Raw genomic sequence first — 57,671 nt, 5'->3', positions numbered from 1 at the left:
GACGCACCACAGCGGGGCGTCCAGCTCGGCGTCCCCCAGCGCCTGCACCAGGGTGACGGTCGCCGTGAGGCCGAGGGGCAGCGCCCGGTGGACCGGGTGCGCGCGCTCGTCCAGCGCCAGCAGGGACAGCACCCCGGCCGTCCGGGTGTCCTGCGGCAGGGTCTCGCGCAGCAGCTTGGCGAGCATCGGCCGGTCGGTACCGGCGTCGGCCACGATCAGCGTCGTGGGCTCGGCGCCCCGCTCCCGCAGCACCCGGGCGCAGGCGTCCGCCGCGCCCTCGTCGGCCGCGACGACCAGCCAGCCGCCCGCCAGGGGGCCGGACGGGAGGTCGGTCCACGGCTTCCAGCCGGCCTGGTAGCGCCAGCTGTCCACGGTGTTCCGGGCCCTGGTCTCGCGGCGCCAGGACGAAAGCGCGGCGAACACCGAATCGAGCGGCGCGTCGGCGTCGAGACCGAGCCGCTCGGCCAGCGCCTGGGACTCCCCGCGCTCCACGGTGTCCCAGAACTCGGCCTCCGCCGCGTCGACGGGCGCCACCGGGACGGACCGCTCCGACGTGCTCTGCAGCCAGTACCGCTGGTGCTGGAAGGCGTAGGTGGGCAGGTCGACCCGCCGCCCGCCGGTTCCGGCGAGGACCGCGTCCCACGCCGGGGAGGTGCCCCGCACGTGCAGCTCGGCCAGGGCGGTGGTCAGCGCCGTGTCCTCGGGGCGGTCGGCGCGCAGGGCGGGGACGGCGAGGGTGTCGGGCAGGGTCTCCCGGACCATCGGGGTCAGGCCGCCAGGGCCGATCTCCAGGAAGGCCGTCACCCCCTGCGCCGCGAGCGTCTCGACGGCGTCGGCGAAGCGTACGGCGTGGCGCACGTGGCGCACCCAGTACTCGGGATCGGTCACTTCCTCGGGGGTGACCGGCCGGCCGGTGAGCGTGGAGACGATCGGCAGCGTCGGCGCGGCGAAGGTGATCCGCTCGGCGACCTCGCGGAAGGCGGCGAGCATCGGTTCCATCAGCGGCGAGTGGAACGCGTGCGAGACCGTGAGCCGCTTGGTGCGACGGCCTTCCAGCAGCCCGACGACCTCCGTGACCGCGGCCTCGGCACCCGAGAGCACCACCGAGGTCGGGCCGTTGACGGCCGCGATGCCCACGCGGTCCTCGCGGCCGGCGAGCAGCGGCAGCACCTCGGCCTCCGGGGCCTGCACCGCCACCATCACCCCGCCCGACGGCAGCTCCTGCATCAACCGGCCACGCACGGCGACCAGTTCGGCGGCGTCGGCGAGCGAGAGGACGCCCGCGACGTGCGCGGCGGCGAACTCGCCGACCGAGTGCCCGGCCAGGAAGGCGGGACGGCCCCCCCACGACTCCACCAGCCGGAACAGCGCCACCTCCACCGCGAACAACGCGGGCTGGGTGAACCCCGTCCGGCCCAGCAGCTCCGCGTCCTCGCCGAACACCACCTCCCGCAACGGCCGTTCCAGGTGCACGTCCAGATGCGCGCAGACCTCGTCGAACGCCTCCGCGAACACCGGGAACGACGCGCACAGCTCACGCCCCATCCCCAGCCGCTGACTCCCCTGCCCCGAGAAGAGCAGCGCCAGCCGTCCCGGGGAGGACGCGGCGACCCCTCGCACCAGGCCTGCCGCCGACTCGCCCCGGCCCAGCGCGCCGAGACCGGCGGCGAGGTTGGCCCGCTCGCGGCCCACGACGACGGCCCGGTGGTCCAGCGCGGTCCGCGAGACCGCCAGGGAGAGGGCGAGGTCGGCCGGGGTGGCGGCGGGGGCGGCGTCCAGGGCGGCGAGCAGCCGGTTCGCCTGCTCGCGCAGGGCCGGCTCGTCCTTCGCCGACAGCAGCCAGGCCAGACTGCGCGGCACCTCCGGGGCGGCCGGGGCCGGCGCGGCGGCGGCCTCGTCGGGCGCCTGCTCGATGATGGTGTGGGCGTTGGTGCCGCTGACGCCGAAGGAGGAGACGGCGGCGCGGCGCGGGCGGTCGCCCGCCGGCCAGGCCACCGGTTCGGTCAGCAGCCGCACCGCACCCGCCGACCAGTCCACGTGCGGCGTCGGCTCGTCCACGTGCAGGGTGCGCGGCAGCGACCCATGCCGGATCGCGAGCACCGTCTTGATCACACTGGCGACGCCCGAGGCGGCCTGGGTGTGGCCGATGTTGGACTTGATCGAGCCGAGCCAGAGCGGCCGTTCCTCGGGCCGGTCCCGGCCGTAGGTGGCCAGCAGGGCCTGTGCCTCGATCGGGTCACCGAGCGCGGTGCCGGTGCCGTGCGCCTCCACCGCGTCGATGTCACCGGGGGCGAGGCGGGCGTTGGCCAGGGCCTGCTGGATGACGCGCTGCTGGGCGGGGCCGTTGGGCGCCGTCAGACCGTTGGACGCGCCGTCCTGGTTGACGGCGCTGCCGCGCACCACCGCCAGCACCGGGTGCCCGTGGCGCTCGGCGTCCGACAGCCGCTCCACCAGCAGCATGCCCACGCCCTCGCCCCAGCCCGTGCCGTCGGCGGCGGCCGCGAAGGGCTTGCAGCGCCCGTCGGCGGCCAGGCCGCGCTGGCGGCTGAACTCGACGAAGGCGTTGGGGCTGGACATCACCGCCGCGCCGCCGACCAGGGCCAGCGAGCACTCGCCCGAGCGCAGCGCCTGGGTCGCCAGGTGCAGGGCCACCAGCGAGGACGAGCAGGCCGTGTCCACCGTCACCGCCGGGCCTTCGAGCCCCAGCGCGTAGGCGATCCGGCCGGACATGACGGAGGAGGAGCTGCCGGTGAGGAGGTGCCCCTCCACGCCCTCGGGCAGGTCGGACAGCCCGGCGCCGTAGCCCTGGTAGCCGGAGCCGACGAAGACGCCGGTCAGGCTGCCGCGCACCGAGGCGGGGTCGAGCCGTGCCCGCTCCAGGGTCTCCCAGGCCACTTCCAGCAGGATCCGCTGCTGCGGGTCCATCGCCAGTGCCTCGCGCGGCGAGATCCCGAAGAACCGCGCGTCGAAGGAGCCGGCGTCGTGCAGGAAGCCGCCCTGGTTGACGTAGCTGGTGCCGGTCCTCTCCGGGTCCGGGTCGTACAGGGCCTCGATGTCCCAGCCCCGGTCGACCGGGAACGGGCCGACCGCGTCCGCCTCGTCCACCAGCAGCCGCCACAGGTCCTCGGGGGACCGCACGCCGCCGGGGAAGCGGCAACCCATCGCCACGATCGCGATCGGCTCCTCGCTCCCGGTCGCGGTCCCGGGCGCCGCCGTCGCGGCCACGGCGGCGGTGCTCCCCCGCGGACCCGAGAGTTCGGCGGCCAGGAAGGCCGCGAGGTCCGTCGCGTTGGGGTGGTCGAAGACCAGGGTGGCCGGCAGCCGCAGCCCCGTCACGGTGTTCAGCCGGTTGCGCAGTTCGACGCCGGTGAGGGAGTCGAAGCCCAGGTCCTTGAACGCCCGGTCGGGCGCGACCGCTTCGGGGCCCGGGTGGCCGAGCGCCCCGGCCACCTCCGTGCGGACCAGGTCGAGCAGGACGCGGTCGCGCTCGGCTCCCGGCAGTGCAGCCAACTCGGCGGCGAGGGAGGGGATTTCTCCACCGGACTGGGCCTCCTCGGCGCCGGACAGCGCCTGCCGCACCTCCGGGAGCTCACCGAAGAGCGGGCTGGGGCGGGTGACGGTGAAGGCGGGGACGAAGCGCTCCCAGCGCACATCGGCCACCACGACGGCCGTCTCGTCCTGGTCCAGGGCCCGCTGGAGCGCGGCGATCGCGGGCTGCGGCGCCATCGCGGGCAGGCCGCGGCGGCGCAGATGGGCCTCCGCCTCCTCGCCGTCCACCATGCCGCCCTCGGCCCACGGGCCCCAGGCGACCGCGGTCGCGGCCAGGCCCCGGGCCCGGCGCCGCTGTGCGAGGGCGTCCAGGAAGGCGTTGGCGGCGGCGTAGCCGGCCTGGCTGCCGCTGCCCCACACGCCGGCGACGGAGGAGAAGAGCACGAACGCGTCCACCGGGTGGTCGCCCAGGAGCTCGTCCAGGTGGGCGGCCCCGGCCACCTTGGCCGCCACCACCTCGGCGAGGTCGGCGAGCGTGGTCCCCTCCACCGGGGCGAACTGGGGCATGCCCGCGGCGTGCACGACGGCGGTCGGCCGGTCGCCCTCGGGGAGGTCGGCGAGCAGCCGGGCCACCGCGTCGCGGTCCGACACGTCGCAGGCCGCGATGGTCACCCGCACGCCCGACGCCTCGATCTCGGCGGCGAGTTCGGCCGCCCCGGCGGTGGAGCCTCCCCGGCGGCCGGTCAGCACCAGGTGCTCGGCGCCGCGCTGCGCGAGGTGCCGGGCCACCTGGGTGCCCAGCGCGCCGAGCCCGCCGGTGATGAGCACCGTGCCCCGGGGGCGCCAGCCCCGGTCGGCCGCGCCCGTGCCCGCACCGCCGGGGGCGGCGCGGTGGAGGCGGCGCACGAAGGTGCCGGAGGAGCGGACGGCGAGCTGGTCCTCCTCGCTCCCGCCGGCGAGCACGGCGGCGAGGCGGCGCGCCGAGCGGTCGTCCAGCGTCTCCGGGAGGTCGACCAGCCCGCCCCAGCGCTGCGGGTGCTCCAGTGCCACGGAGCGGCCCAGGCCCCAGACCATCGCCTGGGACGGGTCCCCGGCGCCGTCCGAACGGCCGACCGCCACCGCGCCCCGGGTGGCGCACCACAGCGGCGCGTCCACTCCGGCGTCGCCGAGGGCCTGGACCAGCAGGGTGGTCAGCGCCAGACCCAGGGGCAGCGAGGGGTGGGCGGGATGGCGGTCCTCGTCGAGGGCGAGCAGCGACAGCACGCCCGCCGGCCGGTCCTCGCCGTTCGACTCCGCCAGCCGCCCGGCCAGCGCCGCGCGGTCGTCGTGGCCCGTCACGGGCACCTCGACGACGGCGGCGCCGTGCGCGCCGAGCGCCGTCCGCACCGCCGCTGCGGTCGGGTGATCCTGCGCGCCGGCCGGGAGGACGAGCAGCCAGCTGCCCGTCAGTCCGGCGTCGCCGCGCGCGGCCAGCGGCTTCCACTGGACCTGGTAGCGCCAGCGGTCCACCGCCGCGTGCTCGCGCCGACGTCGACGCCAGTCGGCGAGCGCCGGGAGCACCGAGCTGAGCGGTGTCTCCCCGTCCACCTCCAGCTGCTCGGACAGCGAGGCCAGGTCCGCGCGCTCGACGACCTCCCAGAAGCCCGCGTCGGCCGGGTCCGCGGCGGCCGCTGCGCCGGCCTTCGGCGCGGCGGCCTTGAGCCAGTACGACGCGCGCTGGAAGGCATAGGTCGGCAGGTCGACGCGCCGGGCGCCGGTCCCGGCGAACACCGCAGTCCAGTCCAGGGCGGTGCCGTGGGTGTGGAGGTGGGCGAGGGCGGTGGTGAAGGCGGCGGGTTCGGGGCGGTCGGCACGCAGCGCGGGGACGGCGAGGGCGTCGGGCAGGGTCTCCTGCACCATCGGGGTCAGGCCACCCGGACCGACCTCCAGGAAGGCCCGCACGCCGTGGGCCGCGAGCGTTTCGATCGCGTCGGCGAAGCGGACGGTGCCACGCACGTGGCGCACCCAGTAGTCCGGGTCGGCCACCTCCTCGACGGTGACCGGCTGCCCGGTCAGGGTGGAGACGATCGGCCGCTCGGGTGCGGTGAAGGTGACGCGCTCGGCGACCTCGCGGAAGGCGGCGAGCATCGGTTCCATCAGCGGCGAGTGGAACGCGTGCGAGACCGTGAGCCGCTTGGTGCGGCGGCCCTCCAGGAGTGCGACGACCTCCGCGACGGCGGCCTCGTCACCCGAGAGCACCACCGAGGTCGGGCCGTTGACCGCCGCGATGCCCACGAGCTCCTCGCGACCGGCGAGCAGCGGCAGCACCTCGGCCTCCGGGGCCTGCACCGCCACCATCACCCCGCCCGACGGCAACTCCTGCATCAACCGGCCACGCGCCACCACCAGTTCGGCGGCATCGGCCAGCGAGAACACCCCCGCGACGTGCGCGGCGGCCAGCTCACCGACCGAGTGACCGGCCAGGAAGTCCGCCCGCACCCCCCACGACTCCACCAGCCGGAACAGCGCCACCTCCACCGCGAACAACGCGGGCTGGGTGAACTCCGTACGCGCCAGCAGCTCCGCGTCCTCACCGAACACCACGTCCCGCAAAGGCCGTTCCAGGTGCACGTCCACCGCGGCGCACACCTCGTCGAACGCCTCCGCGAACACCGGGAACGACGCGTGCAGCTCACGCCCCATCCCCAGCCGCTGACTCCCCTGCCCCGAGAACAGGAACGCCGTCCCGCCGTCCACGACCGTGCCGCCCGGCGTCTCGCCGCGCGCCAACGCGCCCAGACCGTCGAGGAGTTCCTCCCGGTCGGCGCCGACCACGACGGCACGCCGGGCCAGCGCGGCCCGCGAGGTGGCCAGCGAGTGGGCGACGTCCACCGCGTCCAACTCCGCGTGCTCCCGGACGTGCGAGAGCAGGCGCGCCGCCTGGTCGCGCAGGGCCTGCGGGTCCTTCGCGGAGAGCACCCACGGCAGGACGGGCGGGGCCGGGGCGGCCGGTCGCGGCCGGTCCGCCGGACGGCCGGGGGCCTGTTCGAGGATGACATGGGCGTTGGTGCCGCTGACCCCGAAGGACGACACGCCGGCCCGGCGCGGGCGGTCGCCCTGCGGCCAGTCGACGGCCTCCGTCAGCAGCTCCACCGCGCCCGCCGACCAGTCCACGTGCGGCGTCGGCTCGTCCGCGTGCAGGGTGGGCGGCAGCACGCCGTGCCGCATCGCCATCACCATCTTGATCACGCCGGCCACGCCCGCCGCGGCCTGGGTGTGGCCGATGTTGGACTTGACCGTCCCGAGCCGGAGCGGGCTGCCCTCGGCGCGCCCCTGTCCGTAGGCCTTGAGCAGGGCCTGCGCCTCGATCGGATCCCCCAGCGTCGTGCCCGTGCCGTGCGCCTCCACCGCGTCGACGTCCGCCGCCGACAGCCCGGCGTTCGCCAGTGCCTGGCGGATCACCCGCTGCTGCGCGGGGCCGTTGGGCGCCGTCAGACCGTTGGACGCGCCGTCCTGGTTGACCGCGCTGCCGCGCACCACCGCCAGCACCGGATGCCCGTGGCGCTCGGCGTCCGACAGCCGCTCGACGAGCAGCATGCCCACGCCCTCCGCGAGGCCGGTGCCGTCGGCGCCCGCCGCGAACGCCCGGCAGCGCCCGTCCTCCGACAGGCCGCGCTGACGGCTGAAGGCGATGAGCGCGCCCGGGGTCGACATCACGGTCACACCGCCGGCCAGAGCCAGCGAGCACTCCCCGGCGCGCAGCGCCTGCGCCGCCAGGTGCAGGGCGACCAGCGAGGACGAGCACGCCGTGTCCACCGTCACCGCCGGCCCCTCCAGGCCGAAGGTGTAGGCGAGGCGGCCGGAGACGACCGCCGCGGAGTTGCCGGTGAGCAGGTGGCCTTCGAGCCCCTCCGCGCCCGAGTCGCGCAGCCCGGCCGCGTAGTCCTGGCCGTTGGTGCCGGTGAAGACGCCGGTCCGGCTGCCGCGCAGCGCGGCCGGGTCGATCCCGGCGCGCTCGAACGCCTCCCAGGTGGTCTCCAGCAGCAGGCGCTGCTGCGGGTCCATCGCCAGCGCCTCGCGCGGCGAGATCCCGAAGAACTCCGGGTCGAAGGCGTCGGCGTCGTGCAGGAAGCCGCCCGCGCGGGCGTAGCAGCGGCCCGGGGCGTCGGGGTCCGGGTCGTAGAGCCCTTCGAGGTCCCAGCCTCGGTTCACCGGAAGGCCGGTGATGGCGTCCTCCCCCTCGGCCACCAGTCGCCACAGGTCCTCGGGGCCGGTGACCCCGCCCGGGAAGCGGCAGCTCATCGCGACGATGGCGATCGGCTCGGTGTCGTCGCCCGGGCGGCCGTTCTGCTCCGGCGCACCGGTGGCCGGGTGCTGGTCCCCGCCGGAGACCTCCTCCAGCAGGTGGCCGGCCAGCGCGGCGGGGGTCGGATGGTCGAACACGGCGGTGACCGGCAGCCGTACGCCGGTCGCGGCGATCAGGCGGTTGCGCAGTTCCAGCGCGGCGAGGGAGTCGAAGCCCAGCTCGCGGAAGGCCCGGCCGGGGTCGACCAGGTCGGCGGTGCTGTGGCCGAGCACGGCCGCGGCCTGGGCGCGGACCAGCCCGAGCAGCGCCTCCCGGCGGTCGGCCGGTGCGAGCGCCGCCAGCCGCCGCAGTTCGGCGGAGGCTTCCCCGGCCGCCGCCCCGGCGGTCCGCCGTACGGGCGTCCGGACCAGGCCGCGCAGCAGGGCGGGCACGGTGCCGCCCGCGGCCTGGGCGCGGATCGCCGCGAGGTCCAGCCGCACCGGCGCGAGCACCGGCTCGTCGAGGGTGCGGGCGACGTCCAGGAGGCGGAGTCCTTCGTCGGCGGAGAGCGGCACCAGGCCCGCGCGGACCATCCGCCGGAGGTCGTCGTCGGCCAGCCCGGTCTGCGCGCCGCGCTCCTCCCAGACGCCCCAGGCCAGCGAGGAGGCCGCGAGTCCGTGGGCCGCGCGGTGCTGGGCCAGGGCGTCCAGAAAGGCGTTGCCCGCCGCGTAGGCGCCCTGGCCGGCGCCGCCGAGCGTGCCGGCGAAGGAGGAGAAGAGGACGAAGGCGGCCAGGTCGGCGTCCCTGGTGAGCTCGTGCAGGTTGAGCGCCGCGTCGACCTTGGGGCGCAGGACCTGGTCGAGCTCCTCGGCGGTCAGCGCGTCGACCAGGCCGCCCGCGACCACGGCGGCCGCGTGGAAGACGGCGGTCAGCGGCCGGTCCGCGGGGATGCCGGCGAGCAGGTCGGCCAGCGCGTCGCGGTCCGCCGCGTCGCAGGCGGCGAGGGTGACGGTCGCGCCGAGGGCAGAGAGCCGGTCGCGCAGTTCGGCCGCGCCCTCGGCGGCGGGTCCGCGGCGGCCGGTCAGCACCAGGTGGCGGATGCCGTGCTCGGTGACGAGGTGTTCGGCGAGCAGCCCGCCCAGGGCGCCGGTGCCGCCGGTGATCAGGGCGGTGCCGTTCGGATCGAGCGTCGGATCGCTCTTCCGGTCGGGCTTCGGGTCGCTCTTCGGGTCGGACGGCGCCGCCGCGGCGTGCTCCCCGGCGGCGTCCGGCTCCGTGCGCAGCGGCACCCTGGCCAGCCGGGGCACGCTCACCGCTCCGGCGCGAAGGGCCAGTTGGGGTTCACCGGTGGCGATCGCGGCGGGCAGCAGCCGGTAGGAGGCGGGGTGGTCGTCGAGGTCCGCCAGGACCAGCCGGTCGGCGTGCTCGGACTGCGCCGAACGGACCAGGCCCCAGACCGGCGCGTGGTCCAGGCCCGGGGTGTCGGCCCCGGCCGCGGTGGCCACCGCTCCGCTGGTGAGCAGCACCAGCCGGGAGGCGGCGAAGCGCTCCTCGCCCAGCCAGTCGCGCAGCAGCGCGAGGGTGTCGCGCGCCGTCGCCCGGACGGCCTCCGGCCCGGTCCCGCCCGTGGGCAGGACGGCCACGACCACCTCGGGCAGCGGCGCGCCCGCCGCGACGGCCTCGGCCAGCTCCCCCAGCCGGGCGTGGTGCGCCGGGGGGCGGGGACCGTCCAGCAGCGCCCGTACGGCCGCCGAGGCGTCGTCGCCGAGCACCGCCCAGGGCGTGTCCGGTGCGGTGGCCGGCACGGGCAGCGCCGTCCAGTCCACCCGGTGCAGCGCGTCGTGGTGACCGCCGCGGGCCTGGCGCAGCTGTTCCTCGCCGACGGTGCGGAAGGACAGCGTGCCGACCCCGGCCACCGCCCGGCCCGTGCCGTCGGCGACGGTGACGGACACGGCGTCGGGGCCGGCGGGGGCCAGCCGCACGCGCAGGTCGGCGGCGCCGGTGGCGTGCAGGCGCACGCCCTCCCAGGAGAACGCCAGCCGCCCGGTCCCCATGTCGCCGAGCGGGCCGAACCCGACGGCGTGCAGCGCCGCGTCCAGCAGCGCCGGGTGCAGGCCGAAACGGCCCGCCTCCGCCTGCGCCTCGGCGGGCAGCGCGACGGTGGCGTAGACCTCGTCGCCGCGCCGCCAGACGGCCCGCAGGCCCTGGAAGACCGGGCCGTAGCCGAAGGAGCGCTCGGCGAGGCGGTCGTAGAAGCCGGCGAGGTCGACGGCGGTGGCGTCGGCGGGCGGCCAGACGGTGAGGTCCTCGCCCCCGGTGGCGGGGCCGGTGCCCAGCAGCCCGGTGCCGTGACGGGTCCACTCCTCCTCGGCGGGGGCGTCCTCGGGGCGCGAGTACAGGCCGAAGGAGCGCCGGCCGGCGTCGTCCGGCCGGCCGACCGAGACCTGCACCACCACGGCGCCGCGGTCGGGCAGCAGCAGCGGCGCCTCCAGGGTCAGTTCCTCCAGCAGGCCGCAGCCGACCTGGTCGCCGGCCCGGATCGCGAGCTCGACGAACGCGGTGCCCGGCAGCAGCACCGAGCCCAGCACCACGTGGTCGGCGAGCCAGGGGTGGGTGTGGGCGGAGAGCCGGCCGGTGAGCAGCAGGCCGTCGGAGTCCGCCAGGGTGACGACGGCGCCCAGCAGCGGGTGGTCCGCCGCGCCGAGGCCGAGGCCGGCGGCGTCCCCGGCGGTGTGCGGGGCGTCCAGCCAGTACCGCTGGTGCTGGAAGGCGTAGGTGGGCAGCGGGACGGTGCGGGCGCCGGTGCCGGCGAGGACGGCGGGCCAGTCGACGGCGGCGCCGTGCGCGTGCGCCTCGGCGACGGCGCGCAGCATCCGGTCCGGGCCGCCCTCGCCCCGGCGCAGGGTGCCCAGTGCCACGGCGTCGCTGCCCAGGGCGTCGATCGTCTCCTGCATGCCGATCGTCAGGACCGGGTGCGCGCTGACCTCGATCAGCGCGCCGTGGCCGTGCGCCACCAGCGCGCGGGTGACCTCCTCGAACCGCACGGTCCGGCGCAGGCTGCGGTACCAGTAGTCGGCGTCCAGCTCGGCGGTGTCCACCACCCCGCCCGTCACGGTGGAGTAGAACGGCACGTCGCAGGAGTGCGGCGTGATGTCCGCGAGCTCGCTCAGCACCCGCTCGCGCACCGCCTCGACCTGCGCCGAGTGCGAGGCGTAGTCCACGGCGATCATCCGGGCCCGGACGTCGTCGGCGAGCAGGCCGTCGCGCAGTTCGGCCAGGGCCTGCGGGTCGCCGGACAGGACGATGGACGAGGGGCTGTTGACGGCGGCCACCGCCAGCCGCTCGCCCCACGGCGCGAGCCGCGGGGTCAGCTGCTCCAGCGGCAGGCCGACGGACATCATGCCGCCCTGGCCGGCCAGCGCGGTCAGCGCGCGGCTGCGCAGCGCCACCACCTTCGCGGCGTCCTCCAGGGAGAGCGCGCCCACCACGCAGGCGGCGGCGATCTCGCCCTGGCTGTGCCCCGCCACGGCCTCCGGGCTCACCCCGTAGGAGCGCCACAGCTCGGCCAGCGAGACCATGACGGCGAACAGCACCGGCTGCACGACGTCGACCCGCTCCAGCCCGGGCGCGCCCTCCTCGCCGCGCAGCACGGCCGTCAGCGACCAGTCGACGTACGGGGCGAGGGCCGCCTCGCACCGGCCGATTCGCTCGCGGAACACCGCGGAGGCGTCGAGCAGGTCGACGGCCATGCCGACCCACTGCGAGCCCTGCCCGGGGAAGACCAGCGCGACCTGGCGGACGTCCTCGGCGACGCCGCGCACCAGATCCGGTTCGGGCGAGCCGTCGGCCAGCGCGGCGAGCGCCCCGTCCAGCCCGGGCCGGTCGGCGGCGAGCAGCACGGCGCGGTGCTCGAAGGCGGAGCGGGTGGTGGCCAGCGAGAGGGCGACGTCGAGGGCGTCGAGGCCCGGGTCCGCGGCGAGGTGCGCGCGCAGCCGCCCGGCCTGGGCGACCAGGGCGGCCTGGTCCTTGCCGGACAGGACCCAGGGGATCAGCGGCGGTGCCTCGGCCGGGGCCGGCGCCGCGCCCTCGCCCGGGGCCTCGGCCGTGCCCTCGGCCGGGCTCGGCGCCGCGCCCTCGGCCGGGGCGTCCTCGGCGTCCGGCTGCGCCTCCTCCAGGACGAGGTGCGCATTGGTGCCGCTGACGCCGAAGGCCGAGACCCCGGCCCGCCGGGGCGCGCCCGTGCCGGGCCAGTCGGTCGCCTCGGTCAGCAGCGACACCGCACCGGCCGACCAGTCCACGTGCGGCGAGGGCTGCGTCACGTGCAGGGTGAGCGGCAGGACGCCGTGCCGGATCGCCTGCACCATCTTGATCACGCCGGCCACGCCGGCCGCGGCCTGGGTGTGACCGAGGTTCGACTTGACCGAGCCGAGCCACAGCGGCCGTTCGCGGTCCTGGCCGTAGGTGGCCAGCAGGGCCTGCGCCTCGATCGGGTCGCCCAGCGCGGTACCGGTGCCGTGCGCCTCCACCGCGTCCACCTCGGCGGGCGAGAGCCGGGCGTTGGCCAGCGCCTGCCGGATGACGCGCTGCTGGGACGGCCCGTTCGGCGCCGTCAGGCCGTTGGAGGCGCCGTCCTGGTTCACCGCCGAGCCGCGCACCACCGCGAGCACCGGGTGCCCGTGGCGCCGGGCATCGGAGAGCCGTTCCACCAGCAGCACGCCGACGCCCTCGCCCCAGCCCGTGCCGTCCGCCGAGGCGGAGAACGCCCGGCAGCGGCCGTCGGGCGACAGGCCCCGCTGGCGGCTGAACTCGGTGAACGTGGCCGGTCCCGCCATCACGGTGACGCCGCCGGCCAGCGCCAGCGAGCACTCGCCGTTGCGCAGCGCCTGCACGGCGAGGTGCAGGGCGACCAGCGAGGACGAGCAGGCGGTGTCGATCGTCACCGCCGGGCCTTCCAGACCCAGCGTGTAGGCGATCCGGCCGGAGACCACGCTCCCCGAGTTGCCGGTGCTCACATAGCCCTCGACGCCCTCGGGCAGCCGCGGCAGCCGGGAGACGTAGTCGTGGTACATCACACCGGCGAAGACGCCGGTGTCGCTGCCGCGCAGGGAGCGCGGGTCGAGGCCGGCGCGCTCGGCCACCTCCCAGGACGCCTCCAGCAGCAGCCGCTGCTGCGGGTCCATCGCCAGCGCCTCGCGCGGCGAGATCCCGAAGAACGCGGCGTCGAAGTCGGCGGCGTCGTGCAGGAACCCGCCCTCGCGGGTGTAGCTGGTGCCGGGGTGGCCGGGGTCCGGGTGGTAGAGCGCCTCCAGGTCCCAGCCGCGGTCGGTGGGGAAGCCGGAGATCGCGTCGCCGCCGTCCGCGACCAGCTTCCACAGGTCCTCCGGCGACCGCACCCCGCCGGGGAAGCGGCAGCTCATCGCCACGATCGCGATCGGCTCGTGGTTCCTGCTCTCGACCTCCCGCAGCCGCTGGCGCGCATGGCGCAGGTCGACGGTGGCACGCTTGAGGTAGTCCCGGAGCTTGTTCTCGTCAGTCATCTGAATTCAGTTCCTCAACGCCAGGGGAGTTCGTGCCGGTCGATCAGGTGCCGAGCTCGTTGTCCAGCAGTTCGAAGAGTTCGTCGTCGGTGGCCGCCTCGACCGCGGCCGCGCCCTGGTCGGCGCCGGGGTGGTCGTCGTCCTGCGTCCCGTTCCACTTCGCCAGCAGGACCTCCAGGCGCATGGTGACGGTGCTGCGCAGGCCCCGGTCGGCCGGGGAGGCGGCCAGGGCGGCTTCGAGCCGGTCGATCTCCGCGAGCACGGACGGCGCCGCCGCCTCCTCCCCGGCCGGCATCGAGGCGCCGAGGTGGTCCGCCAGGGCGGTCGGTGTCGGGTGGTCGAACAGCAGGCCGGCCGGCAGGCTCAGCCCCGTGACGGCGCCGAGGCGGTTGCGCAGCTCGACGGCGGTCAGCGAGTCGAAGCCGAGGTCGCGGAAGGCCTGGCCGGGGCCCACCGCCTCGGCGGAGGCGTGGCCCAGGACGGCGGCGACCTCGCCGCGGACGGTGGCCAGCAGGATCCGCCGGCGCTTGTCCTGCGACGCTCCGGCCAGCTGCTCCGCCAGCGCGGTGGCACCCGCCCGCTCCGCCCGGCGGGCCGTCACCGGCACCAGGCCGCGCAGCACGGCCGGCAGCGGCTCGCTGCGGGCCCTGGTCCGCAGGGCCGCGAGGTTCAGCGGCACCGGGACGAGGACGCCCGGGCCCCCGGCGGCGGCCGCCGCCCGGGCCGTGTCGAGCAGGGCCAGGCCCTCGCCGCCCGACAGCGGCGCCACCCCGCCCCGGGCCATCCGCCCGAGCGCCTCGGCGCCCAGCTCGCCCAGCATCCCCTCCTCGCCCGCCCACGGCCCCCAGGCGAGCGAGGCGCCCGGCAGGCCCTGGGCGCGGCGGAGCTCCACCAGCGCGTCCAGATAGGCGTTGGCGGCCGCGTAGTTGGCCTGGCCGGCGTTGCCGAGGGTGCCGGCGAGGGAGGAGAAGAGCACCAGCTCCACCGGCCCGTGGCGCCCGGTCAGCTCGTGCAGGTGGAAGGCCGCGTCCACCTTCGGACGGAACACCCGGTCCAGCCGCTCCGTCGTCAACGAGCCGATCAGCCCGTCGTCCAGCACACCGGCGGCGTGCACGACGGCGGTCAGCGGGTGCTCGGCGGGCACCGCGTCGAGCAGCGCGGCGAGCGCGGCGCGGTCCGCCACGTCGCAGGCCGCCGTCGTCACCCGGGCGCCCAGGGCCGCGAGTTCGGCCTCGAACTCGCCCGCGCCGTCGGCCGCCGGGCCGCGCCGGCTGACCAGCAGCAGGTGCCGCGCGCCGTGGACCGCGACCAGGTGCCGTGCCACCAGCCGGCCCAGCGCCCCGGTCGCGCCGGTGACCAGGACGGTGCCCGCCGGGTCCGGTGCGGGCCCCGCCCCGGCGGCTGCCGCCGGGTCGGTCGTCGCCGCCCGGGCGAGGCGCGGCACGAACGTCCGGCCCTCGCGCAGTGCCAGCTGCGGTTCGTCGGCGGCCGCGGCGGCCGCCAGCGCGGCCGGCAGGGCGCGCGCGGACTCCTCGTGGTCGTCCAGGTCGGCCAGGACGAACCGGCCCGGGTGCTCCGACTGCGCGGACCGCAGCAGGCCCCAGACCGCGGCCTGCGCCGGGTCCGGCCGCTCGGCCCGGTCACCGGCGGTCCGGTCACCGGCGGCACGGTCACCGGCCGGGCCGTCGAGCGCGACCGCGCCCTGCGTCAGCACCACCAGCCGGGAGGCCCCGGAGCCCGCCCGCTCCAGCCACTCGTGCACCAGGGCGAGGGCGTGGGCGGTCGCGGCCCGGGCCGCCTGCGGCGTGCCCGGCGCGGCGCCGGGGGTCAGGGGCGGGAGGGCCACCACGGTGTCGGGGAGCGCCGGCCCCGCCGGAAGGCCGGTCAGCCCGGCGTGCGCGTCCACGGCGTGGCCCGCGGCGCGCAGCGCCGCGCCCGGGCCGCTCCCGGTGTCGCCCACCAGCGCCCAGGACTGCGGCCCCGGGGCGGCGGTGGCCGCGGGCCCGGCGAACGGCAGCGGTGCCCAGGCGATCCGGTAGAGCGAGTCCGGCCGCCCCGTGCGGGCGGCGGCCAACTGGTCGGCGGAGACCGGCCGCAGGACGAGGGCGTCGACCGAGACGACGGGCCGCCCGGTCCCGTCCACGGCCAGCAGGGACACCGCGTCCGCCCCGGCCGGGGCGATCCGCACCCGCAGTCCGGCCGCTCCCGGCGCGTACCGGCGCACGCCGCTCCACGAGAAGGGGACCCGCGTCCCGCCGGTGTCGGGCAGCAGCCCGCCCAGCGCGACGGCGTGCAGGGCCGCGTCCAGCAGCGCCGGGTGAACGCCGAACCCGCCGGTCCCCGTCCCCTCGGGCAGGGCGACCTCCGCGAACACGACGTCGCCCTGCTGCCAGGCGGCCCGCAGACCCTGGAACACGGGGCCGTAGTCCAGCCCCAGCGCCGCCAGCCGCTCGTACACCGCCTCGGTGCCGAGCGGGCCCGCCCCCGGCGGGGGCCAGGCGGACAGCCCGCTCTCCGTCCCCGGAGCGGCCCCTGCGCCGAGCACGCCCGTGGCGTGGCCGGTCCACGGCGCGTCGGCCGCGTCGCCGTCGGCCTCGCGCGAGTAGACGGTGAGCGTACGGCGGCCGGCCTCGTCGGCCGGTGCCACGACGACCTGGAGCTGGACACCGGCCTGCTCGGGCAGGACCAGCGGCGCCTGGAGGGTCAGCTCCTCCAGGAGGTCGCAGCCCACCTCGTCGGCGGCCCGCAGCGCGAGGTCCACCAGGGCGGTGCCGGGAAGCAGCACGGTGCCCAACACCGCGTGATCGGCGAGCCAGGGATGCGTGGCGAGGGACAGCCGCCCGGTCAGCACCACGCCCTCGCCGCCGGCCAGCGTGACGGCGGCTCCCAGCAGCGGGTGGTCGGCCGCCGTCAGTCCCGCCGAGGTGACGTCCCCGGCCGCCGGGCCCGGCTCCAGCCAGTAGCGGCGGCGCTGGAAGGCGTAGGTGGGCAGGTCGATCCGGCGGGCGCCGGTGCCGGCGAAGACCGTGTCCCAGTCGAGGGGGATGCCGTGGGTGTGGAGGTGGGCGAGGGCGGTGGTGAAGGCGGCGGGTTCGGTGCGGTCGGCGCGCAGCGCGGGGACGGCGAGGGCGTCGGGCAGGGTCTCCCGGACCATCGGGGTCAGGCCGCCGGGGCCGATCTCCAGGAAGGCCGTCACCCCCTGCGCCGCGAGCGTCTCGACGGCGTCGGCGAAGCGGACGGCGTGGCGCACGTGGCGCACCCAGTAGTCCGGGTCGGCCACCTCCTCGGCGGTGAGGAGCCGACCGGTGAGCGTGGAGACGATCGGCAGCGTCGGCGCGGCGAAGGTGATGCGCTCGGCGACCTCGCGGAAGGCGGCGAGCATCGGTTCCATCAGCGGCGAGTGGAAGGCGTGGGAGACCGTGAGCCGCTTGGTGCGTCGGCCTTCCAGGAGTGCGACGACCTCCGCGACGGCGGCCTCGGCACCCGACAGCACCACCGACGACGGACCGTTGACCGCCGCGATGCCCACGAGCTCCTCGCGACCGGCCAGCAGCGGCAGCACCTCGGCCTCCGGGGCCTGCACCGCCACCATCGCCCCGCCCGACGGCAACTCCTGCATCAACCGGCCACGCACGGCGACCAGTTCGGCGGCATCGGCCAGCGAGAGGACGCCCGCGACGTGCGCGGCGGCGAACTCGCCGACCGAGTGACCGGCCAGGAAGGCGGGACGAACCCCCCACGACTCCACCAACCGGAACAGCGCCACCTCCACCGCGAACAACGCGGGCTGGGTGAACTCCGTACGCGCCAGCAGCTCCGCGTCCTCACCGAACACCACGTCCCGCAACGGCCGTTCCAGGTGCACGTCCACCGCGGCGCACACCTCGTCGAACGCCGCCGCGAACACCGGGAACGACGCGCACAGCTCACGCCCCATCCCCACCCGCTGACTCCCCTGCCCCGAGAAGAGCAGCGCCGCCTTCGCCCCGGGCGCCGCGACGCCGCGGACCACGGCCCCGGACGGCTCACCGGTCACCAGCGCGCGCAGGCCCTCCAAGGCCCCCGCCGGGTCCGGGGCGACCACCGCCGCGCGGTGCTCCAGCGCCGCCCGGGAGGTGGCCAGCGAGTACGCCACGTCGGCCGACGGCAGGTCGTCACGCCCCTGCGCGAACGCGAGCAGCCGGGCGGCCTGGTCCCGCAGGGCCTCGGGCGCCTTGGCGGACAGCACCCACGGGATCGCCGCCCCGCCGTTGCTCCCCACCGCGCGGCGGGGCACGGCGGGCGCGGCCGGGGCCTGCTCGACGATGACGTGCGCGTTGGTCCCGCTGAAGCCGAACGAGGAGATGCCGGCCCGGCGCGGGCGGCCGTCCGCCGGCCACTCCACCGGCTCGGTCAGCAGCCGCACCGCGCCGCTCGACCAGTCGATGTGCGGGGACGGCTCATCCGCGTGCAGGGTGCGCGGCAGCACGCCGCGCTGGAGCGCCTGCACCATCTTGATGACGCCGCCCACCCCGGCCGCCGCCTGGGTGTGACCGATGTTGGACTTCAACGACCCCAGCCACAGCGGCCGTTCACGGTCCTGCCCGTAGGTGGCCAGCAGCGCCTGTGCCTCGATCGGGTCACCGAGCCTGGTCCCGGTGCCGTGCGCCTCCACCGCGTCGATGTCACCGGGGGTGAGGCGGGCATTGGCCAGGGCCTGCTGGATCACCCGCTGCTGGGCGGGGCCGTTGGGCGCCGTCAGACCGTTGGACGCACCGTCCTGGTTCACCGCGCTGCCGCGCACCACCGCCAGCACCGGGTGCCCGTGACGCTCGGCGTCCGACAGCCGCTCCACCAGCAGCATGCCCACGCCCTCGCCCCAGCCCGTGCCGTCCGCCCCGGCGCCGAAGGCCTTGCAGCGGCCGTCGGCGGCCAGGCCGCGCTGACGGCTGAACTCGACGAACGCCCCCGGCCCGGCCATCACGGTGACGCCACCGGCCAGCGCGAGCGTGCACTCGCCGTTGCGCAGCGCCTGCACCGCCAGGTGCAGGGCCACCAGCGAGGACGAGCAGGCCGTGTCGACCGTCACCGCCGGGCCTTCGAGCCCGAAGGAGTAGGAGAGCCGGCCCGAGATGACGCTGCCCGAGTTCCCGGTGCCGAGAAAGCCCTCCACGCCCTCGGGGACCGTCTGCAGCGAGGAGGCGTAGTCGTGGTACATCACGCCGGCGAAGACACCGGTCCGGGAGCCCTTCAGCGAGGCCGGATCGATCCCGGCCCGCTCGAACGCCTCCCACGAGGTCTCCAGCAGCAGCCGCTGCTGCGGGTCCATCGCCAGCGCCTCGCGCGGCGAGATCCCGAAGAACGCCGCGTCGAAGTCGCCCGCGTCGTGCAGGAACCCGCCCTCGCGGGTGTGGCTGGTCCCGGCCCGGTCGGGGCCGTCGGCGGCGAGCAGGCCGAGATCCCAGCCCCGGTCGACGGGGAACCCGGAGATGGCGTCCGTGCCCGAGGCGAGCAGCTGCCACAGCTCCTCCGGCGTGCGCACCCCGCCCGGGTAGCGGCAGCTCATCGCGACGATCGCGATCGGTTCGTCGCCCCGGGTCGCGGTGACCACGGTGGCGGCGGGTCGCGGGGCGTCGGCCAGCTGATCGCGCAGGAAGGCGGCCAGCGCGGCGGGCGTCGGATAGTCGAACACCAGACCGGCCGGCAGCCGCACTCCGGTGGTGGCGCCGAGCCGGTTGCGCAGCTCGACGGCCGTCAGCGAGTCGAAGCCCAACTCGCGGAAGGCCTGCGCCGGTTGGATCGACTCGGCACGGCCGTGGCCCAGGACCGCGGCAGCCTCGGTGCGCACCAGGTCCACCAGCAGGTCGTACTGCTGCGGCTCGGGCAGACCGGCCAGCCGCTGCGCCGTCGCCGACGACCCTCCGGGCTGCCCGGCCGAGGACGCGGCGGCCCTCCGCACCGGGGCGGGCACCAGGGTCCGCAGCAGGTCCGGCAGTGCACCGGAGCGGGCCGACTCCCGCAGCACCCGGGCGTCCCACCGGGTGGGCACCACGACCGGCTCGGCGGCGGGCAGGGCGGCGTCGAAGAGCGCCAGACCATCGGCGGTCTCGATCGCGGCCATCCCCGAGCGGGAGATCCGGCGCCGGTCCGCCTCGCTCAACTCGCCGCTCAGCGCACTGTCCTGCGCCCACAGGCCCCAGGCCATCGACACCGCCGGCAGCCCGGCCGTCCGCCGCCGCTGCGCGAGCGCGTCCAGGAACGCGTTCGCCGCCGCGTAGTTCCCCTGCCCCGCACTGCCGAACACCCCGGCCGCCGAAGAGAACAGGACGAACGCCGACAACTCCGAACCCCGCGTCAACTCGTCCAGATGCAGCGCCGCATCCACCTTCGGACGGAACACCGCGTCGATCCGCTCCGGCGACAACGACCCGACCAACCCGTCGTCCGTCACCCCCGCCGCATGCACCACCCCCGTCAACGGATGCTCGGCCGAAACCCCCGCCAGCAGCCCGGCCAACGCCTCACGGTCCGCCACGTCACACGCCTCGACGACCACCTCCGCACCCGCCGCACCCAACTCCGCCACCAGCTCCACCATGCCCTCCGCACCCGCACCGGAACGGCTCACCAGCAGCAGGCGCCGCACCCCGTGCTCGGTGACCAGATGGCGGGCCACCAACCGGCCCAACGTCCCGCTCGCACCCGTCACCAGCACCGTGCCACCCTCGGCGAAGGAAACGGCAGACCGCCCACCGGGAACCACCCGCGCCAGACGCGGCACCAACACCTCACCACCACGCACCGCCACCTGCGGCTCCCCCGACGCCACCGCCGCCGACACCGCCGACCGGACATCACCGACCACCGGCTCCACATCCACCAGCACCAACCGGCCCGGATGCTCCGACTGCGCCGACCGCACCAGACCCCACACCGCCGCCTGACCCGCGTCCACGCCCGCAGCCTCGTCCGGTCCCACCGCGACCGCGCCACGGGTCACCAGCACCAACCGCGAACCGCCGAACCGCTCCTCCGCCACCCACTCCCGCACCAGCTCCAGCACCGCGCCCACAGCCCCGCGCACACCCTGCGCCCCGGACCCCGACGGCGGGCACAGCACCGCCACCACCCCGGGCACCGCAGCACCGTCACGCCCGAGATCCGCCACACCCTCACGGACCTCCACCTCCACCGCACCGGCCGACGCCACCCCCGGCACCCACTCCACCCGGTACAGCGCGTCCCGCTGCTGCTCGCGTGCGGTGGCCAGCTGCTCCACGCCCACCGGACGCAACGTCAGCGACTCGACCGACAGCACCGGCCGGCCGACGCCGTCCGCGGCCGACAGCGCGACCGTGCCCACCCCGGCCCCGGAACCGGTCGCCGGCGCCAGCCGGACCCGCAGCGCCGTCGCGCCCGTGGCGGACACGCGCACCCCGCTCCACGAGAACGGGATCCGCCCCTCGTCGTGCTCCTCCGCGGAGGCGCTCAGGGCGACGGCGTGCAGCGCCGCGTCCAGCAGCGCGGGGTGCACGGCGAAGCCCGTCGCCTCGACGCCCTCGGGCAGCGCGACCTCGGCGAACACCTCGTCACCGCGCCGCCATCCGGCCCGCACGCCCCGGAACACCGGGCCGTAGACCAGCCCCAGTTCGGCGAGACGGTCGTACAGCCCCTCGACACCGACCTCGACGGCGCCGGCGGGAGGCCACTCGGCCGGCTCGGACACCGCGTGCTCCTCCGTCGGCGCCCCGGCCGGAGCGAGCACCCCGGTGGCGTGGCACGTCCACGGCGAGGCGGCCGTCGCGTCGTCGGGCCGCGAGTAGAGCCGCACGGCGCGGCGGCCGGACCCGTCGGCGTCGTCCACCAGGACCTGGACGTGGACGCCGCCCTGCTCCGGCAGCACCAGCGGTGCCTCCAGGGTCAGTTCCTCGACGCGGTCACAGCCCACCTGGTCGCCGGCCCGGATCGCCAGCTCCATCAGCGCGGTGCCGGGCAGCAGGACCGTGCCCCTCACGGCGTGGTCCGCCAGCCACGCGTGCGTGGCCAGGGAGAGCCGGCCGGTCAGCAGCACACCGTCACCGTCGGCCAGGGCGACCGCCGCGCCCAGCAACGGGTGGTCCGCCGACCACAGACCCGAACCGCCGAGGTCACCGGTGGCCGGGCGGGTGGCGAGCCAGAAGCGCTCGTGCTGGAAGGCGTAGGTGGGCAGGTCGACCGTGCGGGCGCCGGTTCCGGCGAACACGGCGTCCCAGTCGAGGGGGGTGCCATGGGTGTGGAGGTGGGCGAGGGCGGTGGTGAAGGCGGCGGGTTCGGGGCGGTCGGCGCGCAGGGCGGGGACGGCAAGGGTGTCGGGCAGGGTCTCCCGGACCATCGGGGTCAGTCCGCCGGGGCCGACCTCCAGGAAGGACGTCACCCCCTGCGCCGCGAGGGTCTCGACGGCGTCGGCGAAGCGGACGGCGTGGCGCACGTGGCGCACCCAGTAGTCCGGGTCGGCCACCTCCTCCGCCGAGACCAGCTGTCCGGTCAGGGTGGAGACGATCGGCAGCGTCGGCGCGGCGAAGGTGACGCGCTCGGCGACCTCGCGGAAGGCGGCGAGCATCGGTTCCATCAGCGGCGAGTGGAAGGCGTGGGAGACCGTGAGCCGCTTGGTGCGGCGGCCCTCCAGGAGTGCGACGACCTCCGCGACGGCGGCCTCGGCACCCGACAGCACCACCGAGGTCGGACCGTTGACCGCCGCGATGCCCACGAGCTCTTCGCGGCCGGCGAGCAGCGGCCGCACCTCGGCCTCCGGGGCCTGCACCGCCACCATCGCCCCGCCCGACGGCAGCTCCTGCATCAACCGGCCGCGCGCCACCACCAGTTCGGCCGCGCCGGCCAGCGAGAACACCCCCGCGACGTGCGCGGCGGCCAGCTCACCGACCGAGTGACCGGCCAGGAAGTCCGCCCGCACCCCCCACGACTCCACCAACCGGAACAGCGCCACCTCGATCGCGAACAGCGCCGGCTGGGTGAACTCCGTACGCGCCAGCAGCTCCGCGTCCTCACCGAACACCACCTCCCGCAAAGGCCGTTCGAGGTGGACGTCCACCGCGGCGCACACCTCGTCGAACGCCTTCGCGAACACCGGGAACGACGCATGCAGTTCACGCCCCATCCCCACCCGCTGACTCCCCTGACCCGAGAAGAGCAGCGCGACCAGGCTCCGCGGGGCCACCGCCCCGGTGACCACGCCCGCGCCCGGCTCGTCCCGCGCCAGCGCGCCCAAGGACTCGCGCAGGTCCGCACGGTCCACCGCGACGATCGCCGCCCGGTGGTCGAGGGCGGCCCGGGTCGTCGCGGTGGAGAAGCCGAGGTCCGCGACCGTGAGCCCGGGGTCGGCCTCCAGGCGGGCGAGAAGGCGCACGGCCTGCTCGCGCAACGCCGCAGGGCTCTTGGCCGTCAGCAGCACGGGAGCCGGCAGCCCGGCCACCGGCAGCGGGACCGGTGCGGAGGCGTCGGCCTCGTCGGCCTCGTCCCCCTGCGGGGCCTGCTCGACGATGACGTGCGCATTGGTCCCGCTGAAGCCGAACGAGGAGACGGCGGCGCGGCGCGGCCGGTCGCCCGCCGGCCAGGCCACCGGCTCGGTCAGCAGGTCCACCGCGCCCGCCGACCAGTCCACGTGCGGCGTCGGCTCGTCCACGTGCAGGGTCTTCGGCAGCATCTCGTGCTGGAGCGCCTGCACCATCTTGATGACGCCGCCCACCCCGGCCGCCGCCTGCGTGTGGCCGAGGTTCGACTTCAACGACCCCAGCCACAGCGGCCGTTCACGGTCCTGGCCGTAGGTCGCCAGCAGCGCCTGCGCCTCGATCGGGTCGCCCAGCGTCGTACCCGTGCCGTGCGCCTCCACCACGTCCACGTCCGCCGCCGACAGCCCCGCGTTCGCCAGCGCCTGGCGGATCACCCGCTGCTGCGACGGCCCGTTCGGCGCCGTCAGACCGTTGGACGCACCGTCCTGGTTCACCGCGCTGCCGCGCACCACCGCCAGCACCCGGCGACCGTTGCGCCGCGCGTCGGAGAGCCGCTCCAGCAGCAGGACGCCGACCCCCTCGGCCCACCCGGTGCCGTCCGCCGCGGCCGCGAACGGCTTGCAGCGGCCGTCGGCGGCCAGTCCGCGCTGGCGGCTGAAGTCCACGAACGCCGTCGGGTTGGACATCGCGGTGACGCCACCGGCCAGCGCGAGCGTGCACTCGCCCTGCCGCAGCGCCTGCACCGCCAGGTGCAGCGCCACCAGCGAGGACGAGCAGGCCGTGTCCACCGTCACCGCCGGCCCCTCCAGACCGAAGGTGTACGCCACCCGGCCCGAGACGACGCTGGCGGCGCTGCCCGTCCCGATGTAGCCCTCGACGTCCTCGACCGCCTGCTGGAGGACCGCCGAGTGGTCGTGGTACATCACACCGGCGAACACGCCGGTCCGGCTGCCGCGCAGCGAGGTCGGAGCGATCCCCGCCCGCTCGAACGCCTCCCAGGAGGTCTCCAGCAGCAGCCGCTGCTGCGGGTCCATGGTGAGGGCCTCGCGGGGCGATATCTCGAAGAGGCCGGCGTCGAAGAGGTCGATCCCGTCGAGGAACCCGCCCGCACGGACGTGGCTGGTGCCCCGCGTGTCGGGGTCGGGGTCGTAGAGCGCCTCCAGGTCCCAGCCGCGGTCGGCGGGGAACTCCGTGATCGCGTCACGGCCGTCCGCCAGCAGGCGCCAGAGGTCCTCGGGCGACGTGACGCCGCCGGGGTACCGGCAGCTCATCGCCACGATCGCGATCGGCTCCTGTTGGGAGTCGTCGATCCGCTGGAGCCGCTCGCGGGCCTCGTGCAGGTCCGCGGTCACTCGCCGGAGGAAGTAGCGGAGCTTTTCCTCGTTGTTCACCTGAGGCCACCCTCTTGCAGATGTCGCGTGGAGCCGGATTCCGGCAGATTCGTCGTGGGGAACGGGAGTTGTCCGCCAACTCGCCGGGGGTCGGGGTCAGGAGATGCCGAACTCCTTGCCGATGAAGTCGAACATCTCGTCGTCGGTCGCGGCGCTGAGCTCCTCGGCGACGCCGGTGTCCTCGGCCGGAGCGGCGTCCGCCCAGAGCGCGGCCAGCGCCCGCAGCCGCGAGGCGACCGCCGTACGGCCTTCACCGTCCGGCGCCGCCGTGCGCAGCGCCGCCTCCAGGCCGTCGAGTCCGGCGAGAAGCTCGCCGACACCGGGCGCCGCCGGCGCGGACTCGGCCCGCAGGTACTCGGCGACCTCGTGGGGCGTCGGGTAGTCGAAGATCAGCGTCGGAGGCAGCCGCAGTCCGCTGGCCGCGGCCAGACGGTTGCGCAGCTCGACGGCCGTGAGCGAGTCGAACCCGAGCTCGCGCAACTGCCGGTCGGGACGCACCGCCTGGGGCGAGGCGAGCCCCAGGACCGACGCGACGTGCTCGCAGACCACGTCCAGCAGCAGTTTGCGCTGGTCGGCCTCGGGCAGGCCGGTCAGCCGTGCGGCCAGCGTGGCCGCCCCGCCCGGCGCCGCGCTCGCGGCCGCCCGCCGGGCCGGCACCCGCACCAGGCCCCGAAGCAGCGCGGGCAGCGACCCCGCCGCGGCCTGCGCCCGCAGACCCGCCGGATCCAGGCGCACCGGCACGACGGTCGTCCCGTCCTGGCCCAGCGCGGCATCGAAGAGTGCCAGCCCCTCCTCGGTGGCGAGCGGCAGGACTCCGCCGCGGGCCATCCTGGCCCGGTCGGCCTCCGTCATCCGGCCGGTGATGCCGCTGCCTTCGGCCCACAGGCCCCAGGCCATCGACACCGCCGGCAGCCCGGCCGCCCGCCGCTGCTGCGCGAGCGCGTCCAGGAACGCGTTCGCCGCCGCGTAGTTCCCCTGCCCCGCACTGCCGAACACCCCGGCCGCCGAGGAGAACAGGACGAACGCCGACAGCTCCGAACCCCGCGTCAACTCGTCCAGATGCAGCGCCGCATCCACCTTCGGACGGAACACCGCGTCGATCCGCTCCGGCGACAACGACCCGACCAACCCGTCGTCCGTCACCCCCGCCGCATGCACCACCCCCGTCAACGGATGCTCGGCCGAAACCCCCGCCAGCAGCCCGGCCAGCGCCTCACGGTCCGCCACGTCGCACGCCTCGACGACCACCTCCGCACCCGCCGCACCCAACTCCGCCACCAGCTCCGCCATGCCCTCCGCACCCGCACCGGAACGGCTCACCAGCAGCAGGCGCCGCACGCCGTGCTCGGTGACCAGATGGCGGGCCACCAACCGGCCCAACGTCCCGCTCGCACCCGTCACCAGCACCGTGCCGCCCTCGGTGAAGGAAACGGCAGACCGCCCACCGGGAACCACCCGTGCCAGACGCGGCACCAACACCTCACCACTACGCACCGCCACCTGCGGCTCCCCCGCGTCGAGCAGCCCGGGCAGGACGCGCACCGACTCCGCGTCCCGGTCCAGGTCGACCAGGAGGAACCGGCCCGGGTGCTCCGACTGCGCCGACCGCACCAGGCCCCGGACGGCCGCCTGGGCCGGATCGACCTCCTTGTCGCCGTCCCGCGCGACCACCGCGTTGCTGGTCAGGACCACGAGCCGGGAATCGCTCAGCCGCTCGTCGGACACCCACTGCTGCACCAGCTCCAGCACCCGGTGGACGGTGCGGTGCACGTGCCGGACCGGGTGGTCGCTGTCGGCCTGGCCGCCCACCGCGGCCAGGACCACCGCGGGCACCCGGCCGCCGCTCTCCACCCGCCGCAGCACCTCGGCCAGGTCCGGGTGGAAGTCGGCCTGCGCTCCGGTCTCCTCGACGGCGGTGCGCAGGCCGTCGTCGTCGCCGATGACGGCCCAGGCCTGCGCCATCGGCCGCCACTCGGCCGGCAGGACCGTCCAGTCCACGCGGTGGAGCGCGTCCCCGCGGGCAGCGGTCAGTTCCTCGGCGGCGACGGGGCGCAGCACCAGGGAGTCGACGGTGGCGACGGGCCGCCCGGCGGCGTCGGCGACGAGCAGCGAGACGGCGTCCGCTCCGGCCGACGTCAGCCGCACGCGCAGCGCCCGCGCCCCGGTCGCCGCGAGCCGCACCCCGCTCCAGGAGAACGGGATCCGCCCCTGGCCGGTGTCGGGCAGCAGTCCGCCGAGTCCGACCCCGTGCAGGGCCGCGTCCAGCAGGGCCGGGTGGACGCCGAACCCGTCGGCCTCCGTGCCCTCCGGCAGCGTGACCTCGGCGAACACCTCCTCGCCCCGCCGCCAGACCGCGCGCAACCCCTGGAACGCCGGGCCGTAGGACAGGCCCAGTCCGGCCAGGCGGTCGTAGCAGCCCTCCGTCGCGACGGCCTCCGCCCCGGCCGGCGGCCAGTCCGCGAGGTCGAAGTCCTCACTCCGCCCGACGGCGACCGCTCCGGTCGCGTGGCGGATCCACGGCTCGGAGCCGTCGCCCGCCTCCGGGCGCCCGTACACGTTCACCGTGCTGCGGCCGGACTCGTCGGCGCCGCCCACCGTGATCTGCACCTGCACCGCGCCCTGCTCGGGGACGACCAGCGGCGCCTGGAGGGTCAGCTCCTCCAGGAGGTCGCAGCCCACCTCGTCGGCGGCCCGCAGCACCAGGTCCACCAGCGCCGTCCCGGGCAGCAGGACCGCACCCGTGACCACGTGGTCCGCCAGCCAGGGCTGCGCCGCCAGGGACAGCCGGCCCGTCAGCAGGGTGCCCTCGCCTCCGGCCAGGGGGACCACCGCCGCCAGCAGCGGGTGGTCGGCGGCCGTCAGGCCCGCCGCGGTGACATCGCCCACCGGGCGGCCGGACTCCAGCCAGTAGCGCTCGTGCTGGAAGGCGTAGGTGGGCAGATCGACCCGGCGGGCTCCACGGCCGGCGAAGACCGCGTCCCAGTCGAGGGCGACGCCGCGGGTGTGCAGTTCGGCCAGGGCGGTCGTCAGCGCCGCGTCCTCGGCACGGTCGGCCCGCAGGACGGGGACGGCGACGGCCTCGGGCAGGGTCTCCTGCACCATCGGGGTCAGGCCGCCCGGGCCGACCTCCAGGAACGCCGTGACCCCCTGTGCCTCCAGCGCCGTGACCGCGTCGGCGAACCGCACGGTGCCACGCACGTGGCGCACCCAGTACTCGGGATCGGTCACCTCCTCGGGGGTGACCGGCCGTCCGGTGAGCGTGGAGACGAGCGGCAGCGTCGGCGCGGCGAAGGTGATCCGCTCGGCGACCTCCCGGAAGTTTGCGAGCATCGGTTCCATCAGCGGCGAGTGGAAGGCGTGCGAGACCGTGAGCCGCTTGGTGCGGCGGCCCTCCAGCAGCCCGACGACCTCCGTCACCGCGTCCTCGGCACCCGAGAGCACGACCGACGACGGGCCGTTGACCGCAGCGATGCCCGCCCGGTCCTCACGACCGGCGAGCAGCGGCAGCACCTCGGCCTCCGGGGCCTGCACCGCCACCATCACCCCGCCCGGGGGCAGCTCCTGCATCAACCGGCCACGCGCCACCACCAGTTCGGCGGCGTCCGCGAGCGCCAGAACACCGGCGGCGTGCGCGGCGGCGAACTCGCCGATCGAATGGCCGGCGAGGAAGGCGGGGCGGACCCCCCAGGACTCGATCAGCCGGAACAGGGCCACCTCCACCGCGAACAACGCGGGCTGGGTGAACTCGGTGCGCGCCAGCAGTTCGGCGTCCTCGCCGAACACCACCTCCCGCAACGGCCGTTCCAGGTGGACGTCCACGGCGGCGCAGACCTCGTCGAAGGCGTTCTCGAAGGCCGGGAACGACGCGCACAGCTCACGCCCCATCCCCAGCCGCTGGCTCCCCTGCCCCGAGAAGAGCAGGGCCGGCCCGGCGTCCGGGGAGGCGGAGCCGCGCGCCGATCCGAGCACCTGCCGGTCCTCGGCGATCGCCGCCACGCCCTGGAGCAGTTCCTCCCGGTCACGGCCCACCACCACGGCGCGGTGCTCCATCGCGGCCCGCGTGGTGGCCAGCGAGTAGCCGAGGTCGACCGGGTCGAGGTCGGGGTGCTCGGTGACGAACGCGGCCAGCCGCCGCGCCTGCGCCCGCAGCGCGGGCTCGTCCTTGGCGAACAGCGTCCAGGGCACCACCGCCTCGCCGCGCGCCGGCCGTTCGTCGATGACCGCTTCCGGGGCCTGCTCCAGCACGACGTGCGCGTTGGTGCCGCTGACGCCGAACGAGGAGACACCGGCCCGGCGCGGACGGTCGCCCTGCGGCCAGTCGACGGCCTCCGCCAGCAGCTCCACCGCACCCGCCGACCAGTCCACGTGCCGCGACGGCTCGTCCGCGTGCAGGGTGCGCGGCAGCACGCCGTGCCGCATCGCCATCACCATCTTGATCACGCCGGCCACGCCCGCCGCCGCCTGGGTGTGACCGATGTTCGACTTCACCGAACCCAGCCGGAGCGGCTGGTCCGCCGGCCGGTCCTGGCCGTAGGTGGCCAGCAGCGCCTGCGCCTCGATCGGGTCGCCCAGCGTCGTGCCCGTGCCGTGCGCCTCCACCACGTCCACGTCCGCGGCCGACAGCCCGGCGTTGGCCAGGGCCTGGCGGATCACCCGCTGCTGCGACGGCCCGTTCGGCGCCGTCAGACCGTTGGACGCACCGTCCTGGTTGACCGCCGAGCCGCGCACCACCGCCAGCACCCGGTGACCGTTGCGTTCGGCGTCCGACAGCCGCTCCACCAGCAGCATGCCCGCGCCCTCGGCCCAGCCGGTGCCGTCCGCCCCGGCGCCGAACGCCTTGCAGCGGCCGTCCGCCGACAGCCCGCGCTGGCGGCTGAACTCGATGAAGGTGTTCGGCGTCGCCATCACGGTGACCCCGCCGACCAGCGCCAGCGAGCACTCACCGGAGCGCAGGGCCTGCGCCGCCAGGTGCAGGGCGACCAGCGAGGACGAGCACGCCGTGTCCACCGTCACCGCCGGCCCCTCCAGACCGAAGGTGTACGCCACCCGGCCGGACGCCACGCTGCCGGAGGTCCCCATCCCGAGGTGGCCTTCGAGGCCGTCCGGCACCTCGGCGAGCTGCGAGGCGTAGTCGTGGTACATGACGCCGGCGAAGACGCCGGTCCGCGAGCCCTTCACCGAGGCCGGATCGATCCCGGCCCGCTCGAACGCCTCCCACGAGGTCTCCAGCAGCAACCGCTGCTGCGGGTCCATCGCCAGCGCCTCACGCGGCGAGATCCCGAAGAACGACGGATCGAACTCCCCCGCCCCGTACAGGAACCCGCCCTCCCGCGTGTAGCTCGTACCCGCGTGCTCCGGATCCGGGTGGTACAACCCCTCCAGGTCCCAGCCACGGTCCGCCGGGAAACCGCCGATCGCGTCCCCGCCCCCGGCCACCAGCCGCCACAGCTCCTCCGGCGAGCCGACCCCGCCGGGATACCGGCAGCTCATCCCCACGATCGCGATCGGCTCATCCGCCCCGGCCGTCGGCCGGGAGAGGCCGGCGAGCTCGCGCTCGGCCGTCGACGAGCCCGTCAGCTCGGCCAGCAGGTGGCGCGCGAGCGCCTCCGGCGTCGGGTGGTCGAAGACCAGCGTCGCCGGCAGCCGCACCCCGCACGCCGCGTTCAGTGCGTTGCGCAGCTCCACCGCCGTCAGCGAGTCGAAGCCCAGGTCCCGGAACTGCCGGTCCAACGCGACGGTGGCCGCCGACTCGTGGCCCAGTACGGTGGCCGCCTGCTCCCGCACCAGGGACTGCACGAGGTCGAGCTGCTCGGCCTCGGGGCGGCCCGCCAGTCGCTGCGCCAGCGACGATCCGGGCGCGGCCGTGGCGGCGCCGGCCGTCGTGCGCCGCACCGGGGTCCGCACCAGACCGCTGAGCAGCGGCGGCAGCGATCCGGAGCGGGCCTGTGCGGCCAGCGCCGCGTACTCCAGCCGGGTGGGCACCACGACCGGCTCGGCGGTGCGCAGGGCGGCGTCGAAGAGCGCCAGACCGTCGGCGGTCTCGATCGCGGCCATCCCGGAACGGGAGATCCGGCGCCGGTCCGCCTCGCTCAACTCGCCGCTCAGCGCGCTGTCCTGCGCCCACAGGCCCCAGGCCGTCGACACCGCCGGCAGCCCGGCCGCCCGCCGCTGCTGCGCGAGCGCGTCCAGGAACGCGTTCGCCGCCGCGTAGTTCCCCTGCCCGGCACTGCCGAACACCCCGGCCGCCGAGGAGAACAGGACGAACGCCGACAGCTCCGAACCTCGCGTCAGCTCGTCCAGGTGCAGCGCCGCGTCCACCTTCGGGCGGAACACCGCGTCGATCCGCTCCGGCGTGAGGGCGGTGACGATGCCGTCCTCCACCACTCCCGCCGCGTGCACGATTCCCGTCAGCGGATGCTCCGCCGGGACGGCCGCCAGCAGCCCGGCCAGCGCCTCACGGTCCGCGACGTCGCACGCCGCCGTGACCACCTCGGCGCCCAGGGCGGCGAGTCCGGCCTCGAACTCCACGGCACCCGGCGCCGCTTCCCCGCGACGGCTGGCCAACAACAGGCGCCGCACGCCGTGCTCGGTGACCAGATGGCGGGCCACCAACCGGCCCAACGTCCCGCTCGCACCCGTCACCAGCACCGTGCCACCCTCGGCGAAGGAAACGGCAGACCGCTCGCCGGGAGCCACCCGCGCCAGACGCGGCACCAACACCTCACCACCACGCACCGCCACCTGCGGCTCCCCCGACGCCACCGCCGCCGACACCGCCGACCGGACATCACCGACCACCGGCTCCACATCCACCAGCACCAACCGGCCCGGATGCTCCGACTGCGCCGACCGCACCAAGCCCCACACCGCCGCCTGACCGGGCTCCACGCCCGCAGCCTCGTCCGGTCCCACCGCGACCGCGCCACGGGTCACCAGCACCAACCGCGAACCGCCGAACCGCTCCTCCGCCACCCACTCCCGCACCAGCTCCAGCACCGCGCCCACAGCCCCGCGCACACCCTGCGCACCGGACCCCGACGGCGGGCACAACACCGCCACCACCCCGGGCACCGCAGCACCGTCACGCCCGAGATCCGCCACACCCTCACGGACCTCCACCTCCACCGCACCGGCCGACGCCACCCCCGGCACCCACTCCACCCGGAGCAGCGAACCCGCCTCCGTGGACCGGGCCGCCGCGAGCTGCTCGCCCGTCACCGACCGCAGGGCCAGCGTGTCCACCGACGCCACCGGGCGGCCTGCGCCGTCCGCGATCGTCAGCGCCACGGTGTCCGCCCCGGAGCCGGCGGACGGGGCCAGCCGGACCCGCAGCGCCGTCGCGCCCGTGGCGGACACGCGCACCCCGCTCCACGAGAACGGCAACCGTCCCTCGTGGCCGTCGGCCAGGAATCCGCCCACCCCCATCGCGTGCAGGGCGGCGTCGAGCAGGGCCGGGTGCAGGGCGAAGCCGGCCACCGGGACGTCCTCGGGCAGGGCGACCTCGGCCAGGAGCTCCGACCCGTGCCGCCACACGGCCCGCAGGCCCCGGAACACCGGGCCGTAGCCGAAACCGGCCTCCGCCAGCCGCTCGTAGCAGCCGTCGATGTCCACCGCCGTCGCACCGGCGGGCGGCCAGACGGCCGCGTCGGCGGTGTCCGGCGAGGGCGCGTCCCCGGCCTGTGCGAGGAGGCCGACGGCGTGGCACGTCCACGGGGCGTCCGTCGCCGCACCGTCCTCGGGGCGCGAGTGGATCTCCACCGCGCGCCGCCCGGTCCCGTCGGCGGCCGCGACGGTCACCCGTATCTGCACCGCGTTCCGTGCGGGGAGCACCAGCGGCGCGGAGAGGGTCAGTTCGTCCACCCGGTCGCAGCCGGCTTCGTCGCCGGCCCGGACCGCCATGTCGAGGAAGGCCGTGCCGGGCAGCAGGGTCACACCGGACACCGCGTGGTCCGCCAGCCAGGGGTGGGAGGGGAGCGACAGCCGCCCGGTCAGCAGGACGCCGCCGTCGGGCAGGCTCGCAGCCGCACCCAGCAGGGCGTGCTCGGCGGCGGCCAGGCCGGCCGAGGCCACGTCCCCGGCGGCCGCGGGCGCTTCCAGCCAGTAGTGCCGACGCTGGAAGGCGTAGGTGGGCAGGTCGACCGTGCGGGCGCCCCGGCCGGGGAAGACCGCGTCCCAGTCGAGGGCGACGCCCCGGGTGTGCAGGTGGGCGAGGGCGGTGGTGAAGGCCGCGGATTCGGTGCGGTCCGGCCGCAGGGCGGGGACGGCGACGGCGTCGGACAGGGTCTCCTGCACCATCGGGGTCAGGCCACCGGGGCCGACCTCCAGGAACGCCGTCGCGCCCTCGCCGGCCAGCGCCGTGACCGCGTCGGCGAACCGCACGGTGCCACGCACGTGGCGCACCCAGTACTCGGGATCGGCCACCTCCTCGGCGGTGACCGGCCGTCCGGTGAGGGTGGAGACGATCGGCAGCGTCGGCGCGGCGAAGGTGATGCGCTCGGCGACCTCGCGGAAGGCGGCGAGCATCGGTTCCATCAGCGGCGAGTGGAAGGCGTGCGAGACCGTGAGCCGCTTGGTGCGGCGGCCCTCCAGGAGTGCGACGACCTCCGCGACGGCGTCCTCGGCACCCGAGAGCACCACCGAGGTCGGGCCGTTGACCGCAGCGATGCCCACGAGCTCCTCGTGACCGACGAGCAGCGGCAGCACCTCGGCCTCCGGGGCCTGCACCGCCACCATCGCCCCGCCCGACGGCAACTTCTGCATCAACCGGCCACGCACGGCGACCAGTTCGGCGGCATCGGCGAGCGAGAGGACGCCCGCGACGTGCGCGGCGGCCAGCTCACCGACCGAGTGACCGGCCAGGAAGTCCGCCCGCACCCCCCACGACTCCACCAGCCGGAACAGCGCCACCTCGATCGCGAACAGCGCGGGCTGGGTGAACTCCGTGCGCGCCAGCAGCTCCGCGTCCTCACCGAACACCACGTCCCGCAACGGCCGTTCCAGGTGCACGTCCACCGCGGCGCACACCTCGTCGAACGCCGCCGCGAACGCCGGGAACGACGCGTGCAGTTCACGCCCCATCCCCACCCGCTGACTCCCCTGCCCCGAGAACAGGAAGGCGAGCCGACCGGCCGTGGAACCCGCCTCGCCGATCACCAGGCCGGCGGACGGCCGCCGGTCCTCCGCCATCGCGGACAGGCCCTGGAGGAGTTCCTCCCGGCCCCGGCCGACCACCACCGCGCGGTGCGCCAGGGCGGCGCGCGAGGTCGCCAGCGAGCGGCCGACCTCGGCGAGGCCGAGCTCCGGTCGCTCCGCGAGATGCGTGAGCAGGCGCTCCGCCTGGCCCCGCAGCGCGGCCGGGTCCTTCGCCGACAGCGGCCAGGCGACGGCGACGTCCGACGTCGGCGCCTCCTGCGGGCTCTCGTCGGTGACCGCCGCCGGGGCCTGCTCCAGCACGACGTGCGCGTTGGTGCCGCTGACGCCGAACGAGGAGACGCCGGCCCGGCGCGGACGGTCGCCCACGGACCACTCCACCGGCTCCGTCAGCAGCTCCACCGCACCCGCCGACCAGTCCACGTGCGGCGAGGGCTCGTCCACGTGGAGAGTTTTCGGCAGCACACCGTGCCGCATGGCCATCACCATCTTGATCACACCCGCGACACCCGCCGCGGCCTGGGTGTGACCGATGTTCGACTTCAACGACCCCAGCCACAGCGGCCGTTCACGGTCCTGCCCGTAGGTCGCCAGCAGCGCCTGCGCCTCGATCGGGTCGCCCAGCGTCGTGCCCGTGCCGTGCGCCTCCACCACGTCCACGTCCGCGGCCGACAGTCCCGCGTTGGCCAGGGCCTGGCGGATCACCCGCTGCTGCGACGGCCCGTTCGGCGCCGTCAGACCGTTGGACGCCCCGTCCTGGTTGACCGCCGAGCCGCGCACCACCGCCAGCACCCGGCGACCGTTGCGTTCGGCGTCCGACAGCCGCTCCACCAGCAGCATGCCCGCGCCCTCGGCCCAGCCCGTGCCGTCCGCCCCGGCGCCGAACGCCTTGCAACGGCCGTCCGCCGACAGCCCGCGCTGGCGGCTGAACTCCACGAAGATGCTCGGCGTCGCCATCACGGTGACACCACCCACCAGCGCCAGCGAGCACTCACCCGAGCGCAGCGCCTGCGCCGCCAGGTGCAGCGCCACCAGCGAGGACGAGCAGGCCGTGTCCACCGTCACCGCCGGCCCCTCCAGACCGAAGGTGTACGCCACCCGGCCCGAGGCGATGCTGCCCGCGCTGCCGTTGACCAGGTACCCCTCGAAGCCCTCGGGCGCGACGGGCAGGCGGGAGCCGTAGTCGTGGTACATGACACCGGCGAAGACGCCGGTCCGCGAGCCCTTCACCGAGGCCGGATCGATCCCGGCCCGCTCGAACGCCTCCCACGAGGTCTCCAGCAACAGCCGCTGCTGCGGGTCCATCGCCAGCGCCTCACGCGGCGAGATCCCGAAGAACGACGGATCGAACTCCCCCGCCCCGTACAGGAACCCGCCCTCCCGCGTGTAGCTCGTACCCGCGTGCTCCGGATCCGGGTGGTACAACCCCTCCAGGTCCCAGCCACGGTCCGCCGGGAAACCACCGATCGCATCCCCGCCCCCGGCCACCAGCCGCCACAGCTCCTCCGGCGAACTGACCCCGCCGGGATACCGGCAGCTCATCCCCACGATCGCGATCGGCTCGTCCGCCCCGGCCTGTGGCGGCAGCCCGGAGGACGCCCTCAGCGGCGTCGGCGCGTCCTCCTCGGCCGCGCCCGCCGACGAGCCCGTCAGCTCGGTCAGCAGGTGGCGCGCGAGCGCCTCCGGCGTCGGGTGGTCGAAGACCAGCGTCGCCGGCAGCCGCACCCCGCACGCCGCGTTCAGCGCATTGCGCAGCTCCACCGCCGTCAGCGAGTCGAAGCCCAGGTCCTTGAAGGCCCGTTCGGGATCGACCTGCTCCGGGGAGGCGTGGCCGAGCGCGGTCGCGATCTGGAGCCGGACGAGGTCCAGCAGGACGCGGACCCGCTCGGCCTCGGCCAGCGGGGCCAGGCGGCCGGCGAGGGTGCCGGAGTCGCCCGCGGCCGGGGAATCGGCGGCCCGGGTCCGCCGGGGGGCCGGCCTGACCAGCCCGCGCAGCAGGGCCGGGACCTCGCCGTCGGCGGCCCGGCCGCGCAGTCCGGCGGCGTCCAGGCGCACCGGGTAGAGCACCTCGGCGTCGCTCGCGCTCGCGGCGTCGAACAGGGCGAGGGCCTCGGCGGAGTCCATCGCGGCCAGGCCCATCCGGCGGATCCGGGCGAGGTCGGCGGTGGCGAGCTTGCCGGTCATGCCGCTGCCCTCGGCCCACAGGCCCCAGGCCAGCGAGACCGCCGGCAGCCCGGCCGCCCGCCGCCGCTGCGCGAGCGCGTCCAGGAAGGCGTTCGCCGCCGCGTAGTTGCCCTGCCCGGCGCCGCCGAGCGTGGCGGAGACGGAGGAGAACAGCACGAACGCGGACAGGTCCGTGTCCCGGGTCAGCTCGTGGAGGTGGAGGGCCGCGTCCACCTTGGGGCGCAGCACCCGGTCCACCCGCTCGGGTGTGAGCACGGAGACGGTGCCGTCGTCCACCACGCCGGCCGCGTGCAGCACGGCGGTGAGCGGGCGCTCGGCGGGGATCGTCGCGAGCAGTGCGGCGAGCGCGTCGCGGTCGGCGACGTCGCAGGCGGCGGTGACGGGCTCGGCGCCCAGGGCGGTGAGCTCGGCCTCGAACTGCGCCGCTCCCTCGGCCGCGAGCCCTCGGCGGCCCACCAGCAGGAGGTGGCGCACGCCGTGTTCGGTGACCAGGTGGCGGGCCACCAGCCGGCCGAGCGTGCCGGTCGCGCCGGTGATCAGCGTGGTGCCCCCGGCCGGGAGGGTCCGGCCGGCGCCGGGCCCGGGGTCCGCGCTCCGCGCCAGGCGGGGCAGCAGGACGCGCCCGTCCCGGACGGCGAGCTGCGGCTCGCCGCCGGCCAGGGCGGCGGGCAGGACGGCGGCGGCATCGGCGGCGCGGTCCAGGTCGACCAGCACGAACCGGTCCGGGTGCTCCGACTGGGCCGAGCGCAGCAGGCCCCAGACGGCGGCCTGGGCCGGATCGACCGTCCCGGTCGCACCGTCGGGTGCGGTGGCGTGCCGGGTCACCAGCACCAGCCGCGAGGCGGTGAAGCGGTCGTCCGCGAGCCAGGCCTGCACGAGCCGCAGCGCCCGGTGGCTCGCGGCGCGCACGGCGTCGGCGAGCCCGGCCGGGTCGTCCGGCCCGGCTTCCGCGGGCGCCGCCGCCGGGACCGCCGTGTAGGCCGGCAGCGGAGCATCGGCGAGCGCGGACAGCTCCGGGCCGTCGGCGGAGGCCTCCAGGACCAGCACCGCCGACGCGGGCAGTGCCTCGCCCTGCGGCGCGTCCACCCAGTCGAGCCGGAACAGCGCGTCCCGGTCGGCCCTGGCGGCCTCGCGCAGCTGCTCGGCCGCGACGGGGCGCAGCACCAGGGTTCCGACCGACGCGACCGGCAGTCCCGCGCCGTCGGCGACGAGCACCGACACGGTGTCCGGTCCGGCCGGGCTCAGCTTGACGCGGACGACGGCGGCGCCGCCGGCCCGCAGGTCCACCTCGCCCCAGGAGAACGGCAGCAGGCCCTGTCCGGTCTCGGCGCCGGAGAGCAGGCCGAGCCAGGAGGCGTGCAGCGCGGAGTCGAGCAGCGCGGGGTGCAGGGCGTAGGCGCCCGCCTGGGCGGCGGCGGGCGCGGGCAGGGCGGCCTCGGCGAACAGGTCCTCGCCCCGGCGCCAGGCGGCGCGCAGGCCGCGGAAGACCGGGCCGTAGCCGAAGCCCAGCTCGTCCAGCCGGTCGTAGAGGTCGGCGGTGTCCACCGGGGTGGCGCCCGGGGGCGGCCAGGCGCTGAGGTCGAACGGCTCGGCGGGTGCGGGTCCGTTCGCGAGCGTCCCGGCGGCGTGGCGGGTCCACTCCTGCGTGTCGAGCCGGTCCTCCGGCCGGGAGTGCAGGGCGAGCGTGCGCCGCCCGGCGGGGTCCTCGGGGCCGACCGTGAGCCGCAGGTGGACGCCGCCGCGGTCGGGCAGCACCAGCGGGGCCTCCAGGGTGAACTCCTCGACCCGGTCGTGGCCCACCTGCCGGGCCGCCCGGACGGCCAGTTCGACGAAGGCCGTGCCGGGGACCAGCACCACGTCGGACACCGCGTGGTCGGCGAGCCAGGGGTGCGTGGCCTGCGAGAGCCGTCCGGTCAGCACCGTGCTGCCGTCCGGAAGCCCCACGACGGCTCCCAGCATGGGGTGTTCGGCGTCGGCGAGGCCGATCGCGGCCGCGTCGGCGGCCGTCGGCATCCGGAGCCAGTAGTGCTGGCGCTGGAAGGCGTAGGTGGGGAGGTCGATCCGGCGGGCGCCCCGGCCGGCGAGGACCGCGTCCCAGTCGAGGGCGACGCCCCGGGTGTGGAGGTGGGCCAGCGCGGTGGTGAAGGACTCGGCCTCGGCGTGGTCCCTGCGCAGGGCGGGGACGGCGGTGGTGTCGGGCAGGGTCTCCTGGACCATCGGGGTCAGTCCGCCGGGGCCGACCTCCAGGAACACGGTCACGCCCTCCCCCGCCAGGGTGTCGACGGCGTCGGCGAAGCGGACGGCGTGGCGCACGTGGCGCACCCAGTAGCCGGGGTCGCTCACCTCCTCGGCGGTGACCGGCCGTCCGGTGAGCGTGGAGACGACCGGCAGCGTCGGCGCGCCGAAGGTGATCCGCTCGGCGACCTCGCGGAAGGCGGCGAGCATGGGCTCCATCAGCGGCGAGTGGAACGCGTGCGAGACCGTGAGCCGCTTGGTGCGGCGGCCCTCCAGCAGCCCGACGACCTCCGCGACCGCGGCCTCGTCACCCGACAGCACCACCGACGACGGACCGTTGACCGCCGCGATGCCCACCCGCTCCTCGCGACCGGCGAGCAGCGGCAGCACCTCGGCCTCCGGGGCCTGCACCGCCACCATCACCCCGCCCGACGGCAACTCCTGCATCAACCGGCCACGCGCCACCACCAGTTCGGCGGCATCGGCCAGCGAGAACACCCCCGCGACGTGCGCGGCGGCCAGCTCGCCGATCGAATGGCCGGCGAGGAAGTCCGCCCGCACCCCCCACGACTCCACCAGCCGGAACAGCGCCACCTCCACCGCGAACAACGCGGGCTGGGTGAACTCGGTGCGCGCCAGCAGCTCGGCGTCCTCACCGAAAACGACGTCCCGCAACTGCCGTGACAGGTGGACGTCCACCGCGGCGCAGACCTCGTCGAACGCCTCCGCGAACACCGGGAACGACGCGTGCAGCTCACGCCCCATCCCCAGCCGCTGACTCCCCTGCCCCGAGAAGAGCAGGGCCAGCCGGGCGCCGTCCGGCCCGATCGCGCCGCGCACCAGGTGCGGCGCCGTCCCGTCCTGCGCCAGGGCGGTCAGTCCGGCCCGCAGCTCCTCCCGGTCCCGGCCCACGATCACCGCACGCCGCTCCAGCGCGGCCCTGCCGGTGGAGAGCGAGAACGCCAGGTCGGCGAGGTCCAGGCCGGGGTGCTCGTCGAGGTGGGCGGCGAGCCGCCGGGCCTGCGACGCGAGGGCGCCGGCGTCCTTGCCCGACACCACCCACGGCAGCGGCAGGTCCACCCCGCTCGCGGGCTCCCCCTCGGCCGGCTCCGGAGCCGGGACCGCCTCCAGGATCACATGGGCGTTGGTGCCGCTGACGCCGAAGGCCGACACGCCGGCCCGGCGCGGACGGTCGCCCTGCGGCCAGTCGACGGGCTCCGTCAGCAGTTCCACCGCACCCGCCGACCAGTCCACGTGCGGGGTCGGCTCGTCCACGTGCAGGGTCTTCGGCAGCAGCCCGTGTTCCATGGCCAGCACCATCTTGATCACACCGGCCACGCCCGCCGCGGCCTGGGTGTGGCCGATGTTGGACTTCAACGAGCCCAGCCACAGCGGCCGTTCGCGGTCCTGCCCGTAGGTGGCCAGCAGCGCCTGCGCCTCGATCGGGTCGCCCAGCGTGGTGCCGGTCCCGTGCGCCTCCACCACGTCGACGTCCGCCGCCGACAGCTCCGCGTTCGCCAGCGCCCGGCGGATCACCCGCTGCTGGGAGGGGCCGTTCGGCGCCGTCAGTCCGTTGGACGCACCGTCCTGGTTGATCGCGCTGCCGCGCACCACGGCCAGCACCGGGTGTCCGTTGCGCCGGGCGTCGGAGAGCCGCTCCAGCAGCAGCATGCCGACGCCCTCGCCCCAGCCCGTGCCGTCCGCCGCCGCGGCGAAGGCCTTGCAGCGGCCGTCGGCGGCCAGTCCGCGCTGGCGGCTGAACTCGACGAAGACACCGGGGTCGGCCATCACGGTCACCCCGCCGGCCAGCGCGAGCGTGCACTCGCCCTGCCGCAGGGCCTGCACCGCCAGGTGCAGGGCGACCAGGGAGGACGAGCACGCGGTGTCGACCGTCACCGCCGGCCCCTCCAGGCCGAAGACGTAGGCCAGGCGGCCGGAGACGACGCTGGCGGCGCGTCCGGTGAGCAGGTAGCCCTCGACGCCCTCGGGTGCCCGGCCCGGGCCGGAGGCGTACTCCTGGCCGTTGGAGCCGACGAAGACGGCGGACGGGGTCCCCTTGAGCGTGGCCGGGTCGATGCCGGCCCGCTCGAACGCCTCCCAGGAGGTCTCCAGCAGCAGCCGCTGCTGCGGGTCCATGGCCAGCGCCTCGCGCGGCGAGATCCCGAAGAAGGCGGCGTCGAACTCGGCGGCGTCGTGGAGGAACCCGCCCTCGCGGGAGTAGGTGGTGCCGAGGTGCTCGGGGTCGGGGTGGTAGAGGGTGTCGAGGTCCCAGCCGCGGTCCTCCGGGAAGCCGGTCAGCGCGTCGGCGCCGTCGGCCAGCAGCTGCCACAGCTGCTCGGGCGAGTGGACGCCGCCGGGGAAGCGGCAGCTCATCGCGACGATGGCGATCGGCTCGCCGTCCGCGCCCGGGTTCGCCCCGTCCACCGGGTGCGACGCTTCGCTCCGTTCCTCCCGCTGTCCGCCGGCCTCGGCGTGCAGGTGGCCGGCCAGGGCCTCGGGGGTGGGGTGGTCGAACACGACGGTGGTGGGCAGCCGCAGGCCGGTCGCCGCGGCCAGCCGGTTGCGCAGTTCGACGGCGGTCAGCGAGTCGAAGCCGACCTCGCGGAAGGCGCGCCCGGGCTGGACGGCGGACGCTCCGGCGTGGCCGAGCACCGTGGCGGCCTGGGCCCGGACCAGTTCGAGGACCGTGCGGGCCGCCTCGGTCCCGGACAGCCCGGCCAGCCGCTGGGCGAGCGCCGGTTGACCTGCGCCGCCCTGCGCCCCGGCGGCGCCGGCCGTGGCCGCGCCGCCGTCCAGCAGCCGGCGTGCCTCGGGCAGGTCGTTCAGCAGGGGGTAGCGGCCGGTGACGGCGAAGGCCGCCACGAAGCGGTCCCACGCGATGTCGGCCAGGGTGACCGCGGTGTCGTCGTGCTCCATGGCCCGGAGCAGCGCCTCGACGCCGAGGTCGGCGCGCATCGGGACGATGCCGCGGCGGCTGAGGTGCTGTTCGACGGCGTCGGCCATCATGCCGCCGGAGCCCCAGGAGCCCCAGGAGACGGCGGTGGCGGGCAGGCCCTCGGCGCGGCGCCGGTGGGCGAGCGCGTCCAGGAAGGCGTTGGCCGCGGCGTAGCCGCCCTGGCCGGCGTTGCCGACGACACCGGCCACCGAGGAGAACAGGACGAAGAAGTCCAGTGGGTGGCCGGCGGTGAGCTCGTGCAGGTGGAGGGCGGCGTCCACCTTGGGGCGCAGGACCCGCTCCAGGCGTTCGACGGTCAGTGCGTCGAGCACGCCGTCGTCCAGGACACCGGCGGCGTGCACGATGCCGGTGAGCGGTGGGTCCCCGGCCAGTGCGTCGAGCAGCGTGCGCAGCTGGTCCCGGTCGGCCACGTCGCAGGCGGCGACGGTGGTGCGGGCGCCGATGGCCTCCAGCTCGGCGCGCAGTCCGGCGGCGCCCGGCGCGTCCAGGCCGGCGCGGCTGGTCAGCACCAGGTGCTCGGCGCCCTCCTGCGCCAGGCGGCGGGCCACGTGGGCGCCCAGGGTGCCGGTGCCGCCGGTGATCAGGACGGTGCCGCGCGGGCGCAGGCCCGCCCGGGCGGGAGCGGCGCTCGCGGTGGCCCTGACCAGCCGCCGGCCGAGCACCACGCCGTCACGGACCGCGAGTTCGTCCTCGCCGCGCGTGCCGCCCAGGGCGCCGGTGAGCAGGGCGAGGGAGCGCTCGTCCAGCTCCTCGGGCAGGTCGACCAGGCCGCCCCAGCGCTGGGGGTACTCGGCGCCGACGACGCGCCCCAGTCCCCAGAGCTGGGCCTGCGACGGGCTGCGCAGCGGCTCCTGGGGACGGGTGGCGACCGCGCCGGAGGTGAGGCACCACAGCGGGGCGCCGAGGTCCGCGTCGCCGAGCGCCTGGACGAGGGTGAGGGTCGCGGCGAGGCCGGCCGTCACCCGGTGGGCCGCGAGCTCCTGCTCCGCGTCCGCCAGCAGGGACAGCACTCCGGTGAAGCCGGCGGTGTCCAGCTCGGCCAGCCGGGCCGCCAGTCGCCCGCGGTCCTCGCCGGGCTCGACGGTGAACGGTTCGGTGCGCGCGCCGTGCTCGGCGAGCGCGCGGCGGATCGCGGTGAGCCGGGGCGGCTCCTCGGCGGCGGAGGAGGCCGGGGCGGGGGTGACGACCAGCCAGGTCCCGGTCACCGCCGCCGGGGTGCGCGGCAGGGGCCGCCAGTCGATCCGGTAGCGCCAGCCGTCGACCGTGGCGGTCTCGTCGGCCTGCCGCCGCCATGCGGCGAGCCCGCCGAGCACCTCGGGGAGCGCGGCGTCGGCGTCCAGGGCCAGGGTGTCGGCCAGCGCCTGGAGGTCCTCGTTCTCGACGGCCTCCCAGAACCGCGTCTCGGCCGCGTCGCGGACCGCCGGGGCCGCGGCGGCGGGCGCGTCGGGGTCCAGCCACAGGCGGCGGCGCTGGAAGGGGTAGGTCGGCAGGGCGAGGGTGCGGGCGGCGCGGCCGGGGAAGACCGCCGGCCAGTCGACGTCCACGCCCCGGACGTGGGCCTCGCCGAGTGCCCGCAGGAAGCGGGCAGGGCCGCCCTGTCCCCGGTTGAGCGAGCCCACCACCTCGGCGGGCACCCCGGCGGCCTCCGCGCTCTCCTGGACGCCGAGGGCGAGCACCGGGTGCGGGCTGGCCTCGACGAAGACCTGGTGGCCGTCGGCCAGCAGCCGCCGGGTGGCCGGCTCGAACTGCACGGTGCCGCGCAGGTTGCGGTACCAGTAGGCGGCGTCCAGCTCCGCGCCCCGGACCACCTCGCCGGTGACGGTGGAGTAGAACGGCACCTGCGGGGCGCGCGGGGTGATGCCCGCCAGTGCCTCGGCGAGTTCCTCCTCGATGGCCTCGACGTGGGCGCAGTGCGAGGCGTAGTCCACCGGCACCCGCCGGGCCCGCACACCGTCCGACTCGCAGGCGGCCAGCAGTTCGTCCAGCGCGTCGGCGTCCCCGGAGACGACCACCGAGCGGGGGCCGTTCACGGCCGCGACGCCGATCCTGCCGTCCCAGCGGGCCAGCCGTGCGGTGACCTCCGCCGGCGACTGCGGCAGGGCCACCATGCCGCCGAGCCCGGCGAGCCGGCCCAGCAGCCGGCTGCGCAGCGCGACGACGCGGGCCGCGTCGTCGAGGTCGAGGGCGCCCGCCACGCAGGCCGCGGCGATCTCGCCCTGGGAGTGGCCGACCACGGCCGAGGGCCGGACGCCGGAGGCGGTCCACAGCTCCGCCAGCGACACCATGACGGCCCACAGCGCGGGCTGCACGACGGCGGCGGCCTCCAGCGCCGGTGCGCCGGGGGCGCCGCGCAGCACGTCCTCCAGCGACCAGTCGACGTGGGGGGCGAGCGCGGCGGCGCAGGCGCGCATCCGCTCGCGGAAGACCGCCGAGCCGTCCAGCAGGTCGACCGCCATGCCGGCCCACTGCGAGCCCTGGCCGGGGAAGACGAACACCACCCGCCGGCCCTCGGCGGCCTGGCCCTGGGCCGTGTGGGGGGCGGCGCCGCCGGCGGCCAGCGCCCGCAGCCCGTCGGTCAGTTCCGCGTGGTCCGCACCGATGACCACGGCCCGGTGTTCGAAGGCGGTGCGGGTGCGGACCAGGGCGTGGCCGAGGTCGGCGGGGTGCAGGCCGGGGTGGGCCTCGGCGTGCGCGAGCAGCGCGCGGGCCTGGGCGGCGAGGGCCTCGGGGGTGCGGGCGGAGAGCAGCCACGGCACGGGCTGCTCCGCGCCCTGGGGGGCGGCGTCGGCCGCGGGCGCGGCGGGCGCGGCGGACACGTCCGGGTCGGTGGCGGGCGCCTGTTCGAGGATGGCGTGGGCGTTGGTGCCGCTGATGCCGAAGGAGGAGACGCCGGCCCGGCGCGGGCGGTCGCCGTCGGACCAGTCCACCGGCTCGGCCAGCAGCCGCACCGCGCCCGCCGTCCAGTCCACCCGGGTCGAGGGCTCGGCCGCGTGCAGGGTCTTCGGCAGCGTCCGGTGCTGGAGCGCGAGGACCATCTTGATGACGCCGGCGATCCCGGCCGCGGCCTGGGTGTGGCCGATGTTCGACTTCAGCGACCCCAGCCACAGGGGGAGTTCACGGTCCTGCCCGTAGGTGGCCAGCAGGGCCTGCGCCTCGATCGGGTCGCCCAGCGTCGTACCCGTGCCGTGCGCCTCCACCGCGTCGACGTCGGCCGGGGCGAGCCCCGCGACGGCCAGGGCCTGGCGGATCACGCGCTGCTGCGCGGTGCCGCTGGGGGCGGTCAGTCCGTTGCTGGCGCCGTCCTGGTTGATCGCCGTGCCGCGCACCAGGGCGAGCACGGGGTGGCCGTGGCGCCGGGCGTCGGACAGCCGCTCCAGCAGGAGCATGCCGGTGCCCTCGGCGAGGCCGAAGCCGTCCGCCCGGTCCGAGAAGGCCTTGCAGCGGCCGTCGGGCGCCAGGGCCCGCTGACGGCTGAACTCCAGGAACATGCCCACCGTGGGGATGACGGTGGCACCGCCGGCGAGGGCCAGCGAGCACTCGCCCGAGCGCAGCGCCTGCACGGCCAGGTGCAGGGCGACCAGGGAGGAGGAGCAGGCCGTGTCAACCGTCACCGCCGGCCCCTCCAGGCCGAAGGAGTAGGCGATGCGCCCGGAGGCGACGCTCGCGGTGCTGCCGGTCAGCAGGTAGCCGCCGAGTTCCTCGTCGCCCTGGTGCAGGCGCGGGCCGTAGTCCGGGGTCATGGCGCCGACGAAGGTGCCGGTGCGGCTGCCGCGCAGGCTCCGCGGGACGATGCCGGCCCGCTCGAAGGCCTCCCAGGCGGTCTCCAGCAGCAGGCGCTGCTGCGGGTCCATGGCCAGGGCCTCGCGCGGCGAGATCCCGAAGAACTCGGGGTCGAAGTCGGCGGCGTCGTGCAGGAAGCCGCCCTCGCGCTGGTAGTAGCGCCCGGCGAGGCCCGGCTCGGCGTCGTAGAGGCCGTCGACGTCCCAGCCGCGGTCGCGCGGTAGCGCCGAGAGGGTGTCCTCGCCCGCGCTCAGCACCCGCCACAGTTCCTCGGGGGTGTTGATCCCGCCGGGCAGGCGGCAGCTCATCGCGACGATCGCGATCGGCTCGTCCCAGGCGGCCACCGTGTCGTCCTCGGCCGCCCGCTCGCCCGCGCCGAGCGCCTCGGCCAGCAGACGGCGCACCAGGGAGGCGGGCGTGGGGTGTTCGAAGACCACGGTGTGCGGCAGGGCGAGTCCGGTGGCCTCGCCCAGCCGGTTGCGCAGTTCGACGGCGCCGACCGAGTCGAGGCCGAGGTCGCGGAAGGAGCGGTCGGCGCTGACCGCGCCCGGGCCGGCGGAGCCGACCAGGGTGGCGACGACGGCCTGCAGCAGCTCTGCGGTGACCCGCTCGTGCTCGCCCGCGGGCAGGGCGAGCAGCCGCTCGCGCAGCCCGGTGCGCCCGGCCGGGCGGGCCCGCTCGTCGCCCGGACGGCGGAAGGCGTAGGTGGGCAGCGGCACGGGGCGCGGGGCCGGGGCGTCGACGGCCACGGCGGCGGGCCAGTCGGCCTCGGCGCCCCGGACGTGGGCCTCGGCGAGCGCGGTGTGCAGCCGGCGCAGGCCGCCCTGTTCGCGGCGCAGCGAGCCGAGCACGGCGGCCTCGCGGCCTTCTGCGGCGGCGCTGTCCTGCACGGCGGCGGTCAGCGAGGGGTGCGGGCCGACCTCGATCAGCAGGTCGTGGCCGTCGGCCAGCAGTGCGCGGGTGGTCCGCTCGAACTGCACGGGCCGGCGCAGCAGCGCGTACCAGTGGGCGGCGTCCGCCTCGCGGCCGTCGATGCGGGCGCCGTCCAGCGAGGAGTAGAGGGGGGTGTGGGCGGTGCGCGGGCGCAGGCCGGCCAGCCCGTCCAGCACCTGTGCGCGGATCTCCTCGATCTGGGGCGAGTGCGCGGCCACGTCGACGGCCACCTGACGGGCGCGCACGCCCTCGGCGTTCAGTTCGCCGAGCAGGCCGAGGGCGGCGTCGGCGTCGCCGGAGAGCACCACGGAGGCGGGCCCGTTGTACGCGCTGATCACCAGCCGGCCGTCCCGGCGGGCCAGGCGGGCGGCGACCTCCTCGGCGGGCAGCGGGATCACGACCATCGCGCCGCGGCCCGCCAGCGTCGCCTCCCAGCGGCTCCAGACGGTCACCACCCGGGCCGCGTCGGCCAGGGTGAGCACGCCCGCGAGGTGGGCCGCGGCGATCTCGCCGAGGCTGTGGCCCGCCACGGCCCGCGGCCGCACGCCGAAGGCGCGCCAGGTCTCGGCGAGGGCGACCTGGAAGACGAACAGCGCGGGCTGGATGACGTCCACGCCCTCCAGCGGCCGGGCGCCGGGGGCGTCGCGCAGCACGTCCAGCACGTCGAAGTCCAGGTGCGGGGCGAGGGCGGCCCGGCAGGCCTCGGCGGACTCGCGGAACGCGGCGCAGGTGTCGAGGAGTTCGGCGCCCATGCCGGCCCACTGCGCACCCTGGCCGGGCAGCAGGAGGGCGGGGCGGGCCGGGCCGGCGGTGCCGCGCACCAGGGTGGCGGCGAGGTCGCCGCGGGCCGCGGCGGCGAGCCCGGCGAGGAGGTCCTCGCGGGTGTCGCCGAGCACGACGGCGCGTTCGGCGAACCGGTGGCGGCGGGTGGCCAGGGCGTGGCCCACGTCGGCGGGCCGCAGGGCGGGACGGCCGGCCAGGTGGGTGTGGAGGCGCTGTGCCTGGGCGGCGAGCGCCTCGGGGTCGGGCGCGGAGACGACCCAGGCCACCGGGTGCGGCGCGGTCTCGGCGGCCGGCTCGTCGTCGGGTCCGGCCGCCGCCGCGGGGCCGGGTGTCACCCGCAGGTCCTCGCCGTCGAGCACGGCGTGGATCCGGTCGCCGTCGGCGAGCGCCCGGGCGAGCGGCTTGAGCAGGACGGCGCCGTGGCCGTCCTGCTCCGCCGCGTCGTCCGGAGCGGGGAGCAGCGGGTCCGGCCCGGCGACGAGCGCGAGTTCGTGCGCGCCGCCGGCCAGGCTCGCGCGGGCGGCGTGCAGGGCCGCCCGCGCGGACCGGGCGACGGCGACGCCCGCGCCGCCGCCGGCCAGCCGCAGCGCGGCGCCGACCAGGGCGGTGAAGGCGTCCTCGCCGCCGTCGTCGTCCGCCCCCGGCGGCAGGGCGAGGAAGACACCGGTGCCCGAGCCCGCCGGCCCCGAGGGTACGACGCCGGCGTCCTCCAGGGCCTCCCAGAGCGGTTCCAGCAGCACGGCCCGGTCCGGGTCCGCCACCGCGGGCCCGTCGGACGGGAGCCCGAAGAACTCCGCGTCGATCTCGTCGCAGGGCCGTGCCGGGCGGCGGGCCGCGCCGATGACGGCGACCGCTTCCCCGGTCATCATGTCGAACGCGGGTTTAACCGAATCGAACTCGCTCATTACCATGCTCCATCGACCTGATGAATGACAGCCAGAACCGTGCATTTTCCGCGCGGACGCAGCGCCGGGTCCGCGCGGAAATCCGCCGAGGGCCGAACAGTCGTTCTAGCGGGCGGTGATGTCCTGCTGGATGATGCGCTCGATATTGCGCTCGGCCAGTGCCGTGATGGTCACGAACGGATTGACACCGATGGACCCCGGAATCAGTGAACCGTCGGTGACGTACAGGTTCTGGTAACCGGCGACCCGGCCGTAGCCGTCGGTCGCCTTTCCGAGCACGCAGCCGCCGAGCGGGTGGTAGCAGAAGTCGTCGGCGAAGTTCTTCGGCGAGCTGCCGAAGAGGTCGTAGCGGTACATCGTGGTGTTGGCCGCGTTGATCCGGTCGAACAGCGACTTGGCGGCGGCCACGGCGGGCGCGTTCTGGGCGCGGGTCCACCGGAGCCGGGCCCGGTCGGTGGCGGCGTCGTAGACGAAGGTGCCGCGCTGGGGGTTCTTGGTGATCGCCAGGTACAGGCTGACCCAGGTCTCCAGGCCGGCCGGCATCGGCGCGATCTCCGCGAAGACCGGGGCGGCGGCGTTGTCCCAGTCGTCGATGCCCAGCGCGGGGATCGAGGACTGGCGGGCGCCGGTGGGGTTCCACACGTGGTTGGCGCGCGCGGTCATGATGTTGCCGTTGGGGCCCCAGCCCGCCCCGACCTCGGCGTTGAGGTTCGGCAGCGTGCCGGTCTCCCGGGCGCGCACCAGCAGTTCGGTGGAGCCGAGGCTGCCGGCGCCCAGGAACAGGTGGCGACAGGAGATGTGCCTGGTCTCCACGACCTTCCCGCCGGTGTCGATCCGGTCCACGCCCAGCAGGTAGGTGCCGTCGGCCTGCCGGGTGATCGTCCGCACCTGGTGCAGCGTCTGGATCACGACCTTGCCGGTGCCCAGCGCGGCGGCCAGGTAGGTCTTGTCGAGGCTCTGCTTGCCGTGGTTGTTGCCGTAGATGACCTCGCCGGCCAGCGCGGACTTCGTCGCGGTGCCGGCCGCCTCCTGCTGCATGTAGCCGAAGTCGTAGACGTTGGGCACGAACACCGTGCCGAGGCCCGCCTTGGCCGCCGCCGCGCGGGAGACCCTCGCGTACTGGTACCACTCGGTCTGCTCGAACCAGCCCGGCGGGATGTGGTTCACCCTCAGCATGGTGTTGGCGCGCGGGAAGTACCGGTCGTACATCTCCTGGGAGTCGACCTGCGGGAGGACCTCCTCGAAGTACGAGCGCCGCGGCTGCACGGCCATGCCGCCGTTGACCAGCGAACCTCCGCCGACACCGCGCCCGACGTAGACGGACATCTGGTCGTAGGCGACCCGGTCCAGCACGCCGGTGTACGACTCGATGTCGCGGTTGACCACGTCGAGCCAGAGGAACGAGCCCAGCGGCGCCTCGGTGCGGGTCTTCAGCCAGCTGGAGCGCTTGTCCGGGCTGAGCATCCCGCAGTGGACGTTGCCGTCCGGGCCGGGCTGGTTCCACAGCTGGCCCATCTCCAGCATCAGCGTCCGGACGCCGGCCTCGCCCAGGCGCAGCGCGGAGACCGCCGCGCCGTAGCCGGTGCCGATCACCACGGCCGGCACGAAGGTGGCGTCGGGGCCGGCGCCCGGGCCGGGGGCGGCGGCGTGGGCACGGCCGGGGGCGGCGATCGTGGTGGTGCCGGCGAGGGCGGCCGCGCTCAGCGCGGCCATGCCGAGCAGGCGGCGGCGGGACAGGTTCTGGTTCTCGGACACGCTCTCTGTACCTGGCCTTCCGACCCGGGGACCGGGTCTTCGTCGAACGGGTGGTCTGGGTGGGGACCGCCGGGTTCAGCCGTTCTCGTGCACCGTGATGGCGGTGCACGGACAGCGGTGCGCCGCCTCGCGGACGGCGGGGTGGAGGGCGGTGGGCGGCTCGGCGTCGAGCAGGACGACGGTGCCGTCCTCGTCGTCCTGGTCGAACACCTCGGGCGCGGTCAGCGTGCACATGCCCGCGCTGCAGCAGAGCTCTTCGCTGATCTCGATCCGCATCGGCCCGGGCTACCAGGCCACCGGGAGCCGGTAGACGCCGTAGACCTGCATGTCGTGGCGGAGCCCGACCTCCTCGGGCGGCACCGCGAGGCGCAGGCCGGGGAAGCGCCGCAGCAGCGCGCTCAGGGCGCAGCGCAGCTCGATCCGGGCCAGCTGCTGGCCCAGGCACTGGTGGACGCCGTGGCCGAAGGCGAGGTGGTTGGCCATCACCCGGGTGACGTCCAGGTCCTCGGGCTCGGTGAAGCGCTCCGGGTCGCGGTTGGCGGCCGCCAGCGAGATCATGACCACCTCGCCCGCCTTGATCAGCCGGCCCTCGATCTCGACGTCCTCCAGCGCGGCGCGCGTGGGGCCGTGGTGCACGATGCTCAGGTACCGCAGCAGTTCCTCCACCGCGCCGTCCATCAGCGAGGGGTCGGCGCGCAGCGCGGCCAGCTGCCGGGGGTGGTTGAGCAGGGCGAAGGTGCTCAGGCCGATCTGGTTGGCGGTGGTCTCGTGCCCGGCGACCAGCAGCAGGAAGGCGATCGAGGTGAGCTCCTCGTCGGTGAGGTTGCCCCCGCCGGTGATCAGGCCGCTCAGGATGTCGTCCCCGGGCTCGGCGCGCTTGGCCAGGACCAGGCCGTGCAGGTAGGAGCCGAGGCTCGCGAAGGCCGCCGTGACGTCCTCGACGGAGGCGCCGAAGCTGCTCCAGACCTCGGCGTCGCGGTGGAACTTCGCGCGGTCCGCGTAGGGCACGCCGAGCAGTTCGGTGATCACCAGGGTGGGGATCGCGAGCGCGAAGTGCTCGAAGAGGTCGGCCGGGGAGCCGACCCGCTCCATCGCGTCCAGCCGCTCCTCGACGATCCGCTCGATCCACTCGGTGAGCAGGCGCATCCGCCGGACGGTGAACTCGCCGACGAGCAGCTTGCGGTAGCGCTGGTGCTCGGGGGCGTCGTGCTGGATGAACATGCCGGGCGGGGCCGCCGGCGATTCCTCCAGCACGGCGGAGCGGGGAACCGGCGGGTGCTTCAGTTCGCCCCGGGCGCTGAAACGGTTGTCGGAGAGCACCGCGCGGGCGGTGGAATATCCGGTCACCAGCCAGCCGAGGTGACCGTCCGCGAAAGCCATCCGGGATATCGGGGTTTCTTCGCGCAGTTTCCGGATCTCGGCCGGCGGGTCGAAGAATCCCTCGCGGACGGTGGTGAAAGTGGTGGGCTGTGCCGCGGTCATGTTCCGCCTTCCAGGAGTTCCCGAAGATTGTGCACGGGTACGGGGCCGCCTCACCCGTACCGCAATGTGCCGTGTCAGCCGCGGTCATGACACTAGGAAGGCGCAGGGAAGACTGTCAACGAAATCCAATACCCGCGGCACTAACCCTGTGGAGGCGGGGCCGGGGGTTCGGTCGCCCCGGGGTCCGGCGGGGACTTCGGTTCGGTACGGTTCGGTTCGGTCGGCCGCCGGTCCGCCCGCTCCCGCTTCGGTTCGGTCGGCGGCACCCCGGGGGTTCGGCGGGCCGCCCGGTGGCGGGCCGCCCCGGGGCGCCGCCGGCTCAGCCGAGCGGCTGCGGGTCGCCCGGCAGCAGGTGTGCCACGGCGGCGAGTTCGGCCCGCCCCGCGACGTCCAGCTTGCGGTACGCCTGGGTCAGGTGCTTCTCGACCGCCCGGGTGCCCACCGCGAGCCTGGTGGCGATCTCCTTGTTGGACGCCCCCTGGGCGGCGAGCGCGGCGACCCGGCGCTCGGCCCGGGTCAGCGCGGCCGGCCCCAGCGACTGGGCCAGCTCCCGCAGTTCCCGCGCGGCCCGCTCCGCCAGCCGGGGCGCGCCGCAGGCCAGCGCCCGTTCCCGGCCCCGGCGCAGATGCGCCTCGGCCTCCTCCGGCTGCCCCAGCGCCCGCAGCCGCTGGCCGAGCACCACGCCGGTCCTGGCCCGTTCCATCTCGTTGACCGCCCCCTCCAGGGTGGCCAGCGAGGCCCGCAGCAGCTCGATCCCGCCCTCGCCCCCGAGGAGTTCGCCCTTGACCCGCTGGGCGCGCCCGACCGGCCCGGGAGCGCCCCAGGCCAGCGCCCGCGCCAGTTCCTCGTCGACCAGCTCGTGGGCCTGCGCGGGCCGCCCCATCCGCAGCCACAGCCCCGCCGCCCAGGTCCGCCAGGGGACGACCGCGGGGTTGCGCCAGTCGGCCCGTTCGACCGAGCGCCCCCAGTCGAGCACGTACTCCAGCGCGGTCGGCAGGTCGCCGCGGGCCGCCGCGCCCGAAGCCCGCACCAACTGGAGCATCGAGGGACTGTGGCCGTGGTCGATGCTCTCCCCGTAGGCCTCCAGCAGACGGTCCGTCAGCTCGCCGTCGGTGGTCTCGATGGCGGCCCGCACCACGGCGGCCATCGACTGGATCGGTGCCCACCGCGCCGCCCCCAGGTCCAGCACCTCACGGGCCTGCGCCCGGGCTCGCGCGAACTGCCCCCGCGCCAGCAGCAGTTGGGTGAGCTCCAGGCCGATCAGCGCCTGCGGGACCGGCGCCCGCTCGCGGCGGGCGGCCTCCCCGGCGGCCTCCAGCCAGGGGCCGACGGTGTCGATCGCGTCCGCCGCGACGAGCGTGTCGGTCAGCAGCGGCAGGGCGGTGTACACATGGGCCGGCGAGGCGGGCTCGTAGCACAGGATCCGGTTCGCCAGCGGGGCGACCTCGGCGGCCGTCAGCCGCTGCGCCACGGTGGCCCCGTGCAGCAGGACGGTGACCAGCTCGCGTTCGGCCGCGGTGCGCAGCGGCGGGGTGGGGCCGAGGGCGCGCAGCCGGTCGACGGATCCGGCGAGCAGCCCGGGGCCGGCCACCGTCGCGTGCCGCAGCCGGGCCTCGATCCGCCGGCCGGGCTCCCGGTCGGCGCCGGCCGGCGACGGCGTCCCGGACAGCTCCTCGGCCGTCTTCGCGACCAGCTCCACGCTGGGCGGCGGGCAGCCGCCGAGCAGCGCGGGAGGGATCCACCGCACCGCCAGCGCCCGCTGCTCGGCCGACGGGAGCAGCAGCAGGGCCTGCATGACGTGCCGCACGGCGGCCGCCGGGTCGAAGGCCCGTTCGATGGCGGCCAGGTCCAGCAGCAGGGCGGCCCGCTCCTGCCCGCTCGGCGCCCCGTCCAGCAGCACTCGCCGCAGATAGCGCGCGGCCTCCTCCGGCGCCCCGCGGCGCACCGCCGCCGTGGCGGCCGAGCGCAGCACCTCGGCCGCCCAGCCGTCCTGGCACCAGGAGGTGGCCAGCAGCTGCGCCGCCGCCTGCTCGGCCGGGTACCCGGCGTCGTGGAGCAGGACGGCGGCGCGACGGCGGCCGTCCTCCTGCTCGGCCGGCGACAGCGACTCCTCGACCGCCTCGCGCACGTAGCGGTGGACGAAGGCCGGCGACGGCCCGCAGGAGAACAGGCCGAGCCGGCACAGCGCCCCGACCGCCTCGGAGCGGCCGGTCTCGTCGAGCCCCGCCAGCCGGCCCGCCAGCTCCGGGTCGGCGTGGTCGCCGAGCAGGGCGAGCGCCTTGGCCAGGGCCCTGACGGGGGCGGGCTGGGCTTCCAGGGCGACGAGCAGCCGCTCGCGCACGGCGGGCAGCCGCAGACCCGCGACCGCCCCGGCCGGGTCGGCGAACTTCCCGCCGGCCTCAGCGAGTTCGGCCAGGACGGCGGTCAGGAGCAGCGGGTTGCCGGCGCACGCCTCGTGGCAGGCGGCGGCCAGCGCCGGGTCCGCGGGCCGGTCGAGCCGGGCGGCCACCAGCGCCGCGGTGTCCGCCGGGGAGAGCGGCTCCAGCCGCAGCACGTGCGCGGCACGGTCGGACATCCCGTGGATCCGCGGCTGTTCCGCGTCCGGATCGCCCTCGCGCACCGCGACGACCAGGACGATGCGCAGGGTCGCCAGCCGCTGGGTCAGCCGGTCGAGCCAGCGCAGCGAGGCGGGGTCGGCCCACTGGAGGTCGTCCACCAGCAGCAGCAGCGGCTCGCGGGAGCTGAACTCGGCCACGGAGAAGAGGAGTTCGGTGAGGAACCGGGCATCGTGGGGCGGTTCGAAGGCCGCCCCGGGCAGCAGCGGCTCCAGGAGCTGGTCCACCACCCCGAGGGCGAGGTCCCGTTCCAGCAGGGCGCCGCTGGCGCCGAGCACCCGCAGGCCGCGCTGGCGCGCGAGCGGGGGCAGCGCCCGCAGCAGCGCGGTCCGGCCGGTCCCGATCCCGCCGGTGACGACGAGCAGCGAGCCCCGGCTGCGGGCGGCCGCCTCCATCGCCGCGGTGAGCGCGGCGAGTTCACGCCGCCGGCCGAACAGGCGCGCCATTCTCGTTCCTTTCGTCGCGCCCCAGCGCCCGGGCCAGCTCCGGACGACCGGAGATGCCCAGCTTGCGGTACGCCTTGGTCAGATGCAGTTCGACGGTGCGCAGCGTCACCGAGAGTTCGGCCGCGATGACCCGGTTGGCCAGCCCTTCGGCGGCCAGCGCGGCGACCCTCCGCTCGGCGGCGGTCAGGTCCGGCCTGGCCGGGCCGGGCGCCGCCGCTCCCGCCACCGGTCGCGGGCCGCCGGGCACCGGGGGCGCGACGGTGACCGGGGCGGGCGCCGGGGCGGGATCCGGGGCGGGATCAGGCACGGGCACCGGTTCGGGATCAGGCACGGGCACCGGTGCGGGCGGGCCGGCCCGGAGCACCGGACCGGCCGGCGCGAGGCCGCTCCGCAGCAGGCTGTCGATGGCGCCCAGGCCGGAGACCGCCGCCGTCCCCATCGCCACCAGCGCCTGCCGGAACTGCCAGCTCGCGGGTCCGTCGGCGAGGAGCCGCACCGCAGCCGTACCGAAGGCCGGTTCCCGGCCCGGTTCCCCGCCCTGCTCCGGTCCGGCGTCGCCCGCGGCCCGCAGGGCCCGCGCGAGCGTGCGCGGCGCACCCCAGGCCAGCGCGAGCCGGCGTTCCTCGGCGACCAGTTCGGCGGCCCCGGCGTCGTCCCCGGTCAGGGCGAGCGCCCGCGCGGACGCCGAACGCCAGGGCAGCAGGGCGGGGTTGGCCATCTGCCGGGCGAGCAGCAGCCGCCCGCACTCGCGCAGCTCGCCCAGCGCCCCCGCGCCGTCGCCGCGGGCCAGCCGCACCCGGCCCCGGGCGTAGGCCAGGAAGGCCCGGGCCATACTGCCCCCGGCCTCCTCCGGCCGCACCGGAGCGCCGGCCCGCTCGGCCCCGTCGAGGTCCCCCCGGGCCAGCCGCGCGAGCGTCCGCACGGCCCGCACGCCCGGGGCCACCTGCGGGTGCCAGCACCGCTCCGGCAGCGCCTCCTCGGCCCGTTCCAGCAGGCGTTCGGCCTCCTCGGCGCGGTCCTCGCCGAGGGTCGCCAGCGCCTTGATCAGCAGCGCCAGGGCGATGACGGCGGGGGCGTTGGCGCGGTGCGCGCGCGCCAGGACGGCGTCCAGGCCCAGCTGCGCCTCGGCCACGTCCTCGGTGAGGAGCAGCGCGTGGCAGGCCGCCACCCGGGCGGTCAGCGACGTCCCGTCCGGGGCCGCGGGCGACAGGGCGGCGCGGGCCAGCTCCCGGGCCCGGGTGAGGTCCCGCCCGTGCAGGGCCGCCAGCCAGGCGGCGGCGCCCGCCTCGGCGGGGTCGTCGGGCCGCTCGGGCAGGGCGGCCGGCTCCGGCCGGTGCGGCTCCTGCGCCGATCCGTCCTGGCCGTGCCTGGCCAGCCAGTACAGTGCCCGCAGCGCGGCGCGCTCCCGGTCGCCGACGCCCGGGCGGGCGCCGGCGCCGGCGATCAGCGGCACCGCCGAGGCGTAGTCGCCGCGCGCCACCAGCAGGTCGGCGGCGCGCACCCGGGCGGGCCCGGCGCTCGCGTCGGCCGGGGCGAGCAGCGCCTGGCGCAGGAAGCGGTCGCTGCTCTCCGGCGAACCGGGGAGCGCCAGGACACCGAGCTCGGTGAGGAGCTCCACCCGCAGCCGCGGGCCGACGGGTTCGCGCAGCGCACGCCGCAGCAGCCGCACCGAGGCCGCCGGGTCGCCGGCCACCCGCAGGCGCGCCGCCTCCCGCCGCAGCACCGCGACCGCCCAGGGCGCACCGATCACCCGGGCGCCGAGCAGCATCCCGGCCAGCGCGTCGTCCGGGAGCGCGGCCCGGTTGGCCAGCTCGGCCGCGCGGGCGAACAGGTGCTCGCGCCGCTCGGCTCCGAGGCCGGCCAGGGCAGCCTCGGCGGCCCGTTCGGCGCGGAACCGCGGCCGCTCCCCCGGCGCCAACAGGCCGCTCCCGGCGAGGAGTTCCAGGGCCTGGGCGGTGTCCACCGCCCGCGGCGACGCCAGGGCGGCGATCATCGCGGGGGAGCCGTGCGGCCCACACACCGCGATCGCCCGCAGCACCTCCACCAAGTCCTCCGGCAGCACGGCCAGGGTGCGCACCGCACGGTCGCGGACCGCCTCGCCCGCGCACCGGAGCAGCCGCGCCTCGCGGTCCCGGGCGTCCCGCCCCCGCGCCTCGCCGTCCCGCGCCTCGCGGCCCTGCGCCGCCGGACGGCCGGGCCGGGCGAAGCGCTCGGCCATCGCCCGCAGCACGGCCGGGTTGCCGTCCGCGGCCAGCGCGGCGGCCGCGGCGAGCTCCGGCTCGACCGGCTCCCCCAGCGCCTCCGCCAGCACCCGGCCCGCCCCGGCCGCCGAGAGCGGGGCGAGGTCGACGGCATGGCGGGCCACGACCCGCGGATCCGCCAGGGGACACAGCTCGATCCGCTCGCCGGGCCCCGGCGGCAGGGCGTCACTGCGGGCCGTCACCAGCAGCAGCGGGGCTCCGGCCAGCCGGCGCGCCAGCGTCCGGAGGAAGCGCAGCGACTCCCGGTCGGCCCACTGGACGTCGTCGACCACGACCAGCAGCGGCTGGCTGCGGGCCGCCGCGAGGAAGGCGCGGCACAACCGCCCGGTCAGTGCGCCGTCCTCCTCGGCACCGGGGCGCAGCAGTTCCCCCACCAGCGGCGAGGCCCGCGGTGCGAGGGCCGCGTACAGCTGGGCGGCCACCGCGTGGCGGACCCCCGTCTCCTCCCAGCACGCCTGTGCGCCGGCGACCCGCACCCCGGCCGCCGCGGCCAGTTCCCCGGCCCGGCGCAGCAGCGCGCTGCGCCCGGCGCCGGGCCCGCCCCGCACCTCGACCAGTGCCGAACGCCCCGCCCGCAGCCCGCGCAGCAGTTCGTCCAGCAGCCGTTCCTCGTGGTCCCGCTCGACCAGCCGCCCGCCCGGCGGGACGCTTCCGGCCCGCCCCGGGCGCACCGTCTCCCCGTTGTTCCCCTCGGCCACTGCCCGCCCCTAGCGAATCGGTACGTGGATGTGCTCCGCCCCGTTCCCCGGCCGGCATCTCGAACCCCCTCCGGCCGGTCCGAGCACCGGAACCAGGTCGGTGCGCCCCCGCACGTCGAGCTTGCGGTAGATGTTGGTCAGGTGCATCTCCACCGTGCGGGGGGTGACGAACAGCTGCTCGGCGATCTCCCGGTTGCTGACCCCGCTCCCGGCGAGGGTGGCGATCCGGCGCTCGCTGCGGGTGAGCGAGTCGAGCGGCGAGACGGCGATCTGCGGCATCCGGCCGCCCGCGTCGGCGAGCAGTCGGCGCGCGGCGGTGCTGAGCAGGTGGTAGCCGCACCGGGTGGCGGTCTCGATCACCTGCCGCAGGTGCCGGCGCGCGCCGGGCAGGTCGTCGCGCAGCAGCAGCTCCCGGCCGAGCCGGTAGCGGGCCTCGGCCCGGGCGAGGCGGGCCGGGGAGTGCTCCAGCACCTCCACCGCCTCGGCGAGCAGGTCGGTGCGGGCCGCTCCGGTGGCGATCACGCCCTCGGCCACCAGGCCGAGCCCGCGGGCGCGGGCGGTGCCCCAGCCGGCCACCGTCTCCTGGACCTGCGCCACGATGCCGGCCGCCTCCGCGGCCCGGCCCTGGCCGGCCAGCGTGGTGACGGCGGCCGACCACCAGGGGGCCAGCACCGGATTGGCCACCCCGGCCTCCGCCAGGCTCCGGCCGCACCGCCGCCACAGCTCCACCGCGCCGTCGAGGTCGCCCATCGCGCGCCGGAGCCTGCCCCGGACGTACAGGTACTGGTGCCACTCCCAGATCTGCTGCTCCAGGCCCGCCGGGCGGATCCGGTCGAGCACGACGGCGGCCTCCGCCACCTCGCCGCGCGAGAGCAGCACACTGCCCAGCTCGACGGCGGGCAGCGGCCAGGCCGTGGCCCGGTCGCCGCGCGTCGCGAGGGCGACCGCCGTGCGGGCGACGGCCTGCGCCCCGGCCAGGTCACCGACCCCGTGCAGGGTGTGGGCGCGGCCGGCCAGGACGGACAGCCGCATCCAGGGCTCGTACTGCGCCAGGCCGTTGGACAGCGACCGGGTCAGCCCCGCGAGGGCCTCGTCGACCTCGTCCGCCAGGCCGAGGACGAGCGAGGAGGCGAGCACCTCCCACCCGGCGGGCGTGGTCTCCTCCACCCGCAGCGCCCGCCGGGCCAGCGCCACGGCCTGCCGGGCCGGGCGGCCGTCCAGGGCGGCGAACACGCTCATGCCGGAGAGCAGTTGGCGCTCGGCGGGGCTGTCGCCCCGGGGCACCGGCCAGCGCCTGACCAGCGCCGCGATCGGGGCCATGG

At 76.5% G+C, this 57,671-nt stretch carries 8 protein-coding genes and 1 pseudogene (2 of these 9 cut by a window edge); all 9 read right to left on the bottom strand.

The features are described from left to right. Window positions 1–13,296 carry the 5' portion of a type I polyketide synthase gene (locus ACF1AK_RS22710; RefSeq protein WP_391500746.1) on the bottom strand. The gene continues 1,605 nt to the left of window position 1, outside the view, so 13,296 of the gene's 14,901 nt are visible here — the first part of the coding sequence; its start codon is at window positions 13,294–13,296; the stop codon falls past the left edge of the window. A 37-nt stretch (window positions 13,297–13,333) separates the two neighbouring features. Then, window positions 13,334–24,124: pseudogene (locus tag ACF1AK_RS22705) on the bottom strand (SDR family NAD(P)-dependent oxidoreductase); the annotation flags it as partial. A gap of 138 nt (window positions 24,125–24,262) precedes the next feature. Continuing rightward, window positions 24,263–47,092 carry a type I polyketide synthase gene (locus ACF1AK_RS22700; RefSeq protein ID WP_391500632.1) on the bottom strand — a complete coding sequence of 7,610 codons (22,830 nt, stop codon included), beginning with the start codon at window positions 47,090–47,092 and terminating at the stop codon, window positions 24,263–24,265. A gap of 105 nt (window positions 47,093–47,197) precedes the next feature. Beyond that, window positions 47,198–48,805, bottom strand: coding sequence for a GMC oxidoreductase (locus ACF1AK_RS22695; RefSeq protein WP_391500745.1), 1,608 nt, complete (start codon window positions 48,803–48,805; stop codon window positions 47,198–47,200). 117 nt (window positions 48,806–48,922) lie between these two features. After that, on the bottom strand, window positions 48,923–49,123 hold the full coding sequence (locus ACF1AK_RS22690; RefSeq protein WP_391500631.1) for a ferredoxin: 201 nt from the start codon (window positions 49,121–49,123) through the stop codon (window positions 48,923–48,925). A 9-nt stretch (window positions 49,124–49,132) separates the two neighbouring features. Next, a complete protein-coding gene (locus ACF1AK_RS22685) occupies window positions 49,133–50,329 on the bottom strand; it encodes a cytochrome P450 (protein WP_391500630.1) in 1,197 nt (398 codons plus the stop codon). A 319-nt stretch (window positions 50,330–50,648) separates the two neighbouring features. After that, window positions 50,649–53,390: an ATP-binding protein gene (locus tag ACF1AK_RS22680; RefSeq protein WP_391500629.1), complete on the bottom strand. Its 2,742-nt coding sequence runs from the start codon at window positions 53,388–53,390 to the stop codon at window positions 50,649–50,651. Then, window positions 53,362–56,349 carry an AAA family ATPase gene (locus tag ACF1AK_RS22675; RefSeq protein WP_391500628.1) on the bottom strand — a complete coding sequence of 996 codons (2,988 nt, stop codon included), beginning with the start codon at window positions 56,347–56,349 and terminating at the stop codon, window positions 53,362–53,364. Before ACF1AK_RS22675 ends, ACF1AK_RS22680 begins: the two co-directional genes overlap by 29 nt. A 9-nt stretch (window positions 56,350–56,358) precedes the next feature. Continuing rightward, on the bottom strand, window positions 56,359–57,671 hold the final stretch of the coding sequence (locus ACF1AK_RS22670) for a LuxR C-terminal-related transcriptional regulator (RefSeq protein WP_391500627.1). The gene runs 1,546 nt beyond the window's last position; the window shows 1,313 of its 2,859 coding nt (coding positions 1,547–2,859); the start codon falls outside the window, past its right edge — the gene reads right to left on this strand; it ends in the stop codon at window positions 56,359–56,361.

The sequence above is a fragment of the Kitasatospora sp. NPDC015120 genome, assembly GCF_043080305.1.
Classification (GTDB): Bacteria; Actinomycetota; Actinomycetes; order Streptomycetales; family Streptomycetaceae; genus Kitasatospora.
This window is presented reverse-complemented; position numbering and strand designations above follow the sequence as displayed.

Coding starts and splice junctions, on each gene's coding strand:
- ACF1AK_RS22685 (WP_391500630.1), bottom strand. CDS start 50,329: ATGACCGCGGCACAGCCCACCACTTTCACCACCGTCCGCGAGGGATTC.
- ACF1AK_RS22695 (WP_391500745.1), bottom strand. CDS start 48,805: ATGGCCGCGCTGAGCGCGGCCGCCCTCGCCGGCACCACCACGATCGCC.
- ACF1AK_RS22700 (WP_391500632.1), bottom strand. CDS start 47,092: ATGAGCGAGTTCGATTCGGTTAAACCCGCGTTCGACATGATGACCGGG.
- ACF1AK_RS22690 (WP_391500631.1), bottom strand. CDS start 49,123: ATGCGGATCGAGATCAGCGAAGAGCTCTGCTGCAGCGCGGGCATGTGC.
- ACF1AK_RS22680 (WP_391500629.1), bottom strand. CDS start 53,390: ATGGCGCGCCTGTTCGGCCGGCGGCGTGAACTCGCCGCGCTCACCGCG.